Raw genomic sequence first — 54008 nt, forward strand, 5'->3', positions numbered from 1 at the left:
ACCCGACGTGCGGCGCTGATCGGCGGCGCCTGCGCCGCGATGCTGACGCTGACGTCAGTGCCCTCGCAGGCCGCGGCCAAGATCCAGCGGCTGGTGTCGCCCGGCGGCATCGAGGCGTGGTTCGTGCAGGACGCCACCGTGCCGCTGATCGCGATGGAGTATTCCTTCGGCGGCGGCGCCGGCCAGGATCCGCCCGGCAAGCCCGGCGTCGGCAATCTGGTCGCCGACCTGCTCGACGAGGGCTCCGGCGATCTCGATTCCAAGACCTATCATGAGCGGCTCGAGCGCCGCGCCATCGAGCTCAGTTTCCAGTCCAACCGCGATCAGTTCCGCGGCTCGCTGCGCATGCTCAAGGACAACAAGGACGAAGCCTACGACCTGCTGCGGATGGCGCTGACCTCGCCGCGGTTCGAGCCCAAGGACGTCGAACGCATCCGCGCCCAGGTGATCTCGAACCTGCGCCGCGAATCGACCAATCCGTCCTCGCTGTCCGGCCGCAAGTTCCTCGAGCTCGCCTTCGGCGATCACCCCTATGCCAGGGCGGCGACCGGCACGCTCGAGAGCGTGCCGACCGTCGAGATTGCCGATCTGAAGGACTATGTCCGCCGCATCATCGCCAAGGACACGCTGCGCATCGCCGTGGTCGGCGACGTCGATCCCGATACGCTCGGCAAGCTGCTGGACAAGACCTTCGGCGGCCTGCCGGCCAAGGCCGAATTGACAGCGATCCCCGACGTCGTGGCGACCAAGCCGCCGCAGCGTGCCTTCGTCCCGCTCGACGTGCCGCAGACCGTCGTCACCTTCGGCGGCCCCGGCATCAACAGGCACGACCCGGATTTCATGGCCGGCTATGTGGTGAACCACATTCTCGGCGGCGGCGGGCTGTCGTCGCGGCTCTACAAGGAAGTGCGCGAGAAGCGCGGGCTGGCCTATTCGATCTATGAGGCGCTGCTCTGGATGGACCACTCCGCGCTGTTCATCGGCAACACCGGCACCCGCGCCGACCGCGCCGGCGAGACCGTCGATGCGATCGAGGCCGAGATCCGCCGCATCGCGGAGCAAGGTCCGACGCAGCAGGAGCTCGACGAGGCGAAGTCCTATCTGAAGGGCTCGCAGATGCTGGCGCTCGACACCTCCTCCAAGCTCGCGCAGGCGATGCTGCAATACCAGCTCGACAAGCTGCCGATCGATTACATCGAGAAGCGCAGCGCCATCGTCGATGCGGTGACGCTCGACGACGTCAAGCGGGTCTCCAAGCGGCTGTGGGGCAACGGCCTGCTCACCGTGATCGTCGGCCGCGCCCCGCAAGCCGCCGCGCAGCCGGCATCGGCGCCGCCGAAGGCGAACTGACGCGGTTCGGCGCGCGTAGCTCCTTCATACACACCACCGTTGTGGCCACCCCTCTCCCCAACCCTCCCCCACAAGGGGGAGGGTTGGGGGAGAGGGGTGAGCCAGGGGCTCCGACCGCAGACGTCACAAGCGCTGCATCAACGCCGCCCAAGCACACCCACCGCAAACCCGCTATCCTGCGGCCGCCGATTCTTCCCTCCACGGTGATGTCATGCTGCGGCTGTCCCGCGACCTTACGATCGACGAGAACGACATTGAGATCGTCTTTGTCCGTGCCTCCGGTCCGGGCGGGCAGAATGTCAACAAGGTCTCGACCGCGGCCCAGCTTCGCTTCGACACGACCAAGATCGCGCTGCCGCCGGACGCGGCGCAGCGGCTGGCGCGGCTTGCCGGCAGCCGCATGACCAAGGACGGCGTGATCGTGATCCAGGCCTTCCGCTTCCGCACCCAGGAGCGCAATCGCGCCGACGCGATCGAGCGGCTGTTCGAGATGCTGAAGGAGGCGATGGTGCGGCCGACACCGCGGCGGCCGACCAGGCCGACGCTCGGCTCCAAGAAGCGCCGGCTCGAAGGCAAGAAACGCCGCAGCGACATCAAGGCCGGCCGCGGCAGTCAACGTTTCGACGACTAGAGCGTTTTCGAGCGAAGTGGATACCCGGTTCGCGTGAAGAAAACGCGTCAAAACTAGAATCTAGAGCACCGGACGCAGCGCACGCGCGGCGCTGCATCCGGGATCCGATCATCGTGGATCAGTACTTCTTGGTTGCGGGCGCCATCTCGGAACCGCCGCTCGACTTCGGTGTCGCGTGGCCGCTGCCGACCGTTCCCTTGTTGCCCGACTTGGCGCTGGTGCCGCTCTTTGGCGTCGGCGAAGTCGGCTGCGCCGCCATTTCCTCATCGCCGCTGCCGGACATGCCGCCGCCCTGCTGCACGGACCCTCGGCCCTGTGCGCCGCCGCGAAGCTGGGTATCCGGCGTAGCCGCGCCCTGCGCCAGGACGGGACCGGCGATTGCGGCCGAGATGGCAAGGGCGAGCACGCTGGTTTTTGCAAACGTCATCCATTTCTCCAGGACTTGATTGACGATGGACGGAGCGGCGCAGGTGTGCGCCGTTTGCAGCGCCGACCCTGAACCCCATCGTGCGAGATTGAATTTTCCGCAAACGGCGCACGCGCAATGCAAGCGGCGGCGTGTGGTCATCGTGCAGGGATTTCGCGGTCATTTTGCGGATTTGTCGTCCGCATATGCGGCAGCCATCGGTTCCGCGCCAGAACACCGCCCAGCTTTGTTCTGCTGTTTTGTTCTGCCGTGAAACAGCCCGCTACTACCAACGGCCGAATTCAGCCTCTTACAGTCACTGCACAGGGGCGGTGATGTATATGACAAAGCTGGGCGCGAGGTTGACGTTGGCGCTGGGATTTTGCGGCGCGATGTTTGCAGTGCAAATGACGGCTGCACAAATGCCGCTGCCTGCCGCCAAGCCGCCCGATGGGGCGACGCTGTTCAAGCAGCAATGCGCGACCTGCCATACCACCAACACCTCGGACCCGGTCCGGCAAGGGCCGTCGCTCTACAAGATCGTCGGCCGCCATGCCGGCCAGGCTGACGGCTTCAAATATTCCGGGGGCTTCGCCAAGGCGGATTTCGTCTGGGACGATGCCAGGCTCGATGCCTGGCTGACCGATCCACAACAGGTGATCCCCGGCGCCGTGATGGCCTACCGGCAGGCCAAACCGGAAACCCGCGCCATGATCATCGCCTATCTGAAGGAGCTGAACTGAATGGCGAAACCCGTGCATTCGATGATCCGCGTGTTCGACGAGGCCAAGGCGCTCGACTTCTATCACCGCGCGTTCGGGCTCGAGATCGCGGACAATCTGAGATTTGGCGATTTCGCGCTGATCTATCTGCGCCATCCCTCCTCGCCGTTCGAGGTCGAGCTCACCGTCAACTTCGACCGCAAGGAACCCTACACGCTCGGCGACGGCTACGGCCACCTCGCCGTCATCGTCGATGACGTCGATGCCGAACACGCGCGCTTCGAGAACGAGCAACTGTCGCCCGGGCCGCTGCGCGACTTCAAGCATGACGGCAAGACGCTGGCGCGCTTCTTCTTCGTCTCGGATCCCGACGGCTACAAGATCGAGGTGATCCAGCGCGGGGGGCGCTTCGGCTAATCCAATTACAAAAAATGTCCACGGAGGAAACCCATGAGAGAAATCGATCGACGCAGCAAATATGACCGGCGTGTGTTTCTCAAAGGCGCGGCCGTCACCGCGCCCGCAGTCGCGATCGCGACATCCACGGGGCTCGGCATCACCGATGCGTGGGCCGACGAGGCCGGCACGCTGACGCCGGCCACGATGAAGACGCTGCTGAAGGTGGCGCGCGACATCTATCCGCACGATTTCCTCGGCGACAGCTACTACATCACCGCAGTGAAGCCGTGGGACGACAAGGCCGCCAAGGATCCGGCGGTCAAATCGCTGATCAATGAGGGCATCGCCCGGCTCGATCAGGCGGCCAACGATCGCCACAAGATGCCTTATGTCCAGGTCGCCTGGGAGAACGATCGCGTCGCGCTGCTGCAGCAGATCGAGCAGAGCGCGTTCTTCCAGAAGATCCGCGGCGACCTCATCGTCTCGCTCTACAACAACAAGGAGGTCTGGCCGCGGTTCGGCTACGAGGGCTCCTCCGCCGAGCATGGCGGCTACATCAAGCGCGGCTTCGCCGACATCGACTGGCTGCCGAAGGCTTGAACGGACAACGTCAAGGAGGAAACAATGGCAAAATTCGATCTGAATGACAGCGGCGTTGTCGTGATCGTCGGCTCCGGTGCCGGCGGCGGAACGCTCGGCAATGAACTGGCGCAGAAGGGCGTCAAGGTCGTGATCCTGGAAGCCGGACCGCGCATCGAGAACCAGGACTTCATCAACGATGAATGGGACAGCTTCACGCAGCTGGCCTGGTCCGACGCGCGCTCGACGTCGGGCAGTTGGCGCGTCCACCAGGATTTTCCGGGCCTGCCGGCCTGGATCGTGAAGGCGGTCGGCGGCTCGACCACGCATTGGGCCGGCGCCTCGCTGCGTTTCGACGAGCATGAGTTCAAGGTCAAGTCGGCCTATGGCGGCATCCCCGGCGCCAACCTGCTGGACTGGCCGATCACGCTCGCCGAGATGGAGCCGTGGTACGCCAAGGCCGAGGACAAGATGGGCGTCACCCGTACCAACGGCATTCCCGGGCTTCCCGGCAACAACAACTTCAAGGTGATGGAGGCCGGCGCAAAGAAGCTCGGCTACAAGGAGGTGCACACCGGGCGGATGGCGATCAACAGCGAGCCGCGCGACGGCCGCGGCTCCTGCCAGCAGATCGGCTTCTGTTTCCAGGGCTGCAAGTCGGGCGCCAAATGGTCGACGCTCTACACCGAGATCCCCAAGGGCGAAGCCACCGGCAATCTCGAAGTGCGTCCCGGCAGCATGGTGATCAAGATCGAGCACGACCCGTCCGGCAAGGTGACCGGCGTGGTCTATGCCGATGCGACCGGCGCGATGCAGCGTCAGAAGGCCCGCGTGGTTGCGGTCGCCGGCAACTCGATCGAGAGCCCGCGGCTACTGCTCAACAGTGCCTCCAGCATGTTCCCGGACGGGCTCGCCAATTCATCGGGCCAGGTCGGCCGCAACTACATGCGGCACATGACCGGCAGCGTGTATGCGAGCTTCGAGAAATCCGTGCACATGTATCGCGGCACCACGATGGCCGGCATCATCCGCGACGAGGCCAAGAACAATCCGAACCGTGGCTTCGTCGGCGGCTACGAGATGGAGACGCTGTCGCTCGGCCTGCCCTTCATGGCGGCGTTCCTCAATCCCGGCGCCTGGGGCCGCAGCTTCACCAGCGCGATCGAGGGCTATCCGCGGATGGCCGGCATGTGGCTGGTCGGCGAGGACATGCCGCAGGAGACCAACCGCATCACGCTGGATCCGAAGATCAAGGACAAGTTCGGCATGGCGGTCGCGAGCGTGCATTTCGACGATCATCCGAACGACGTCGCGATGCGCGATCACGCCTACAAGCAGGGCTCCGCGGTCTATGAGGCGGTCGGCGCCACCGTGACCTATCCGACGCCGCCCTATCCCTCGACCCACAATATGGGCACCAACCGGATGAGCGAGAAGCCGCGCGACGGCGTGGTCAACAAGTTCGGCCAGAGCCACGACATCAAGAACCTGTTCGTCTCCGACGGCAGCCAGTTCACATCAGGCGCGGCGTGCAATCCGACGCTGACGATCGTATCGCTGGCGATCCGGCAGGCCGACCACATCGCCGGCGCGATGCAGCGCAAGGAGATCTAGAGCGTTTTCGAGCGAAGTGGGCACCGGTTCGCGTGAAGAAAACGCGTCGAAGCAAGAAGCTGGAGCTTCGGTTCTGATTCAACAGAACCGAAGCTCTAGCAAGAAAATCCAATTCCCCTCTCACTGAAGCGGCCTTGCCCAACTGGACAAGGCCGCTTTTCTTCCTGTGTGATGGGTTGGCGCGACGCTATTCCGCGGCGTCCATGATCGCCGCCGTCTCGCGATAATCCGAAACGACCGCCGGCGCATTCGCCCTGGCGCGGTAGATCAGGCAAGAGCAGCGCAGCAGCGACGCGAAATTGTTCACCTCGCCATGATGGTCGAGCACTTCGTTATGCAAGGTGGTGAGGAACTTGGCCAGGCTCATGCCTTCCTTGGCCGCGATCTCCTCCAGCGTATCCCAGAACGACATTTCCAGCCGAATCGAGGTGCAATGGCCGTCGATCCGCAGCGATCGGGTCTGCGATTCATAGTCACGCTGCGGCTGGTGCGCGAAAAGATGGCACATGGCGTTCCTCCGGCGAGAACTTATAATTTTTCTAAACGATATACCTGTGCGTGCGGCCCCACAATCGCGACGTAGGGCGTAACGGGCCGGGCGCCGAAGACGAGCGTCTTCAAGGCGATAGGCCGGAATCATCCCCAACGCGCAGCCGATGGCCGCAGCGCTCCCATGCATTTACCGGGGCGGTGACTTATAGTAACGGCAAGCCTCGAATCGCTTTTTCCAACGTTCAATCCATGCCCGTCCGCCAGCTTCCCGAACAGCTCGTCAACCGCATCGCCGCCGGCGAAGTGGTCGAACGTCCTGCGAGCGTGGTCAAGGAACTGGTCGAGAACGCGATCGACGCCGGCGCGAGCCGGATCGATGTTTTCACCGATGGCGGCGGGCGGCGCCGGATCGGCATCACCGACGACGGCGGCGGCATGACGCGCACCGATCTCGCGCTCGCGGTCGACCGCCACGCCACCTCCAAGCTCGACGACGAAGACCTCTTGCGCATCCGCACGCTCGGGTTCCGCGGCGAGGCGCTGCCGTCGATCGGTGCCGTTGCAAAGCTCGGCATCACCACGCGTCATGCCAGCGAGCCGCATGCCTGGTCGCTGTCGGTCGAAGGCGGCGAGAAGTCGGAGGTCATGCCGGCCGCGCTCGGCCAGGGTACCCGTGTCGAGGTCAACGAACTGTTCTACGCAACGCCGGCACGGCTGAAATTCCTCAAGACCGATCGCACCGAGGCGGAGGCGATCCGCGAGGTGGTGCGGCGCCTCGGTATGGCGCGGCCCGACATCGCCTTCACCTTGGCCGGCGAAGAGCGCGCGCCGGTGACCTGGGCTGCTGCGCTGCCCGGCGCGGCCGGCCGGCTGACGCGGCTCGGCGATATCCTGGGCGCGGACTTTCGTAGCTCGGCGATCGAGGTGCGGGCCGAACGCGAGGGCGTCGTGGTCGAGGGCTTTGCCGCCGCCCCCTCGCTGACCCGCGCCAATGCGCTCGGGCAGTACCTGTTCGTCAACGGCCGCCCGGTGCGCGACAAGCTGATCCTCGGCGCCGTGCGCGCGGCCTATTCCGACTATCTGCCGCGCGACCGCCATCCCGTCGTGGCGCTGTTCGTGACCTGCGACCCGCAAGAGGTCGACGCCAATGTGCATCCGGCCAAGACCGAGGTGCGCTTCCGCAACGCCGGTCTGGTGCGCGCGCTGATCGTGCACGCGCTGAAGGAGGGCCTCGCGCGCGAGGGCAGACGCACCGCGGCCAACACCGCCGACGGCGCGACGCTCTCCGCGTTCCGCCCCGCCTTCACGTCACCACGCCCGGGCAATTGGGACTGGCGCAGCTCGCCGTCCTATCCGGCTGGTCCAATGCGCGCTTTCGACGGCGCGGCGGCGCCCGCTTTCGCCGAGCCCGGACAGGCCGCCTTCGACGTCGGCGCGCCGACCGCCGATGTCCGCTTCGAGGCTGCGCCCGCGCCCGACATGCTCGACCGGCCGCTCGGCGCCGCGCGCACCCAGATCCACGAGACCTACATCGTCTCGCAGACCCGCGATGGCCTGATCGTGGTGGACCAGCACGCCGCGCATGAGCGGATTGTCTACGAGAGGCTGAAGGCCTCGCTGGCGAAGAACGGCGTGCAGCGGCAGATCCTCTTGATCCCGGAAATCGTCGAGCTCGATGAGGCGACCGTCGAAAAACTGCTCGATCGCGCCGAGGAGCTGGCGTCGTTCGGGCTCGCGATCGAGTCCTTCGGTCCCGGCGCGGTCGCTGTGCGCGAGACGCCCTCGCTGCTCGGCAAGGCCAATGCCGCCGGGCTGCTGCGCGACCTCGCCGAGCACATGGCCGAGTGGGACGAAGCGCTGCCGCTGGAGCGCCGGCTGATGCACGTCGCCGCCACCATGGCCTGCCACGGCTCGGTCCGCGCCGGGAGACGCCTCAAGCCGGAAGAGATGAACGCGCTGCTGCGCGAGATGGAAGACACGCCGAACTCCGGACAGTGCAACCACGGCCGGCCGACCTATGTCGAGTTGAAGCTGAGCGATATCGAGAAGCTGTTCGGGCGGCGGTGAGGCAACTGTCATCGCCCGGCTTGACCGGGCGATCTAGTACGCCGCGGCTGTTGTGATCGAACGAGAGGCCTCAGCGTACTGGATCACCCGCATGCGCGGGTGATGACAGCAGAACAAGTGGCAATGTCACGCATCGCGATGGAACACGAACTCGGTGTCGCCATAGCCGCAGGATGGGTTTCGCTTCGCTCTACCCATCCTACGAATTCATGCGGGCGAACACGTCCCGCGCGGTACGAAGCTGCGCGATCCATTCGTCACCGTCCTTGAAGCCGTCCGCCGCGATCCGCGTACAGACCTGATCGAGATCATCGCCTTCGGCAGCGCGCTTGCCGACCTGCCGCACGATCGCGGCATAGCCATCCACCAGCAGCACGAGACCGGGCGCGTTCGCCGCGCCATACCGTCCGCGCGCATCACCAAACAGCCGGGACGCGTCGTCGTACCGACCAAGCGCCAGGTCAAAGGCCCCGACCAGCCAGACGCCCGTTGCCACGCGCAGTGGCCCTAGCTCGAGCCTCTCGACAAGGCGCAGCGAGCGCTCTGCAAGCTCGCGCGCGGCCAGCAGATTGTCCTGATTGATCGGCTTGTCGGAAACACTCCAGCCCGGCCAGCAATCGGCCGCCGCGTTGAACGTCCACCGCTGAACCATCATGAGCGCTTCACGCGCGTCACCATCCTGCGCGCCGCGACCGCGCTCGATCTGGTCGGCGGCATCGCGCGCGGCCGCAAGCAGCGCCGCGTCATCACCCCCGCCGCGCAACGCCTTGACGCGGGTCTCAAGCTGGCCGGCCAGCCCGGCAAGAGTGTCGGCCATGGTTCGCGCTCCGCAAGCGATGTTGAATCAGTGTTGGAGTAAAGAAGGCGCAACCAGCATAAAGTCAGCGGATGACGCTGACACCAACGCGCCCTACACTTTTTCGCGAAGGAACACGAACTCCGTGTCGTCATAGGCGCGCCGCTCGAGCTCCTCGAACCCCGCGGGCGCCGCGAACGCCGCGGCCTTCGCCTCCTCCACCACGAGCAGCGCGCCCGGCGTCAGCCAGCCGCCGTCGCGCAGCGAGGCGAGTGCCTGGTCGGCGAGACCCTTGCCATAGGGCGGATCGAGAAACACCAGCGAGAACGGTTCGACCGGATGCGCCGGTCCGAGATCGGTGGCATCGCGGCGATAGACCTTGGTGGTCCCGCCAAGGCCGAGCGCCTCGACATTGGCGCGCAGCAGCGCCCGCGCCTCGGCGCCATTGTCGACGAACAGCGTGAACTTGGCGCCGCGCGAGGACGCCTCGATGCCGAGCGCGCCGGTGCCGGCAAACAGGTCGAGCACGCGCGCATCCTCGATCGGATTGTCGTAGGCGTGGATCAGGATGTTGAACACGGACTCGCGCAGGCGGTCCGCAGTCGGACGGATCTCGCGGCCCGACGGCGACGCGAGATTGCGGCCCTTCAGCCTGCCCCCGACGACGCGCATTACAGAGCTCGGACGTTTGCCGCACGCGCGGTGCGTTCCCTCCCCCCTTGTGGGGGAGGGTTAGGGAGGGGGGTGCCACACGGGAGGTCTGAGCAAGCGGTACCCCCTTCCCCAACCCTTCCCCACAAGGGGGAAGGGAGCAGAGCGTGCCGTTCAGCAACCATCGCGGCAAAAAACGCGCGGCCCATTCCGTTCCTCTACTCGTCCTTCGGCGTGAGATCGCGCTTGCCGTGATAGCCGCGCTTGGGACGGCGCGGCGGGCCGTAGCCGTTGGCCTCGTCCTCGTTGCGGGCGCGCGCCTCCTCGCTGCCGGTGCGCTGCACCAGCACGCGGCGGCCCTTGCGGTCATTGATCGTCTCGCGCTTGCTGGGCTTCGGCTTCCTGGCGGGCGCATCGTCGCCGCCGTCAACTTCGCGCTGCTCCGGCCGCGCGAAGTCCGCGCCGGCGACCTTGGCGATCTTCTCGCCGAGCTGCTCGCGCAGCACCCGCGTCTTGACCTCCTCGACCTTGCCCTCCTCGAGCTCGCCGAGCTGGAACGGGCCGTAGGAGATCCGGATCAGCCGGTTCACCTCGAGCCCGAGATGCGCCATCACGTTGCGCACCTCGCGGTTCTTGCCCTCGCGGATCGCGAACACCACCCAGACGTTGGCGCTCTGGTCGCGCTCCAGCGTCGCATCGATCGGCCCGTACTTGACGCCGTCGACCTCGACGCCGTCCTTGAGCTGGTCGAGCTGGCCCTGCGTCACCTCGCCATGCGCGCGCACGCGGTAGCGCCGCAGCCATCCGGTGTCGGGATGCTCCAGCGTCCGCGCCAGCCCGCCGTCATTGGTGAGCAGCAAAAGGCCCTCGGTGTTGAAATCGAGCCGGCCGATCGAGATCAGCCGCGGCAGGCCCTCGGGCAGATTGTCGAACACGGTCGGCCGTCCCTCGGGGTCGGCATGCGTCGTCATCAGCCCGCGCGGCTTGTGATACATGAACAGCCGGGTTCGCTCGCGCGGCGGCAACGGCTTGCCGTCGACCGCCACGACATCGTTCTCGGTGATATCGAGCGCCGGCGAATTGATCACGCGTCCGTTGACCGTGACGCGGCCCTGGGTGACGATCTCCTCGGCATCGCGGCGCGAGGCGAGACCGGCGCGCGCCAGCACCTTGGCAATGCGTTCGCCCGCCTTCTTCGGCTTCGGCTCGGGACGCTCGCGGCGGTCATCAAAGGCACGTTCGCGATAGGCACCGCGGCCGCCGAAGGCCGGGCGCTTCGCAAAGACCTTGCTGTCGTCTTCATTCTCGCGGCGCGGCCGATCGCCGAAACGGCCCTCGCTGCGCGGATGCTCCTGCCAGTCGGTGCGGCCTTCGGGGCGCTCGCGCCGGCGATTGTCGCCACCAGCCTCGTCTCTTTCCCAACGCGGCCGGCTGAACTTCGGCCGCTCCGAACGATCGCCCTGCTCGCGATCGTCGCGGGAGCGCGAGAACCGCGGCCGCTCGCCGCCGCCGCGATCGTCGCGCGGCCTGTCGTAACGCGGCTTGTCGAAATTGCGCGGGCCGTCGCGGAACGGACGCGAACCGCGCTCCGGACGATCGGAACCGCCTTCGCGCTTCTGCCACGGCTTGGATTCGCCGCGCGGCGGCCGGTCGCCAAAATCCTTGCGCGGGCCGCGATCGCCGCCGCGATCCGACGCACCGCGCTTGAACTTGCTGTCGCCGCCGAATTTCCGCGCCGGCCGGTCGCCATCGCGCGACGGACGATCGCCGAACGATCGCTCGCCACGCGGCGTATAGGGCCGCTTCTCGCCGTCGCGTTCGCGCGGCGTGTAAGGCTTCCGGTCGCCGAACTTCCGATCAGAAGACCGCCCCGCCGGGCGGGCATCATCGCGATCGCGCCGCGGCGGGCGGTCGTCGCGATTGAAGTTCGGACGGTCGCCGCGGGGCGTGTACGGCCGCTTTTCGCCGCCACGATCTTCGCGCGGCTTGAACGAACGCTTTTCGCCATCGCCGCCGCGATCAAATCTCGGCCGGTCTTCGCGCGGCTTGAAGGTGCGCTTCTCGCCATCGCCGTCACGCGCTGGCCGATCGCGGAACGGCCGGTCGCCACGGGGGCGATCGTTGCGGTTGAACCTCGGCTTGTCGCCGAACTCGCGGCGCGGCGGACGGTCCTCGCGATCGCCGCGGTAGGGCCGCTTCTCGCCATCGCCCTTGCCGGCAAACTTCTTGTCGCCGAAGCCGCGCTTGGCAAATTTCTTGTCCGGTCCACGGGCGGCGCCGGAGCGGCCCTTGCCGCCGCCGGAACGGCCTTGGCCGCCGCCGGGCCGATCACGCCGGCCGCGGGAATCGTTGTTTTTGTCGCTGTCGCGGGGCATGAATAATCTCGCTGGACGCTCAATTGGGATGCAAGGGCAGCCGGGCGTACGCGCCCTGTTGGCAGCGCATTTGACGCAAAACCGGCATCCACTTTTGCTGAAGGCGAAGCTACTAGCAGGTTTCTTCCGATGATACGAGGCATGTCAGCCCCTTCTTTCATGGATTTGGCGCTGAAAACGGCCGAAAACGCCGGAAAAGCCGGCGAAGTTCCGATCGGATGCGTGATTGTCCGGGGTTACGAGATCATCGCCACCGCCAGCAATCGCACCCTCACCGACCGCGATCCGACCGCCCACGCGGAAGTTTTGGCGATCCGGCAGGCCGCCGAGGCCATCGGCACCGAGCGGCTGGTCGACTGCGACCTCTACGTGACGCTGGAGCCCTGCACCATGTGCGCCGGCGCGATCTCCTTCGCCCGCATCCGCCGGCTGTACTACGGCGCCGCCGACCCCAAGGGCGGCGCGGTCGAGTCAGGCGTGCGATTCTTCGCGCAGCCGACCTGCCACCACGTCCCGGAAGTCTACGGCGCCGTCGGCGAGACCGAGTCCGCGACGCTGCTGAAGGATTTTTTCAAGGCGCGGCGGTAGGGCCTACGCACCTCTCGACATGCAGCAAGTCAACCCCGTCATCCTGAGGAGGCCACGGAGCGGCCGTCTCGAAGGATGTACGGCCACCAGCCGGGCCGTGCATCCTTCGAGACGCGCTACGCGCTCCTCAGCGACTGTGTTCTTCGTCAAGCGGGTTGCCATGGTTTTTGGTCCCTGAGCATGGCGTTGAGGGTGGTGAGAACTTTGCGCGCGACGGCGATGAGGGCGACCATCTTGGGCTTTCCAGCGGTCACCAGGCGCCGATAGAAGACCTTGAGCTGCGGATGGTATCGGCTGGCCGACAGAGCGGCCATGTAGAGCCCGGCGCGCAGCTTGGCTCTTCCGCCGCCGATCATGCTCTTGCCCTTCCAGCGGCCCGACTGGCGGGTGAACGGGGCAAGACCGGCGAGGCTCGCGATCTGGCGCCGATTGAGTGCGCCGAGCTCCGGCACCTCGGCAAGGAAGGTCCGCGCGAGGGTGTTGCTCACGCCAGGAAAGCTGACCAGCAGTTCCTCCTTAGCGCGCCAGACTGGCGAGCCGCGCACCAGCGTGTCGATGTCGTTGTCGATCTCCGGCAGCTCCTTCTCGAGGACCTTGATATGGCGGGCAAGGCTCTTGCGGACGCGGACATTCTCGGCCCGCTTCTCGCGCTGACGCTCGGCAACGATCATCTCGATGATCTGCCGTCGGCGACTGACCAGTTCAGCCAGCAGCCGGGCTTCCTGATCCGGCATGGCACGTGGCTCCGGCTTTACGGCCTCGACAAACCGCGCGATCACTGCCGCATCGATCGGGTCCGTCTTGGCACGCTGACCAACCGCCTGCGCGAAGTGCCGGATCTGGGCCGGATTGACCACCACCAGCGGCAGCTGAGCGCCGGCCAGCGCAGCAGCGACGATGGTCTCGAAGCCGCCGGTTGCCTCCACCGCAATCAGCGCCGGCGAGATCACCTGCAAGCGCGCAACGAGCTCTTCCAAGCCTTTGCCGTCACGCGCCACGGCAAAGGCTTCCCCGCTCGGACGCACATGTACGTCCAGCCGGTCCTTCGACACATCAATGCCAACGTAGATCGCGTCCATCTGCACCCCTCCTTGCGCAACCGGGCTCGCCAGGCGGCCCTCGCGACTGTTCGGGTTCAATGGAACAACGGACGGGGCGCCGCGCTGAGGCACGGGCTTCAAAGCCCTGGGATGAAGCGGTCTCCCGTCCGCTACCGCACCGGGCACTCTATCCGATCCGGCGATTCGAGACTTACAAGGATGACGGTGGCCATGCGGAGTCATCCCTCCAGGAAAAACTCCCGCAGCAGTTTCGCCGTCGCGTCGGGGGCCTCCTCGGGCAGGAAATGCCCCGACGGCACCGGCGCGCCGCTGACATTGGTCGCCCAGTTCTTCCAGACGTCGAGCGGCGTCGTTGCGGCGCTGGCAACCCCGGCATCGCCCCACAACGCCAGCATCGGGATCGTGATCTTCTTGCCGGCGTCGACGTCGGCCTTGTCGATCTCAAAGTCGGCATAGGCGCCGGCGCGGTAGTCCTCGCACATCGCGTGGATGCGGGCGGGATCGCGGAATGGTGCAAGGTAATGCGCGAGCGCGCGCGGATCGATCGCCTCCAGTGTCTTGGTTCTGGTCTGGCTCGCCATCTTCTCCTTGAGGAAGAATTCGCCATTGTTGGAGATCAGCGTCTCCGGCAGCGGATAGGGCTGCGCCAGGAACGCCCAGTGGTAGATCTTCAGCGCCGAGAGGCGGTTGAGCTTCTGCCAGTAATCATAGGTTGGCGCGATATCGAGCACCGCAAGCTTCGACAGCCGGCCGGGATGATCGAGCGCGAGCCGGTACGAGACGCGGCCGCCGCGGTCGTGACCGGCGAGTGCGAAATGCACATGGCCGAGCTGCTCCATCGCCTCGACCATGGTCTTGGCCCAGACCCGCTTGGTGTAGGGCGTATGATCCTTGTCGCTGTCGGGCATGTCGGACCAGCCGTAGCCCGGCAGGTCGGCGATGATCAGCGTGAATGTGTCGTCAAGCTTCGGCGCGACCGTGTGCCACATCACGTGGGTCGAGGAGAAGCCGTGCAGCAACAGCAATGGCGGGCCCTTGCCGCCGACGCGGGCGAAGATGCGGCCCTGCGAGGTGTTGATCCATTTGGATTCATAGCCGGGAAAAAGATCAGCGAGATCAGGCATCGGTAGCTCCCCGGTCGCGTGCGCCGTGCTTCAAACTTTGTTCGGCGTTGCCGCTGGTCCAAGTGAGGTTTATGCCATTCTCAAGCCCAAGCAACAACAACACCAAACGAGGAAGTGCCATGTCGATCGATTTCGAGATTCCGGCTGAAGCCAAGGCGATCCGCGAGAAGGTCCGCAAATTCGTGCACGACGAGTGCATTCCGGCGGAAAAGGAACTCGACACCAAGCCGCTCGCCGAGGTGCTAGCGCCGCTGCGCAAGAAGGCCCGCGCGCAGGGCCTGTGGTGCCCCTTCGTGCCGAAGGAGTATGGCGGTATGGGCCTCGGCCCGCTGGCGAACGCGCTGGTGCAGATGGAGCTCGGCGAGAGCATGCTCGGCGCGCTCTCGATGAACACGCAGGGGCCGGACGACGCCTCGATGATGACGATCCTGGCGCACGGCACCGAGTACCAGAAGGAGAAATTCCTCAAGCCTCTGCTGAACGGCGAGAAGCGGATCTGCTTCTCGATGACCGAGAAGGCCGCCGGTGCCGACGCGACCGGCATGCAGACCACGGCGGTGAAGGACGGCAACGAGAACTACATCCTCAACGGCGAGAAGTGGTTCTCGTCGTCGGCGAGCGTCGCCGACATGGCGCTTGTGATGGCGAAGACCGATCCGAACGCGCCACGCCACAAGCAGTATTCGACCTTCATCGTCGAGCTGCCCAACCCCGGCTACCGCATCAAGCGCAACGTCGCCAACATGGCGATCGAGGGCCCGCACGATGACGTGATCCATGGCGGTCACTCCGAGATCGAGATCAAGGATCTCAAGGTGCCCGCCGACAACCTGCTCGGCGGCGAAGGCAATGGCTTCAACATGGGCCAGCACCGCCTCGCCTACGGCCGGCTGCGCCACGGCATGCACAACGTCGCCAAGGCGCAGCGCGCGCTCGACATGGCGGCAGCGCACGTCACCAAGCGCTCGACCTTCGGCCAGCTGCTGGCCGACCGCCAGGCGGTGCAGTTCATGCTCGCCGATTGCGCGAGCGAGCTCTATATCGGCCGGCTGATGCTGCTGCACATCGCCTACAAGGCGGAGAAGGGCCTCGACATCCGCCAGGAGAACTCGATCGCCAAGATCTTCCACGCCCACATGGTGCACAAGGTGATCGACACCGCGATCCAGCTCCACGGCGCGCTCGGCTTCAGCCAGGATACGCCGCTGGCGAAATGGTACACCCAGGTGCGCTCGCAGCGGCTGGTCGACGGCCCGGACGAGGTGCACAAGTGGAAGATCGGCAAGAACGTCATCAAGGCGTTCCGCGAGCACGGCACCACCGCAAGCGCGGCGGGCGGGGATTTGCTCTGATCCGCTTCGTCATTCCGGGGCGGCGCAAGGCGCCGAACCCGGAATCTCGAGGTAATGTGAGAAGCACCTACAACATCGAGATTCCGGATCGACGCGCGATGCGCGTCGTCCGGAATGACAACTAGGTCCGCTCCGCCTCCACCGCTTGCCAGGCGATGTCGCGGCGGCAGAATCCCTCCGGCCAGTTGATGCGATCGACGGCCTGATAGGCGCGATCGCGTGCCTCGGTGACCGTCCTGCCCATCGCGCAGACGTTCAGCACCCGGCCTCCGTTGGCGAGAACAGCACCATCCTTGGCCACCGTGCCAGCGTGGAAGATCTCGACGCCGTCGACCTTGGCGGCGTCATCGAGGCCGTCGATCCGCGCGCCCTTGATGTAGTCGCCGGGATAGCCCTTGGCCGCCATCACCACCGTCAGCGCCGGGTCCGGATACCAGCGCAGGTCGAAGTTCTTCAACTGCCCGTCGATCGAGGCGAGAAACGCCGGCACGATGTCCGACATCATCCGCAGCATCAGCACCTGGCACTCGGGATCGCCGAACCGCACGTTGTATTCGAACAGCTTTGGGCCCTGCGCGGTCAGCATCACGCCGGCATAGAGCACGCCCTTGAACGGCGTGCCGCGGCTCTTCATCCCGGCCACCGTCGGCAGGATGATCCGCGCCATGATCTGGTCGTGGATCTCAGGCGTCACGAACGGCGTCGGCGAATAGGCGCCCATGCCGCCGGTGTTCGGCCCCTTGTCGTGATCGAACACCCGCTTGTGGTCCTGCGCGGTCGCGAGCGAAATCGCGGTCTCGCCGTCGCACAGCGCAAAGAAGCTGATCTCGCGGCCCGACAAAAATTCCTCGATCACGACCTCGGCGCCGGCCGAGCCGAACGCGCCCTCGAACATCATCGCAATGGCGGCTTCCGCTTCAGACAGCGTCTGCGCCACCACAACGCCCTTGCCTGCGGCGAGCCCGTCGGCCTTGACCACGATCGGCGCGCCCTGGGCGCGGACATAAGCCACAGCGTCCTTTGCATTGTCGAAGCGGCGATAGGCGCCGGTCGGAATGTCGAACTCGCTGCAGAGGTCTTTCGTGAAGCCCTTGGAGCCCTCGAGCTGCGCGGCCTGCTTGCTCGGCCCGAACGCCTTGATGCCTTCAGCGGCGAGGTCATCGACGATGCCGGCGGCGAGCGGCGTCTCCGGCCCGACCACCACCAGATCGACCGCATTGCGCCGGCAGAATTCGATCACCGCGGCATGGTCGGCGACATCGAGCGCGATGCATTCGGCCTCGCGCGCGATCCCGGCATTGCCCGGCGCGCACCAGAGTTTCGTCACCAGCGGAGATGCCGCGATCTTCCACGCCAGCGCATGTTCGCGGCCGCCGGAACCGAGCAGGAGGATGTTCATCGGACACAGGCTCAAAAAGGGTGCAAGAGCTGTGTCGGTCGCACGAATCCCCGCCGGCCTGCAAGGGGCGACGGGGCCGATTCCCCCGTCATTCCGGCTCACGGCTGCTTGCCGGCGATGATCTCCTGCAAGGTCGCGACATGGCGGGCGAACGCGCCACGGCCGGCCGCGGTGGCGGTCACGGTGGTCTGCGGCTTCTTGCCGACAAAGGCCTTGTCGACCGCGACATAGCCGGCCCGCGCCAGCGTCTCGATATGGGCGCCGAGATTGCCGTCGGTGGCGCCCGTCAGCTTCTTCAGCCGGGCGAATTCGAGCCCGCTTGAGACCGGCAGCGCATTGAGCGCCGCCATGATCCGCAGCCGCAGCGGCTGGTGAATGATCTCGTCGAGTTCCGCCATCGATCAGATCCGGCGCATCCAGAGGCCGCCGAGCACCAGCGCACCGCCATGCACCACCGCCATCCACAGCAGCAGCGCCGGACCGGCGTAGAAGTAGGCGGTCACGATCAAGGCGCTGCTGCCGAGCGCGATCACGATGAAGGCGTAGCCGAACCACAGGCCGGCGAGCGCATAGAACAGCATCGTGAACAGCGGCCAGAACACCAGCATCTGGCGCGGCCCGAAATGGCCGAGCACCGCCGAACAGAAAATGCCGAATGCGATAAACAGCAGGAACGCCACCAGCAGCCGGAGCGCGAAGGCGCCCGCCCCCGGACCGATGCCGCTGAACGCTGCAATTGCGATCGAGCCTGCGATTCCGATGAGATCGACAACGGCCCAGATCGTATAGCCCTGCGGCGGCCATGTGAAATTGGCGAGGTAGCCCACGAACACCAATACGCCCCACATGACGATGATGAGACTGGCGTTCTGATAGATTCGCGATTGGCGGACGCGCTGCACGACGTCGTTGATGTCGTTCAGCGCCGCGCTGGCCTGCTGGCTGTCGATCATGACGGCACCCCACTTTGCTCGGCGAGCTTGGCGGAAAGCGCAGGTGTATCGGCTGCCGGACGATATTTGCCGATCAGGACATAGGCGATCGTCATGGTGACGATCGACAGCACCAATGCCAGCAGCCCAACTTGTCCGCGCGTCGTCAGCGGCAACAGGCGCACCATGATTTCCGTTGCCGCCGCCGACATCAGCGACACGTAGGACCACGAGATGAAATAGTAGTGCTTCAGCCGCCAGTTCGCCGGGCGCGGGCTGCGCAGCAGCGGAACAATCGCCGCCACGATGCAGGCGAAGTTCACGATCGCGCCGACATGGAACAGGTTGAGAGCGCCGGTGAACCGGTAGACCAGCATCGCGGTCCCGTCGGCGACCACCATGGCATAGACGAAGAAATAGCCGCGCGCCCGGTGGCCCGCGCCGCGTTTGGGACACAGGAATTGGATCAGCCCGACACCGATGCACAGGACAGCCACGACGGCATGGACCGCGCCTGCCGCTGAATGGACGAAACTTGCCAACGTCAACTGCGGGACCATCGGTCAGCCCTCCAGCCAGGTCGCCATCACCCTCAATACAGAGAACTCTGTACCACAGAGTATATGGACAAACAAGCCCGCGCATTGGCGATGGCGGACAAAAGTCCCTACGTTGCGCTGAAGCTCACAAACAGCCGAATCACCTGCAAATGACTGCTGCCGCGCCAAATCTCGTCAACGCGCCCGAGTTCACCGTCTCGGAACTCTCCTCCGCCCTGAAGCGGACGGTGGAGGACCGCTTCGGCCATGTCCGCGTCCGCGGCGAGATCTCCGGCTTTCGCGGCCCGCACTCGTCCGGCCACTGCTATTTCGCCCTGAAGGACGAGAGCGCCAAGATCGAGGCGGTGATCTGGAAGTTTGCCCACGCCCGGATGCGCTTCAAGCCGCAGGAGGGCCTCGAGGTCATCGCGACCGGCAAGCTGACCACCTATCCGAACTCCTCGAAGTACCAGATCGTCATCGACTCGCTGGAGCCCGCCGGCGTCGGCGCGCTGATGGCGCTGATGGAGGAGCGCAAGAAGAAGCTGGCGGCCGAGGGCCTGTTCGACGAGGCCCGCAAGCAGCTGTTGCCCTGGTTGCCCGAGGTGATCGGCGTCGTCACCTCGCCGACCGGCGCGGTGATCCGCGACATCCTGCATCGCCTGGAGGACCGCTTCCCTCGCCGCGTGCTGGTCTGGCCTGTCAAGGTGCAGGGCGACGGCTCGGCCGAGCAGGTCGCGGCGGCGATCCGCGGCTTCAATGCGCTGCCGGAGGGCGGCAGGATCCCACGGCCCGACCTGTTAATCGTTGCGCGCGGCGGCGGCTCACTGGAGGATTTGTGGTCGTTCAACGAGGAGATCGTGGTCCGCGCCGCGGCGGAGAGCAACATCCCGCTGATCTCGGCGGTGGGCCACGAGACCGACATCACGCTGATCGACTTCGTCGCCGACAAGCGCGCGCCGACGCCGACCGCCGCCGCCGAGATGGCGGTGCCGGTGCGCAGCGAGCTGTTCGTCGAGGTTCAGGGACTCGCCCGCCGCACCATGGTGTGCTGGCAGCGCAGCCAGGAGGCCCGCCGCAACGAGCTGCGTGCCGCGGCGCGTGCGCTGCCGGCGGCGAACGAACTGCTGGCGATCCCGCGGCAGCGGCTCGATCATCTTGCTGCCGGGCTGCCGCGCGGGCTGAAGGCAAATACGCACGCGCATTTCCGCCGCTTTGCCGCGTCGAGCTCACGCCTCACCATCGGCGTGCTGCGCGGCCAGGTCGCGCATGCAAGGCAGCGGCTGACCGTCTCGGGCGAACGCATCGCGCTGTCGGCACGTGCGCTGCTGCATCGCAGGCGCGAGCGCTTCAGCGGGCTTGAGATCCGGCTCAAGGCCTCGAAGCTCGCCAACGCCAAGGCCCAGCGCAACGCGATCGCACGCGATCTCGAGCGCACCCACCGCCTCGCCGAACGCGCCCGCCGCGCGCTGCTGACGACGATGCAGCGGCTCGAGGCGCGGGTCGCCCATCGCAGCCAGCTGCTGTCGGCGCTGTCCTATCGCGGCGTGCTAGCGCGCGGCTTCGCGCTGGTGCGCGATGCGCAGGGACACGCACTGCATTCAGCGGCGGCGGTCGGCCCGAACGCCAATTTGTCGATCGAGTTCGCCGACGGCCGCGTCGCAGCCACCACGAATGCCGATCAGCCCGCGGCGACGGTGACGCACGAGAGCCAGCCGAAGCTGCGCGAGGCGAAACCGGCGGCGCCGAAGCGCGTCACCAAGCCGATCGATCAGGGCAGTTTGTTTTAGCGCGCCAGCCACTCCGCGACTTGCTTCTGCGCGTCCTTGCGGGCGCTCGCATCGGTGCCGACGTGACCGGGCTCGATGATGTCGACATCGGACGAGGCCGCGACCGCGTGCAGCGGGAGATTGGCGCGGTCGAAATCGTGATAGGCCTCGGGATAGACCACGATCCGCGCCAGCGCGCTGCGGCCGCGCGCGCCGTCCACCATCTGGTGGCAGGCCGACGACGACGTCACGTCGTCGCGCGCGCCGATCAGGACCAGCGTCGGCACCCGCGCGCTCCAGCCGAGGCCGGACGAGGTGCGGCAATCCGGATAGAACGCGACCGCCGAGCGGAAGTCCGGCTCGACATTGCGCGACCACATCTGCGGCCGCACCGCCCACAGCAACGCGGCCGCGCCGTTACCCCAGCCGATCAGGCTGATGCGGCTCTTCGCCACCCATTTCTGCTGCACCAGCCATTGCCGCGCGGCGTTGATATCGGCAACCCGCGCACGGCGGGTCTGGACCTGATGCTCCCTAATGCGGCACTGTGGCCCGAGCTCGCGCGAGCCGTAGCTGTCCGGCAGCAGCACCGCATGGCCTGATGTGAGTAGTTGCTCGGCCCAGTCGCGATAGCGCGGCAGCACCGCCTCGGAACGGCCAGCAAGACCGCCGCAGCCGTGCAGCGCGATGACCGTCGGGAACGGGCCATCGCCGTCGGGCCGGTAGAGCTGCGCGTGCAGCGTGATATTGCCTTCGGGAATCTCGACCTGATGCGGAGCCGGAAGCGGCGCCGCCGCGGCCGGCGCGGCAAGCATGGCAAGGCACATGAAAACTGACTTGAGGCGCATCCGATCCGGCCGGCTCGTTATGGCGCTGTAAACACAGCGGACCACGCCTGCAACGCTACCATGCACGTCTGCCGCCAAATCATCACAAGTCGGTGGTTTAACGGGCGGACATGCCCCCCTATCTGTGATAGACGGCTTGATGAACATTTAAGGGCCTCATCGGGGGCAACGCGGAGAGCTCAAACGTGCTGAACAAGTTCGGTCCCTCGGGCCATGGCGAAGCGCAGGTGCAATATCTCGACGGCGATTTCCGCGTGATCTCGCCCGGCACCTTTGTGCGTTGTGCCATCACCGACGTCCGGATCCCGCTCGACGAGCTGAAATACTGGAGCGTCGACCTGCAGGAGGCCTACGCCACCCCGACCGCCGTGCTGCAGCGCCACCATCCCGGCATGGTCAAGTCGCAGGCCTAGGCTCACGCCCTAGCCTCCCCTGCCTTGCCCTGAATAGCTGATCGCTCACGAAGCGCCGCAGCGCGTCGCGATCATCGAATTGCAGCGTCACCGCAAACGGCACGATCGCCTGTGCCCAGGCCGGCCTCCCAGCCGGACCACGCAACCGCGCCAGATCCTTTTCCGTCGTCACCAGCGTCAAGGCGTCGCTTCGCGCGTCGGCGACGAGCTGTTCGATCTCATCCTTGGTGAAGGTGTGATGATCGGGGAAAGCCGTGTTGCGCACGACGTCGACGCCGCTTGCGCGCAGCGTGTTGAAGAAGCGCGCGGGATCGCCGATGCCGGCGAAGGCGAGTACACGCTGATCGCGCAACGCACTCAATGAGGCCTCATCTGGCCTCAGATGCGCCAACAATATCGGCTTGCCACGGGCCGCGAGATCGGCCGCGATCTTCTTCGCGCCGCTTCCCTCGCCGACCACGATCAGCGCGTCGGTGCGTTCCAGCTGCGGCGACAGTGGGGCGCGCAACGGTCCTGCCGGAATGACGCGGCCATTGCCGACGCCACGCGTACCGTCGATCACGATCAGGCAGGTGTCCTTGAGTACGGATGGATTCTGGAAGCCGTCATCCATCAGGATCACGCTTGCGTTCTGTGCGCGCGCCAGCGCCAGGCCGGCGGCACGGTCGCGCGACACCACGACCGGCAAGGTCGCCGTCATCATCAGCGGCTCGTCGCCGATATCGACTGCCGTATGACTGTCACGATCGACCTTGATCGGCCCGGCAAGCCTGCCGCCATAGCCGCGGCTGAGCACCACCGGCCGTTCGTCGAGCTCGCGCAGCAGACTTGCCAGCGCCAGCACCGTCGGCGTCTTGCCGGCGCCGCCGACATGGTAGTTGCCGACGCAGATCACGGGAATGCCGGCATCGGTGCCGGGTTGCCGCATCCGCCGCGCGGCCACCGCGCCATAGAGCGCGGCAAGGGGTCTCAACAATTGCGATGTCCAAGACGATGGCCGGTGCCAGAAGGCCGGCTCACGCATTGGCGGCTCCCATCTCGAGCTGCAGCTGCAACAGATAGGGCTCGAGAGCGATCACCGTGCGCTCCAGCGCACCACCGAGCTGTTCGACGACGCGCTCGGAGGCCGCAAGCGACGTATCGCGCGCTGCGGGATCGGCGAGGAACTGGCCGAGCTGCTTGACCAGCGCCTCCAGATCGTCGGTGCGACGCGCGCCGCCGGCACGATCGAGCGTGTCATAGACTTCGGTGAAATTGAAGACGTGCGGGCCGTGCACGATCGCAGCGCCAAGCTTGATCGCCTCGATCGGGTTCTGGCCGCCATGCGCGACCAGCGAGCCGCCCATGAACACGATCGGCGCCAACCGATAGAACAAGCCGAGTTCGCCCATCGTGTCGGCGACGTAGATATCTGTTGTCGCGACCGGCAGATCCTCGTGCGAGCGCAAGCCGGGGCGCAGGCCCGCCTCAGTCACGAGCCGCGCCACCGCCTCGCCGCGCGCGGCATGCCGCGGCACGATCACCGTGAGCAGCCCGGGGAAGAATCCGGCGAGCGATTTATGCGCCTCGATCAGGAGCTCTTCCTCGCCGGGATGGGTGGACGCGGCCACCACGATGGCGCGGCCGCGCGTCACCGACATCAGCCGCTCCAGCTTCGCGGGATCGGCCGGCGGCGCCGCGACGTCGAGCTTGAGGTTGCCGGTGACCATGACATTGGGGCTGCCGAGCGCGGCAAAACGTTCGGCATCGGTCTTCGATTGCGCGAGGCAGATGTCGAACCGTCCGAGCAACGCCCCGATGGTGTTGGAGACCCGGCGCCAGCGCGGGAACGAGCGCTGCGACATCCGCCCGTTGATCAAGACCATCGGCAGCCGCCGCGCGGCGCTCGACAGGATCAGGTTCGGCCACAGGTCGGACTCGATGAACAGCGCCAGCGACGGACGCCAGTGATCGAGGAAGCGCGCGACATAGCGCGGCGAGTCATACGGGACGTATTGATGGATCACATCGGGCGGAAAACGCTTGGCGACAATCGCGGCCGACGTCACCGTCCCTGACGTGAGCAGGATGCGCAGATTGAGCGCGCGCAGCCGCTCGATCAGCCCGACCGCCGCCAGCACCTCGCCGACGCTCGCGCCGTGGATCCACACCAGCGGTCCCTGCGGCCTGGTATCGGCGCTCATGCCGCGCCGCTCGCCGACGCGTTCGGGATCTTCCTTGCCGAGCTTGAGCCGCCGCTTGATCAGCGCAGGCGCGAGCGGCACCATCGCGGACGACAGCTTGCGGTAGACACGCAACGTCATCGGTAGCGAGCTAGCCAAGCGTGGCCTCCGGCCGCCCGACGGCTGCATAGGCGCGCCGGGTCGCTTCGTTGAGCAGATTCTCCACGTGCTGCCGAAGCTTTTCCATCGTCGCGGCATCGGCATCGGGCGGCACATAGACCGGCTCAATACCTACCACTGCGCCGCGCCCGAATGGCAAATTGATGGTCGTGGAATCCCAGTTTTTCAACCGAATGAATCGGCTGGTGACCATCGCAAAGGGGATGATCGGCCGGCCGGTTTCCCGCGCCAGCATGATGGCCCCGAGGCCCGCCACCCGCGCCCGCTTCGGCACGTCGGCCGTGGTCGCCATGTTGCAGCCGTCTTCCAGCGTCCGGACCATCTCCAGGAAGGCGCCGACGCCGCCCTTGCGATGGAACGCGCCGGAATGATCGCCGGAACCCCTGATCGTGCCGATGCCGAGCCGCTCGACCGCCAGGGCGTTGAACTCACCGTCGCGGTGGCGCGAGATCAGGACCTTGGCGCGGTAGCTGTCCTTGGTCTTGATGAACGGCGTCATGAAGTGCTGGCCGTGCCAGAACACGAAGATCGCCGGCATCAAGGGCTCGACGATCCCGTAGACGTCATGCGGCTGATAGATGAAGCGGTTGGTGTACCACACCAGCCGCAGATATTCGGCCGCAAGCACACCCAGCGCGCGCTGCACGAAGCCGCTGCGCGGCAGATCGCGAAATAGTCGTTTCAATGGGAGTGCTTTGTGTCCTGCTCGGGATCGAGCAACCGGTGGAGGTGAACAACGAAATAGCGCATCTGGGCGTTGTCCACGGTCGCCTGCGCCTTCGCCTTCCAGGCCGCATAGGCGGTCGCATAGTTCGGGTAGACGCCGACGATCTCGACTTCGTCCAGATTCTTGAAGGTGTTGTGCTCGAGATCGGTCAACTCGCCGCCGATCACGAGGTGAAGCAGCTGTGGCTGGGCATTGTCTGACATGATGGTTTTCCTAACGAGATGCCCGGCAAGCAAATGAAGTCGTGGTCGTCACAGGTCTGTCGTAACAAGTCTGGTCGTCACAATCGGAAACGCGGAGCGGATCGGCGGGGCCTCACGGCAAAGGACGGTTGCGAAAATGCTCGACAATGCGTGCATGACGTTCGCGTCCTGCTGCCACCAGCACCCCATGCGTCACCTCCCGGCGATTGTACTCAATCGCTTCCCCCGAGAGCGCGGTCATCTTACCACCCGCTTCCTGCACGATCAAATTCGCGGCGGCAAGATCCCAGTCGCGGCTTTGCCCGCCGGCAAAGGCGGCGTCAAGTCGACCTTGTGCTACGCGGCACAACCGCAGGGCCAGCGATCCGATCCGAGGAAACAGCGTGATCTCGTCCGATGTCGGGCTGAGCCGCTGCACCAGCGGCTTCGGTCCGGCCATGCGGGGAAAATCGAACTCCGTGCCCGCGGTTGCATGCACGCCGCTGTCGTTCAGGGTGGCGCCCTGGCCGCGGGCGGCGAAGAAGAATTCCTCGGTCACCGGCGCATACACCGCCGCGAGCACCGGCGATGCATTTTCAACCAGCGCCACACTGACGCACCAGTCCTCGCGGCCGGCGAGATAGGCACGGGTGCCGTCGATCGGATCGACGATCCAGGTGAAGCGTCGGTCGAGCCGGGTCGCGTTGTCGGCGCTCTCTTCCGACAGCCAGCCGTAACCCGGCGTCGCCGAGCGCAGCTGCTGCTCCAGCAAGTCGTTGACGGCGATGTCGGCCTCTGAGACCGGCGAGGACGCGCCCTTGATCCAGTTCTTCAATTCGGTGCGGAACAGCGACAATGCGAGCCGGCCCGCCTCCTGCACCGATCTGGTCAGCAAGGCGGCGTCGCGCGCCTTGGTCCAGTCGTCCGTATCAGCGTCCGCCAAGCGTCAGGCCCTCGATGCGCAGCGTCGGCGAATTGACGCCGTAGCGGAATTCCAGATCGTTGGCGGCAACCAGCGACTTGAACATCGGCAGCAGGTGTCCGGCGATGGTCACCTCGCTGACCGGGTAGGTGATCTCGCCATTCTCGATCCAGAAGCCGGAGGCGCCGCGGCTGTAATCGCCGGTCACGCCGTTGACGCCGGAGCCGATCAGGTCGGTGACATAGAAGCCCTGCTTGATGTCGGAGATCAGCTCCTTCGGCGTCACCGCACCCGGCTCGAGATGCAGATTGTATGTTCCGGGCGACGGCGAGGACGACACGCCGCGATGCGCATGCCCAGTCGTGACCAGGCCGAGCTCGCGCGCGGTCGCGGAGTCCAGCACCCAGGTGGTCAGCACGCCTTCGTCGATCAGCGCGATCTTCTTCACCTTGACGCCCTCGGCGTCGAAGGTCTGCGAGCGCAGGCCGCGCACGCGCAAGGGATCGTCGATGATGCGGATATCCCTGGAGAACAGCTGCTCGCCGAGCTTGTCCTTCAGGAAGCTGGTCTTGCGCGCGATCGAGGCGCCGTTGATCGCGCCGACGAGATGGCCGACGATCGAGCCCGCAACCCGCGGATCAAATACCACAGGCACCTTGCAGGTCTCGACCTTGCGCGGATTTCCCCGCGCCACCGCGCGCTCGCCGGCCTTGCGGCCAACGGCCGTGGGCGACTCGAGATCGGACGCATGCGGCGCGCTGGTGAAATCATAGTCGCGCTCCATGCCGGTGCCTTCACCGGAAATCGCCGTCGTCGAGATGCCGTGGCTGGAGCGCAGATAAGAGCCATGGAAGCCGGTCGACGTCACCAGCACCATGCCGCCGATCCCGGTCGAGGCCGACGCACCGCCGGACTTCGAGACACCCTTGACCGCGAGCGCTGCAGCCTCCGCTTCGATGGCGCGCTGCTCGAGTTCGGCCGTCGTCGGGACGGTGCGGTCGAGCAGATCGAGATCGGGGAAGTCATGCGCATGGAGCGCGGGATCGGCCAGACCGACATATTTGTCGTCGGGCGCGACGCGCGCCATCGCGACCGCGCGCTCGGCGAGCTTTGCAATCCCGTCACCGCTGACGTCATTGGTCGAGACCACCGCCTGGCGCTGGCCGACGAACACCCGAAGGCCGACATCATCGCCTTCGGAGCGTTCGGTTTCCTCGACGCGGCCGTCGCGGACTTCGACGCCTTGCGAGACGCCGCGCACCGCGATGGCATCGGCCGCATCGGCGCCGGCGCGCTTTGCGGCCTCGACCAGACGCTGCGCAAGGTCGCTCAGGCCGGACTGATCGAACAGATCGGAGGTATCGCCGTGTCGCGATGCAGATGGTGAAGAGTTCACGAACGAATTCCTGCGGATTGAGGGGGGCCCGGAATGGCGTCGACAGACCTAACCAGATGTGCCGGTTTCACAGGGAATTCAAGCACTTTGCACCGGCGGGCAACAAAGATTTGAGTGATCGGCGCAAGGCTTCGTCAATCATGCGGGCCAACCTCTTGTCAATCATGGCGCCAGGTGAGGAGCGGTTAACCAGGCTTTTTAAGCCGAAACGGCCATCGCTCGGCTAGGCTCTCACACATCGACCGGGAACATAATCCCGGCGGGGAGACTAAGGCTTTGAGGCGTCAAACACCAACAAGCGGAATCAATTCCGCCGGGTCGAGCCGCGCACTACGGCTCGACCCACTTTCCCTTCCGCTCAGCTTCCACGCGCAGGATGCGCGCGCGGATGGCGGCATGCGGCAGGTCGAGCTTCATCGCGAACATGTCGTGCTCCGCCGTGCCGTTCTCGGCATGCGGATGGCGGTCAATGTTCGCGTCAGCGATTTTCTCGGCGTCGCGCTGCGCGGCATCGACGATGCGCAGATGCTGATGCTGGTTCATCGCGATCCTGCGCTCAGCATTCCGCTCGGCACCAGTTCGGATGCCGAAGAAATCACCTCCGCCTGGCAGATGTGGAGCGACATCTTCCGTCTCCCGCAACTGACCGAGCCGGCGCCGCGGACGCCTGCCCCGCGCCGCCGCCGCCGCAACGCGATCCGCGCCCGCCGCCCGAAATTCCTGGTCCGCCGCCGCGCCGGCGTCAGCCTCAACGGCACCAGCGTGCATCGCGACGAGCGCGAGATCATCGCACGGGATTGAGTTCGTTTCGGCGCCTCAGCGCGACGGCAACGGAACTGCGTGCACGGCTCTCACCTCTTGGTCGTCCTGGCGAAAGCCAGGACCCATTACCACCGCATTCGGTGATGAACGGGATCGCGGCCACGGCGACGCGCAACGATTGAGATTCGGGGTAATGGGTCCTGGCTTTCGCCAGGACGACGATGAGGATGGTTCTCGATTCGAGCCGGGCGATGACAGCCGAGAATGAGGACGCAGCTTCGCAGTCTCGCGACCTAAGCCGCGCGCAGCACCGCGTCGACGACCAGGCTTGCGAACAGGATGAAGCCGGCGTCGCGGTTGGATTTGAAGATGCGGAGACAGAGCGCGGGGTCGCTGGTGTCGAGCCGGCGGACCTGCCAGGCGAGATGCAGCGCGAACGCCGCTAGCCCGATCCACGCCGGCCAGCGCGCGCCCGCGAGCGTGAAGGCCACGCCGATCAAGAGCACGGCGAGACCATAAAAGATCATCAGCGCGCGATGGGTGCGTGCGCCGAACAGGCGCGCGGTGGATTTGACGCCGATCAGCGCATCATCCCCGGCGTCCTGATGGGCGTAGATGGTGTCGTAAGCGATCACCCAGGCGATCGATCCGGCGTAGAGCGCGATCGCAGCCGCATCGATGCGCTCGAGTGTCACCGCGAAGCCCATCAGCGCGCCGTAGGAGAAGGCAAGGCCGAGCACGACCTGCGGCCACCAGGTGATCCGCTTCATGAACGGATAGATCGCAACGATCACCAGCGAGGCGATGCCGGTCATCACCGCAAAACGGTTGAACTGCAGCAGGACCGCGAGCCCGATCAGCGCCTGCAGGACCATGAAGACCACCGCCTGCGTCACCGTGACCTGCCCGGCCGGGATCGGCCGCGACCGGGTGCGCTCGACCTTGGCATCGAGATCGCGATCGGTGATGTCGTTCCAGGTGCAGCCTGCGCCGCGCATCACGAAGGCGCCGATGAAGAACAACAGGACGACGAGCGGGAGGGAGCGAACATCGTGTGCGACGCCGGCGGCGAGCGCCGCCGACCACCAGCACGGCATCAGCAACAGCCAGGAGCCGATCGGCCGGTCGTAGCGTGCAAGCCGCAGATAGGGTCGCGACCAGACCGGCGCATGGGTATCCACCCAGTTGCCTGTGGAATCGGCAACGCGGGCGGAGACATCGCTCATGAATGCGTGATCATTGGCTGATCAATCATCGGGCGCTCGATCATCGGGTCAGAACGTTACCGTTCAGCGTGTCGAAGGTGCTGCCGCCCTTCTTGGTCGGCGTCGCTTCCGGCAGCGAGGCGGACGAGCCGAGCACGTCGCTCAGCGACGGTCCGGCGGGCCCGCGCGGCTGCGCCGCCGCCTGCTCCGCGACGTTGCAGACCTTCTTCAGCAACGCTTCGGTATTCTTGTGACCGTCCTTAAGCTGATTGGAGATCTGCGGCGGGATTCCGCACTTCGCCGCGTTGGTGTCGACGTATTTGATCATCCTGACTTCGGCCTGGCTGTAATTGCCGATCAGCTTGCAGGCCTCCTGGGGGCTGGCGTGCCGGTCGCTCGCCGCCTTGATCGCCTTGCCGCGCTTCTCGGTCTCCTCGCGCAGCGGAACGAAATCCTTCATGCAGGCATCACCGCCGGCGCCACCACCGGCACCGGGCGGGGGCGGCGGAGACGACAGACCGCCGCCGGCGATGGGAGCCGCACCACTGCTCGGAAACGGCGATGGCGCGCCGCCGACCCTGGCCGCAGGCGCGCCGTTGACCGGCGGAAACGCAGGATCCGGAGCGGTGCTCGCCCGGCTTGGACGTGCGCCGTTCACCGGCGGGAACGCGGGATCCGACGCGGTGCCCGCCTGGCCCTGATTGGGCAGCGGCGCCGGAAAGGCGCTCTGGGCAGCTGCGTGCCCCGCTGACAGGGCGGTCGCAGCAACGGTCAGCATGATCAGTCGGCGGATCATCGAGGGTGTTTCTCCGGCAAAAGGTCCAGGCAACCCCAGCGCAACAAAACGAAGCAACGAAATTTGGGGGCGTTTTACGATTCCTGTGAGCCCTTAACAACCCGTGGATTTGGGCGACAGCGCGGCGTAGGGCCACACCGGCCGCATTAAATTGTTCCCCGATTTGAAGCCTTTAGGCCGCGAGCGGCGGTAAAACCGGGGCATCAAATGTGCCTGAACGGGATTTTCGGTCATGCCTCAGCTCGAATTCGCCGGCCCACACCGACCGAAACGCAAAAGGGGCCGCGTGCAAGCGACCCCTCGGACTCCAAAAATGACTTGGTGACAGAAGCAATATATATCGACACCCCTGTAGTAGTTGGCCGCAGCGGCCCTGACGAGTCCGCGGGACTACGGTGTCGCCCGGCTTGGTTAACTTGGCCCGCCGCATGGAAGCGGCCTTGGCGCCGGCGCCCGACGCCAATTGCGGAATCTGCCGATCCTCTCCGATCGCAATCAACAGCAGCGGGCAATACTTGGCAGCACCTTTGGGCTAGAACGCGGCTCAGGAACCTAGGACATGCCTGAACTCGATTTTCGCAGCCCCCGCCTGTTTGTCGATGCCCCGCTCGGCACCGGCGCGACCGTTTCGCTCGAACGCGATCAGAGCAACTATCTCGGCAACGTGCTGCGGCTTGCCGCCGGCGACACCGTGCTGGTGTTCAACGGCCGCGACGGCGAATGGCGCGCCGAGATTTCCGGCCGCAAGCGGGCCGACACGCTGACGATCGCAGCGCAGACCCGCCCGCAGGACCGCCTGCCCGACGTGACCTATGTGTTCGCGCCGGTGAAACATGCCCGGCTCGACTACATGGTGCAGAAAGCGGTCGAGATGGGCGCGGCACGGCTCGTGCCGGTGCTGACACGCTTCACCCAGGTGTCGCGGGTCAATGGCGAGCGGATGCGCGCCAATGTGATCGAGGCTGCCGAGCAATGCGGCATCATCTCGCTTGCCGAGGTCGCCGATCCCATCCCGCTCGAGCGCTTCCTGGCGGGGCGCGATCCGGCGCGGCTCCTGGTGTTCTGCGACGAGGCGGCCGAAGTGGCCGACCCGGTGCAGGCGCTGCAGGCAACGACTGCCGCAAGCGGCGGGATCGACGTGCTGATCGGCCCCGAGGGTGGCTTTGCCGAGGAGGAACGCGCGCTGCTGCTGCGCCAGCCCAACATCCTCCGCCTCGCACTCGGACCGCGCATCCTGCGCGCCGACACCGCCGCCGTCGCGGCGCTGGCGCTGGTCCAGGCGGCGCTGGGAGATTGGGGAGGAAATGGACCATGCACTCCATCCCCGTCATCCTGAGGTGCGAGCCTCTTCGGCGAGCCTCGAAGGATGCACGGCGGCCCGGCCGGTGGCCGCCGATCCTTCGAGGCTCGCTGCGCTCGCACCTCAGGATGACGGGCCGGTGAGCGCGTATCCCGGATGTGGGAAACATCTTTCCCTAGCCAAGCGGTCGCAAAATCGTTAACGAACCCAATCATTAAGCCACTTGGCTGATCCCTGTCGAAACCCTGATACGGCCATGCTAAGGGCTCCGCCAACACCACTCATGGAACGCGCTCTGAAACGCGATTTCGGAGCGAATTGGACGTCGAGATGAGCGAAGCTGCCGCACCACGACCCGCCGCCGGATCCGCCTTATGGGCGGATGCGCTGCTGGCCTCGTTCGCGCAGGCCGGTTATCTCAGGTCCGAACCCGCGATCCTGCAGCCGGCCGAGCCGTTCCTCGACCTGTCCGGCGAGGACATCCGCAAAAGCCTGTATCTGACGACCGACCCGAGCGGCGAGGAGCTCTGCCTGCGCCCGGATCTCACGATCCCGGTGGCGCGCGACTACCTCGCCTCGCCCCGCGCCGGCCAGCCGGCCGGCTTCAGCTACCTCGGCCCGGTGTTCCGCTATCGCGACGGCCAGCCGAGCCAGTTCCTGCAGGCCGGCATCGAATCCTTCGGGCGGCAGGACCGCGCCGCGGCCGACGCCGAGATGCTGGCGCTGGCGCTGGAGGCGACCACGGCGTTCGGGCTGAAGGATGTCGAGATCCGCACCGGCGACGTCGCGCTGTTCAACGCGCTGATCGATGCGCTCGAGCTCTATCCGGTGTGGCGGCGCCGGCTGATCAAGGATTTCAACCGCAAGGTTTCGCTGACCGACGACATCGAGCAGCTGACCCTGGCGACCGCGCCGGGCCGCAACGAATATGAGGGCGTGCTCGCTGCGCTGGCCGGCTCCGACCGCAAGGCGGCGCTGGCGCTGGTCACCGATCTGATGTCGATCGCCGGCACCACCAATGTCGGCGGACGCACGGTCGCCGAGATCGCCGATCGTTTCCTCGAGCAATCGACGCTGAAGGGCGGCGCGCTGCCGCGCGATGCGCTCGCCACCATCAAGCACTTCCTCGCCATATCGGGCGACCCCGACGACGCAATCGCGCAGCTGCGCGCGCTCGCAGCCGACGCCAAGCTCAACCTTGCCGCGGCGATCGACCAGTTCGAGAGCCGGGTCGGCTTCATGGCCGCGCGCGGCATCGACATCAGGAAGACGCGGTTCGCAACCGCGTTCGGCCGCGGCCTCGACTATTACACCGGCTTCGAGTTCGAGCTGCACGCCAAGGGTAATGGCAGCGAGCCGCTGGTCGCGGGCGGCCGCTATGACGGGCTGATGTCGCAGCTCGGCTCGGCCAACCCGATCCCCGCGGTCGGCTTCTCGGTCTGGATCGAGGCGATGACCCGGCATGGCAAGGCCGGCGCCGCCGGAGGCGCCCAATGAGCACGCCGTTCGTCGTCGCCGTTCCCTCCAAGGGACGCTTGCAGGAAAACGCGGAAAGCTTCTTCGCCCGCGCCGGGCTGACCTTGTCGAAAGCCGGCGGCGCACGCGACTATCGCGGCACCATCGCCGGCGTCGACAATGTCGAGATCACCTATCTGTCGGCGAGCGAGATCGCGGCCAATCTGGCGCGCGGTTCGGTGCATCTCGGCGTCACCGGCGAGGATCTGGTGCGCGAGAGCATTCCCGATGCCGACAAGCGCGTGCTGATGATCGAAGGCCTCGGCTTCGGCTATGCCAATGTCGTGGTCGCGGTGCCGCAGGCCTGGATCGACGTCCGCACCATGGCCGACCTCGACGACGTCGCATCGGGCTTCCGCGAGCAGCACAACCACCGCATGCGGGTTGCGACCAAATACATCAACCTGACGCGCAGCTTCTTTGCCAAGCACGGCGTCGGCGACTACCGCATCGTCGAGAGCGCCGGCGCCACCGAAGGCGCGCCCGCGGCCGGCACTGCGGAACTGATCGTCGACATCACGACCACAGGCGCAACGCTCGCCGCCAACGGGCTCAAGGTGCTCGACGACGGCGTGATGCTGCGCAGCCAGGCCAACCTCGTCGCCTCCCGCGATGCCGACTGGTCGACCGGCGCCCGCGAGACCGCGCGCGTGATCCTCGACCACATCGCCGCGCGCGCCCGCGCCAGCAAGTACCGCGAGGTCCGCACCCGCTTCGCTGGCTGCAATGACGCGCTGCTGTCCGAGGCGCATACCCGTTTCGGCGTGGTCGCCCCGTTCGGCGGCCCGACCTCGTCGGGCATGCTTACGCTGCACTGCCCACCGGGCAAGCTCTACGCGCTCGGCAGCTTCCTGCGCGAGCACGGCGCCGAAACGGTGTCGGTGGTGTCGCTGGACTATGTGTTCGACCGCGAGAACCCGCTGTTCGCCAAGCTCGAGGCGTTCCTGCGACAATGAGTCGGTGTCGCCGTTCATGTTGGCGACAGCCGGCCGTCGGTACCATATTGTGTTCATGATCTCTCGTCGTGACGCGTTTTCCTCACGCGAAGGCGAACCCGATTTCGCTGGAAAACGCTCTAGTTCTGGAACCTGACCGATGATGCTGGGCTCTGACGTTTCCAGCCTGACCACAACCGCCAAGACCGCTGCCGCGCAGGGTCTGTCGATCGTCGTGCCCGTCTACAACGAGGCCGCCGGGCTTGTGGCGCTGCACCAACGGCTGATCGACCTCGCCGGCTCATTGCGCGCCCGTTACGGGCTCCATTGCGAAGTGGTCTATGTCGACGACGGCAGCGCGGACAACACGCTTGCGATCGCGCGCGGCCTGCCCGCCGACGGGCTCGACCTCCAGGTGGTGTCGCTGTCGCGCAACTTCGGCAAGGAGGCGGCGCTGATGGCCGGCCTCGACCATGCCCGCCGCGGCGCGGTGCTGTTCATGGATGGCGACGGCCAGCATCCGCCGACGCTGGTCGAGCAACTTGTCGCGCACTGGATCGATGACGGCTACGACGTGGTCTACACGGCGAAGGCACATCGCGACAATGAATCGGCGTTGCGGCGGCTTTCCGTGCGCAGCTTCTACGCGCTGATCAACTGGGGCGCGCGGCAGAAGATCCCCGAGGATGCCGGCGACTTCCGCCTGCTGTCGCCGCGCGCGGCGCTGGCGCTGCGGCAATTGCCGGAACGCAACCGCTTCTTCAAGGGCCTCGCGAGCTGGATCGGCTTCAGGCAGATCCGCGTCGACTACGAGCCGGCGCCGCGCGCGCATGGCGTCACCACCTTCAATGCCGGCCGGCTGATCGGCCTGTCGATCGAGGGCCTGACCTCGTTCTCGGTGGCGCCGTTGCGCTTCGCCAGCCTGCTCGGCGCGCTGCTCGCGGGCGCGGCCTTCCTGTTCGGCCTCTCGATCCTGTGGGAAGTCTTGACCACCGGCAAGCAGGTGCCCGGCTATCCGTCGCTGATGATCGGCGTGATGACGATCGGCGGCGTGCAGCTGATCATGATCGGCATCGTCGGCGAATATATCGGCAAGATCCTCTCCGAATTGAAGGCACGGCCGATCTACTTCGTTGCCGAGCATACCGAGAAGCACGCCGACGGCGGCACGGTGCAGAGCGCCACCGAGCGGACCGCCGCCGAATGAGCGAAGTTTCGCCGCGCCGGATCTGGCTGTGTGCTGACGATTATGGCTTGAGCTGCGGCGTCAACCGCGCGATCCGCGACCTGATCGAACGCGGCCGCCTCAATGCGACGTCGGTGATGATGGTGACGCCGGCGATCGGCCGCGAGGCGGCGGCTGCGCTCACGGTCTCGGTGGCGAAAAGCCCGCGCTGTGCGATCGGGCTGCATGTGACGCTGACCGCGCCGTTCCGGCCGCTGACGATGCATTTCCGTCCGCTCGACGGCGACATGTTCCTGCCGTTCCCAAAACTGTTGCGCGCCGGGCTGATGCATCGGCTCGATGCCGATCTGGTCCATGCCGAAGTGCTGGCGCAGCTCGACGCCTTCCGCGATCTGTTCGGCCGCGCGCCCGATTTCGTCGACGGCCATCAGCACGCGCAGCTGTTTCCGCAGGTCCGCGACGGCTTTCTGCGCGCCGTGAAGGAGCGCGCACCCGACGCCTGGGTGCGGCAGTGCGGACGCGAAGGTCCGCTGGCGCGCCAGCTGACGGCGCCGAAGGCGCTGGTGCTGAACGTGCTCAGCACCCAATTCCGGATCAAGGCCCAGCGATCCGGCCTGCGCTTCAATCCGGCCTTCGCCGGCGCCTATGATTTTACGCGCGGCAGCGAATTCGGAGCGCTCATGCAGGGCTTCCTCGACGGCCTGCCCGAGGATGGGCTCGTGATGTGCCATCCCGGCTTCGTCGATGAAACCCTGAAGAATCTCGACCCGCTGACGACGCAGCGGGAGACCGAGCATGCCTACCTCGCAGGCGACGATTTCCCCGGGCTGCTGGCCCTGAATAAAGTTACACTGGCCTGAAAAGGTTCACGAAAAACCGCCGGTCGGATTGTCGCATACATAAATTTAATTCGGGCCCCCACTCCTTGCGCCACAAAGCCCGTCCTACATCAGCCGCGCGCCGATTCGATCGACGCGATGGAGAACGCCATGACACCGCAAGAACGCCAACTGATTGACGATCTCTTCGACCGGCTCGCCAAGCTGGAGAATGCCCCGCGCGACGGCGAGGCCATGTCCGCGATCATGCAGGGCCTGCGCAGCGCGCCGAATGCGGTTTACGCGCTGGTGCAGACCGCGCTGGTGCAGGACGAGGCGCTGAAGCGCGCCCATGACCGCATCCAGGAGCTCGAGGCCGCGGTCGGCCAGCAGCAGGGAGCACAGCAGCAGGGCGGCGGCTTCCTCGATTCGATGCGCGATGCGATCTTCGGACAGGGCCAGCAGCAGCCGCACGGCTCGGTGCCTCCGGTGCGCCCGCCGGATGTCGGCGGCAGCCGCCCGGTCTGGAACTCGGGCCAGGCGATGCAGCAGGCGGGCGGCTACGGCCAGCCGCCGCAGCAATACGGCCAGCCCTACGGCGGCCAGCAGCCTCCGCCCTTCGGCGGCGGCGCGCCCGGCGGCGGTGGCGGCTCGTTCCTCGGCACCGCGGCTGCGGCCGCGGCAGGCGTGGTCGGCGGCGGACTGCTGCTCTCCAGCATTCGCGGCATGATGGGTGGCGGCAGCCATCAATCGCTGGCCGACGCCGGCGGCCTCGGCGGTGGTTCGCGTCCCTGGGGTGGCGACCAGTCGTCAAGCAACCTTGCCCGTGACGCCGGGATCAACGACGTCAGTTCGTCCGGTCGCGACAGCGATTCCGGCTCGCGCGCCGGCGCGTTCGACCAGGCGCAGGCCGACCAGGACAGTGACGATGATCAAGACGCCGACGATTTCGACGACAACGGCGGCGACGACGACAGCGATTACGCGTAAACGCGATCGCTGAAACGACAACGGCCGCTCCAATCGAGCGGCCGTTTTGATTCCGTCGTCCCGACGAAAGCCGGGACTGCTTCAAAACCACGCTTACATCACGACAACCTTGGCGCCGACATTGACGCGGCCATAGAGGTCGATGACGTCCTCGTTGCGCATCCTGATGCAGCCGGACGAGACGTTGGTGCCGATCGTCCAGGGCTCGTTGGAGCCATGGATACGATAGAGCGAGGAGCCGAGATACATTGCGCGGGCGCCGAGCGGATTCTCCGGGCCGCCTTCCATGTGCCGCGGCAGGTCGGGACGGCGCGCCAGCATTTCGGGCGGCGGCGTCCAGGCCGGCCATTCCTTCTTCGCCGAGATCGTCTTGACGCCGGCCCAGGTGAAGCCGGGCCGTCCGACGCCGATGCCGTAGCGCAGCGCGCGGCCGTCGCCCTGCACCAGATAGAGGAACTTGTTCGGCGTATCGACGACGATGGTGCCGATGCCTTCCTTGCCGCTGTAATCGACCAGCTGCTTTTCATATCGGTGATCGAATGGACGCTGCGTCGGATCGCCCGCCGCCTCTTCCTGCTGGCGGATCATCTGCTGCTGCGGATCCATCGGCGGCAGCCCCTGACGGTTGCCGTAATAGCCAGGCTGCTGCTGATACATCGGCTGCGGCGAATACCCCTGTGACGACGGCGCATCGCCGAACAGGAATTCGATGAAGCCGCCGCCCATGTTGGAGCGTTGCGGCTGCACATAGGCGGTGCGCATCGGCGGCTGCGGTGCGCCCTGGTTGGCGTAGATCACGGTGGGCTCGGGCTGAGCCGACGCGTCGATCGCCATCGCGTGATGGGGAACGGCAATAAGCGAAGAGGCGCCGGCGAGCAGCGCAAGCGTGGTTTTCCTGAACATCGACGTACTCTGTACTGGTTTCGTCGTGACGTGTGACGTGGACGGAGCGCACAAGCCCCGTTGCACGTGGTCAATAAGCAATGAAAACCGCATCGGTTTGGTAAACGGAATCGCGGTTTGGATTCACCATCTCGACAATGCAGCGCGGTTTTGCCTGACAGCGTTTATTTTGCGTGAACGCCGCAGCGACATGGTTAATCGCCGGTATCGCGGCGATTGCGCGCCATTGGCGCAAACTGTTCCCGCGTGAACCTGACGTTAAATCACCTCTCGCTAGAACGGACTGCAGTGAAGGGGCGGGAATGAAATCATGTCAGTGAAGCGGAAGCGTTTTCGTGTCGAGCAGGCCATGGGTGAAGTCGTGATGCCGGAGCCGGAAGTTGCCGGCGGCGGCGAGCTCGGTCCAATGCATCGGGAAATCATGGCTGAGCTTCGCTCGATCCGCGCCCAGATGGCCGCGGCACCGGCGCAGCGCACCGGCGACAGCGTCGATGCCGCCGTCGCCCGCGAAGTCGCCGAGACGCAAGCGCTGCTCGAGACCTACCGCGCGCAGGTCGAACAGTGCGAGAAGCTCAAGGTCGAGCTCGACCTGATCCACGACGCGATCAGCCGCACCAAGCGCGAGATCGCCGTGCTGCACGGCAAGAGCTTCAACGGCGAGGAGATGGCCAAGGTCAATGGCGAGCTCGGCGCCGTGGTCGGCGGCACCGAACAGGCCACCCAGCAGATCCTCGAGGCGGTGGAAGCGATCGACCAGGCCGCGACCGCGCTCGCGAACAACGTGACGCCCGACCAGCAGAAACGGCTCAGCGAAGATATTCAGGAGCGCGTGGTCTCGATCTTCGAGGCCTGCAACTTCCAGGACCTCACCGGCCAGCGCATCAGCAAGGTGATGCAGACGATGAAGTTCATCGAACAGCACATCAACGAGATGATGAACATCTGGGGCGGCGTCGACGCCATCAAGACCCACGTCCCGCCGATCGTCGACACCCGCGAGGGCGACGCCCGCCTGCTCAACGGCCCGAAGCTCGACGGCGACGCCGGCCACGCCTCGCAGGACGACATCGACGCGATGTTCAACTGACGCGATGTTCAACTGAGATTTGTCGGATCAAAACGAGAAGCGCCGGCCTCAAGGGCCGGCGTTTTTGTTTGAGCGGTGGTCGAGCCCGAGAGGGATCACCAGACAAAGTTGCCAGATCATCGCGTCGCCGCGTTGCAAGGAGTGAGTAATTCTGTGCGCAGCTTTCCTTGCATGCACGTCAGGTGACACATCGGTCAGAACCTCTGTCTCGACCGCATGCAGTTTGTGCCAATTGTGACACCTGCAAATTTACTGGCAGGTCTGCTGTCGCAGGCGCATACTGCGTGTGAGGAAATTGTCATGCGTGTGCCGGGAACCAACATTGGGTGCCGGTTGCATCGGACTTCCGGAGTGAATCCGGTCGCCCCGAGCGGGGCTTCGCACTTTCACACAACACACAGTACAGCTTTGCGGGCCGCTCGTTGCGCGCATCCGAGGACGAACAGGCTTCGCCTCGGCGCGGCCGTCATTGAAACCGTGACGATGCACGGCGGGTTTCCTGGGCGCTGATACCTGCGGCTTGTTGAGGAATCACCTGATTGGGGGGAGCCACTGGACTACTCAACACTGGAGATCGAACATGACGCGAAGAATTGTCAGAAATACTGCAATTGTGCTCTCGACTTTCGCTTGTGCGACACTGTTCTCCATCACCTGGTCTGAGCAGGGCGGCATTTCGGCGTCAGTCGAAAGCGCCCGGGCGCGCGTGGGCCGACCGCTGACGCCCGTGAGCGTCGCGGGCGTTGCACGTCGCCACACCCGGCGCGCTGCGTACGGGTACGGAGTCGGCGCGGGGATCGCCGCCACGGCCGCGGTTGCCACGGCAGCCGCCACTGCGCCGGTCTATGCTGGCTGGGGCACAAATAACTGGACCGATGCATACGCCGCCCAGACTGATCCCCACTTTGGCCAGCCCTACTATCCAGCACGAGCCTACTATGGTGGCAGCCCGTATTACGGTTATGCCGGATGGGCAGACTACAAGGCAGCCAATGGAATCACCTGCGAACCTGGCACGATGACGAAGATGGCCGACGGCCACAGTTACATCTGTCAGTGAGATCCGCGCAACGATACACGACAAGAGGGCGGCTCAGTGAGCCGCCCTCTTTCATGTGAAGAGATCGATGCACATCGTGGCGGGCCGCGCCCAGCGTTGATCTACGTCAACATCGCCTATCCTTTGCCAGCCAAATCTTCAGCCGCGCCTGAACCGCCGCAATCATCGTCGGTTCGCTTGCGATGGAGAGGATCACCATGCATCGGACGAACTTTTTTTCGACCAGGTCGGTTACGGTTACGGGGATCGTGGCGAGCCTCCTGTTGGGGGCAGCAGGTGTCGCGCTCAATCCGGCACCGGCCAAGGCGGTCGTCTACTGCCAGTATGTCGGCTATCCGAACGGTTGCGTGGCGAGGGCAGGCGTCGTGCTAAGGCCTCGTCCGGTGGCGCGGGCTACGGTTCGTCATCACGCGGGCGGCAACCTGAATGGTGGCGTCAATCGGGTTGGGGTCCGGCGATAAAGCAGGTCTTTGCAAGTCACAACCCAGGGCGACACGGCAAGGTTCGTGCCCCCAGAGGTTCGTTCATGGACAGACGAAATCGCCGGCCCTCGGGGCCGGCGGTTTTTGTTTTGACCTACGGCGAGGCCATGACGTCGAGATTCCCCGGTGCGCAATTGCGCACCTGAGGTTCGATGCTTCGCATCGACCCCGAATGACGTGCCAGCCGCGTCACGCCCTCGGGGCGCAGCGGACGTAGACCATGTTGCCGTAGCGGACGGCGGCGTCCTTGTCGACGAAGCGGGTGATCAAGACCCGGCCGTCGAACGAGATGATCTCGCGGTCCTGCTCGCCGGGCACAGGTCCGGGTGGGCCGATATAGTTCTTGCCGCTCGGGGAACCCTTCAGCCGCAGTTCCTGCGGGGTGGCCTGGTCGGCCAGATGCATGATGACGCCGCCGCTCTGGCCGGCGCCGATCACATAAGGCTGCTTGCACTGGCCGCGTGCGGCGGCCTCGGTGCGGGCGCGGTCGGCTGGATTCTGGAACGAGGCGAGGCCCCAGCGGCCGACGATCTCGTCGGGGCGGATCGACGCCGGCATCTCCGGAGCCACGCCCGGTTCGACAGGCCCCGGCTCGGGGTTCGACGACAGCGACGGCAGGCTCATGCTGCCGCACGCCCCCAAAAGCGTCGTCAGCGCCGAGACAGCCACGAACCGTGCGACCAATCGCGCGTTGAGTGACCTGATCATATGCATCCCCCGAACTATCTCCCGGCCGCACCCGTCATGCAGCCAAGCGTAAAACTTAAGGCGGAGCAATGACGTCTGACAAAATTACGTCATCGCTACGATTTGGTTTCCGGTCCACCATCCTATATTGGCCTCACCAAGGCCTTAACCCGATTGCTTGACAGAAACTGCGCCAAGCCATATTTCCCGGCGCACAATTAGCACTCTCGCACAACGATTGCTAAATCCGCCGGGCGTCCTGCCTGGCGCCGACCGGGCCGGCATTCAACGCCGGTCTCGATGAACCGGACCTGAAACCGAGCCTCCAAGAGGGAACGTCATGGCTAAATCCACCTTCCGCCCACTGCATGACCGCGTCGTGGTCAAGCGTATCGATGCCGAGGAGAAGTCCAAGGGCGGCATCATCATTCCGGACTCGGCCAAGGAGAAGCCGTCCCAGGGCGAGATCGTCGCCGTCGGCCCGGGTGGCCGCGACGAGGCCGGCAAGCTGATCCCGATCGACCTCAAGGTCGGCGACCGCGTGCTGTTCGGCAAGTGGTCGGGCACCGAGGTCAAGCTCGACAACCAGGAGCTCCTGATCATGAAGGAGTCCGACATCATGGGCGTGCTGGCGTAAGCGCCACGACCAATTCGAGAGCGCCCAGTCTCTCCGCTGTCATGCCCGGGCTCGACCCGGGCATCCATCGCTCTTCGAAAGATGGATCGCCGGGTCAAGCCCGGCGATGACGGGCGCGGAAGCGGCAAGCAATTCACAGACATTCCAGGAGTTCAAATCAATGGCTGCCAAGGACGTAAAATTCGCCGGAGACGCCCGCGACCGCATGCTGCGCGGTGTCGACGTGCTCGCCAATGCCGTGAAGGTGACGCTCGGCCCGAAGGGCCGCAACGTCGTCATCGAGAAGAGCTTCGGCGCTCCCCGCATCACCAAGGACGGCGTCACCGTCGCCAAGGAGATCGAGCTCGACGACAAGTTCGAGAACATGGGCGCGCAGATGCTCCGCGAGGTCGCTTCCAAGACCAACGACACCGCCGGTGACGGCACCACCACCGCGACCGTGCTGGCGCAGGCCATCGTCCGCGAGGGCGCCAAGTCGGTCGCCGCCGGCATGAACCCGATGGACCTCAAGCGCGGCATCGACACCGCGGTCGCCGCCGTGATCAAGGACATCGAGAAGCGCGCCAAGCCGGTCGCCTCCTCCGCCGAAGTCGCCCAGGTCGGCACCATCTCGGCCAATGGCGATGCCGCGATCGGCAAGATGATCGCGCAGGCGATGCAGAAGGTCGGCAACGAGGGCGTCATCACCGTCGAGGAGAACAAGTCGCTCGAGACCGAGGTCGACATCGTCGAGGGCATGAAGTTCGACCGCGGCTATCTCAGCCCCTACTTCATCACCAACGCCGAGAAGATGACCGCCGAGCTCGAGGATGCCTACATCCTGCTGCACGAGAAGAAGCTGACCGGCCTGCAGTCCATGCTGCCGGTGCTGGAAGCCGTGGTGCAGTCGGGCCGTCCGCTCCTGATCCTCGCCGAGGACGTCGAGGGCGAGGCGCTGGCAACGCTGGTGGTCAACCGCCTGCGCGGCGGACTGAAGGTCGCCGCCGTCAAGGCGCCGGGCTTCGGCGATCGCCGCAAGGCGATGCTGGAGGACATCGCGATCCTGACCGGCGGTCAGCTGATCTCCGACGACCTCGGCATGAAGCTCGAGAACGTCACGGTGAACATGCTCGGCCGCGCCGGCAAGATCGTGATCGACAAGGAGAACACCACGATCGTCAAGGGCGCCGGCAAGAAGAAGGACATCGACGCCCGCGTTGGCCAGATCAAGGCGCAGATCGAGGAGACCACCTCGGACTACGACCGTGAGAAGCTGCAGGAGCGCCTTGCCAAGCTTGCCGGCGGCGTTGCCGTCATCAAGGTCGGCGGTGCGACCGAGGTCGAAGTCAAGGAGAAGAAGGACCGTGTCGAGGACGCGCTTAACGCGACCCGCGCCGCGGTGCAGGAAGGCATCGTGCCGGGCGGCGGCGTCGCGCTGCTGCGCGCCAAGAAGGCGGTCGGCCGTCTCACCAACCCCAATGCCGACGTCCAGGCCGGCATCAACATCGTGCTCAAGGCGCTCGAAGCTCCGGTTCGCCAGATCTCGGAGAACGCCGGTGTCGAGGGCTCGATCGTGGTCGGCAAGATCCTCGAGAACAAGTCGGAGACCTTCGGCTTCGACGCCCAGACCGAGGAGTATGTCGACATGGTCGACAAGGGCATCATCGATCCCGCCAAGGTGGTGCGCACTGCGCTGCAGGACGCCTCCTCGGTGGCCGGCCTGCTGGTGACCACCGAAGCCATGGTCGCCGAACTGCCCAAGGACGCAGCGCCGGCAATGCCGGGCGGCGGCGGCATGGGTGGAATGGGCGGCATGGGCGGCTTCTGAGCCTCCATCCCATTCGCATCGAGATCGAAGGCCGCCTCCGGGCGGCCTTCTTTTTTGCGATTTGATGACGATGGAACTGTAAGGATCATCGCATGTCCCGCGACGCGAAATCCCTGACGTCAACACTCGTGCTGTTCTACGCGATCGGCGCGGTGCTCGCGCTGGGCGCCTATGCCCTGGACAACATCGATGATCTTGCGGTCGTCCTGACGTTCTGGTTCAAGCAGACGTTGACGTTTGTCGTGCTCGGCGCGGGCTATGGCCTCTATTACGTGATTTCCGGTTCGACCGGCCCTCGTCCAAAAGCGCCGCTGCGATTTCTGGACATTTCGTTTCTGGCTGCTACCGCCACGCTCGGTGTCGGCATGCTGGTGCACAGTTGAGTGATCTTTGAAGCGGCGTCCAATGTTCGCTTTCGCCCGCGACGGGGGCCGTGACGCTTGGCACCACCGTCATTGCGAGGAGCGATAGCGACGAAGCAATCCACTTCTCCGCTTGCGGAACCATGGATTGCTTCGCTTCGCTCGCAATGACGTGGATAGAGCTGTGCACGGTGCCTATCGCGCTTCAAGCGACGCAGATGTCAGCCACCGCCACCTTCTGGAACAGATGCGGCGACGCCACCGCCGAGGTCGGATAGGCCGCGAGCTTGGCCCTGAACTCGGGGTTCGCAAAAGCGGCCCGGAAGGCCGCGGTCGACTCCCACACCGCGTAGTTCAGATAGGCCGGGCTGTCGCCGAGCGCGCGGTGCAGCTGGGTCGAGATGAAGCCGGGCTGCCGCTTCATGATGGCGGCGTCGGCCTGCCAGGCTTTCAGAAAGGTGTCCTCGTCGGCCGCATCGAGCGTGAAGATGTTGACGAGCACGATGTTGGTAGCCTCGACCGCGAGCTGGCGGTCGATCGGGAATGCGGGGTCGAGGGGACGCATCTGCGGCATGGCTGGCTCCGTTGATATGTTGCTATGATGTCATTTCGATCAGATGGATACATATGATCTATGACATCATAATGTCAATATCAACATATGGTGACAAATGCCGCAGACCAAGCGAACGCCGGCTGGCGAAGCCCTGAGCGACCTGATTCTCGACCTGTTCAGGCTCAACAGCCTGCTGTTCACCGCCGGCGACCGGATGGTGGCCGGACTTGGCCTGACCAGCGCGCGCTGGCAGATCCTCGGCGCCATCGTCACCACTGAGCGCCCGCAACCGGTCGCGTGGCTGGCGCGCGACCTCGGCGCTGCCAGACAGAATGTGCAGCGGATCGTCAACGACCTGCAAAGGGACGGGCTCGTCACCTTCAAGACCAATCCGCATCATCGCCGCGCCCAGCTCGTCGTGCTGACCGAGAAGGGGCAGCAAAGCTTCGACGCGGCGATGCGCCTGCAGCTGCCTTGGGTGAACGGCCTTTCCGACGGGCTGTCGATGAAGGACCTCGAAGCCACCAGCCGCGTCGTCAGCACGCTGCGCGGCAGGTTGGAGAGCGGCCAGGAACCCGACGACCGCGCATGAGGGCGATTCTGGAAGCGCCGCCGTTAGGCGGCCTTCTTTTTTGGCCAATGACACGGAGGTTTGCTAGTTACGACGGACCCGATTCTGCCCTTCGAGGACTTATCGTATGCGCGCGCTCCCGCTCCTGCTGCTCGGTCTTGCCGTCGCCTCGGCGCCTGCCCTCGCCCAGATGAAGCTGCAAACCAAGCCGGCACCGTCGAATGGCCCCGAGACGCGCTATTTCACGTCGATCGACGGCCTGATGGACGGCAATGCCGACGTGGTGCTGAAGGAAACCCGCCAGGGCAAGACCGTGACCGCGGCCGTGCTCGACGTCTGCTATCCCGCCGACAAGAACTCGGACCGCAAGGACCGCTTCGTCGCCAGCCTCACCGTCAACGGCCAGACGCTCTCCGGCACTACCCAGAGCGTCGCCGACAAGCAACCGATCACGGTCAAGCTGAACCGCAAGCAGTCCGGCGACAGCTTTGAGTTCCGCGGCCAGATCACGATCGGCCAGACCGTCACCGAGGTCGCCTCGACGGACAATTCCGATCTCAGCGAGAAGGAATTCCAGGACAACCAGGCCACCGAGGACGGCATCACGCCGCAGCCGAAGGATTTCACCGACGTCTCGCCGGAATCGATCGCGGTGCGGGTGAAGCTCGATGCGGCGGCCGATTTTCTCAAGAGCCTGAAGGGCGAGGCCGCCGAGATCGGCACTTCCAGCCTCGCAGTGACCTGCGATGCGATGCGCTCCGGCGAGCAGACCCTCAACCTCACCGTCGATCCCGAGCACGCCGGCGCGCTGCTCGCCAAGGTGAAATCGACGCCCGGCGTCACGGCAGCCGGCTGGACCAGCGGTGTGGTCGAGATGGACCGCACCATCCGCTTCGCCGCCGCGGACTGGCGCGATGGCGACAAGATCAACAAGGACAAGCTCGCAACCGCGATCGCGGGCGTGCTGGCGAAGACGCTTTCGGCAAAGCCCGCCTCGGCGACCTGGAACGCGAATACGGGCAAGCTCAAGCTGGTGCTGAAGCGGCCGAGCGCGATCTACCCTGCACTCGGCCTCACCCAGAATTACGAGGTCACCGCCCTCGTCTCACCCGACAAGCCCGGCAGCTCCGACAAACTGATGCTGTGGGTCTCGAGCCCCACCGTTTCGACGTCGGACGACAGCGCCGGCGCCAAGCTCAATCTGTCCGACGATTCCAGCAGCGACGAGGAAGGCACCGAGGCCAAGGACGACAACGGCGCGATCGACGCGCTGCTCAAAGAGTTCAAAGGCCAGCGCTGGGACGCCGACAAGTCGGTGTGGCGCTGAGGTCGGCGCGCCGCTGATTCAGGCTGCCCTCGTCTTCAGCGTCACCACGTTGTTGCGCGCCATCTCGGGAGCTGCGTCCGGGCCGGACTGAAGCATCCCGTCGCTTCTGACGAACAATTCGGAACGAAGATCGATCGCGGTGCGATCGAGCAGCGCCCGCAGCTCGGGACGAAGTCCGTCGCCGCGCAGCGCGGCGATCGCATCGAAGTTGCGCATGATGTTCTCCTGTGTGATCGCGAAGAGGTTTCGCGTTCGTGTTGCGCGCGCCACCCGCTTCCCGATTGCGCGGCGACATCCGAGAAGCGGCGCTAAGCGCCATATCGACCAAGCGGAATCTCGTCTGAACGCCGACGCCACGCCCGATCTGGAATCGGGTGGCACGACACCCGTCTCAAGATGCCTAATGCGTTCATCGACACAGCGCCGGTCGCGATACCGGCAACACGCAAATGGAGACGATCCGATGTCAGATGAAAACAAGAGCATCGTAGGCCGGTGGTTCGAGGGCTTTTGGGGAAACCCATGGAATCCGCGCATCATCGATGAGCTCGCGACACCCGACATTGTCGTGCACTACCCGATGCACGAACCGAAGAAGGGCCGCGCTGCGGTCACGCAATTCATCACCGAGTTTCGTGAAGCGTTTCCGGATCTCAATTTCTGGGGCGTCGGCGATCTCGTCGCGGAAGGCGATCTCGTCGTCGGCCGCTGGGAAGGTGGCGGTACGCACACCGGGCCTGCCTTCAGCGACTTCCGCCTCGGCTCGCTGCCCGCGGCCTCCGGCCGCAAGATGACGTTCGCCGGCACGACCGTGCTGCGCGTGCGGGACGGACGGATCGCCGAGGAGCTCGGACAGGAAGATGCGCTGACCGCCATGCTGCAGCTCGGCCTCATCCGCTTGCCTGAACAGAGTGGCTACGCCGGGTGAACCGGCGCTTCATCGACGATCGCATCATCACTACCCGAACGCGCTTACTGCGCGTTCGGGTAACGCAATTGACTGGCGCGGTGAACTTGAAGGTCTCTAAGCCGTAGGCTTGCTGGAGGCATTCCAATGTTGCTGCGCCGGCTTGGCATCTCCCGATGCGGCGCCGGCGCAACCTCTCCGCAACAATTGTGCATCAAGCCGGAAAGATCAGGCACGTCGTCGTGCCATGCGCGAGCAATCGCCCCTTCTCGTCGGTCACCCTGCCCTCCGCGGTGCCGACGCGGCGACCGCAATTGAGCACATGGCCCTCGGCCCGGATGAGCCCGGTGTCCGGCGTGATCGGCCGCACCAGCGAGATCTTGAATTCGAGCGTGGTCTGGCTCGTTCCGGCATCGAGCGTCGACTGCACCGCAAGCCCCATGCAGCTGTCGAGCAGCGTCGCGGTGAGCCCGCCATGCACGGTGCCGGCCGGATTGAGATGCGCATCCGTCGGCAGCAGCGTGACGACGACGCGGCCGTGCTCGGCCTCGGTGACGTCATAGCCGAGCGTCCGCGCGATGGTGTTGAGCGGCAACGCGCCAGAGGCGAGCCCCTGCACGAATTCGAGGCCGGTCATCGCAAGTTTCTGTTCGGCACTGACGGTGCCGTAGCTCTTGGCCATTGTTGATCTCCTTCAGGCTCATTGCATCGTGATTTTTTGCCGCCGCTTCCGTCGCAGCGACGCGGGCGAGCGGCCGTAGAGTTTTGCGAATGCGGCGTTCATGCGCCGTGCGCTGGTGAAGCCGGCGCGGTGCGCCACCAGGGAGAGCGGGAGATCGCTGCCGTCGATCAGGCGCTTGGCGCGCTGCACGCGCAGCGAGAGTGCGACCTGGAGCGGCGAGGCTTCGAGATGCTCGGCGAACAGCCGCGACAGATGCCGCGCGCCGATACCGAGCCGATCGGCCAGCGCTTCGACATTGCCGCGATCGAGTGCGCCCGCTTCGATCAGCGCCAGCGCGCGCTCGACCGTCGTCCTGGTGCCCTTCCATGCCGGGCAGAACGGCGCCGCCTCGGGACGGCAGCGCAGGCAGGGCCGGAAGCCGGCGCGTTCGGCCGACGCGGCGCTGCCATAGAACCGCACGTTGCGGGCGAGCGGCGTGCGCGCCCGGCAGACCGGGCGGCAATACACGCCGGTTGTCCGGACCGCGACGAACACGACGCCGTCCCAGGCCGGATCGCGGCGCTGAAAGGCTGCATACTGTGCGGCGAAATCGAGCATGCAACCGCTATAACGACGCCGTCGCGCCGCGACGACCCGCTTTGCGGAGACGGCGTCCGGAATCGACCGCTTGGGGCTAGAGACGCTTGGTCATGAACAGGCTGAGCGGATCCGGCGTGTACTCCCCGAACGGCGCACACTCCCGGTAGCCGGCGGCGCGATAGAGCCCGATCGCCTCCGGCTGCCGAATTCCGGTCTCCAGGGCGCGATCTTCCGGTCGCGCGCGGCGTCTTCCAGCGTGTCGAGCAGGCGGCGGCCGAGCCCGAGTCCCCACGCGTCGGCACGCACGAACATCCGCTTCATCTCGGCGTGCTCTGGCGCGATGCGGCGGAAGGCGATCGACCCGAGCACCTCCCCATCGCGCCGCGCGACGAGGAAGACGGTGTCCCGGGGCGGCCCGCGTCTCGACGGCGGCGAGGTGATTGCTGTCAGGCGGGTACAGCACCTGCATGTGGGCGTCCGACAAATCGATCAGCTGCCGCACATCGGGCTGCCGCGGGTCTTCGGCGGCGATGCTGATGTCAGGCTTGCGCATCTCTAGGCCCAATGCAGGGTCGACCTCGCGATTGTCGGCCGCCCTCACCGTCCCGTCAAACTACGGGGACTGCGACCAAAAGACTTCGTGCTGCCGCAGTTCGGTCACCGAATATTAAGGCTCGATTTAGTTTCGGGGATCATCCTTTGCGTCACCGAACACGGGTCACGCCATGCAAGACCGCGAGCCGATCAGTCCTGGGAGCATCTGGCCAACGGATGTGACGGAGGGTCATTCGCCGGCGCAGACGGCGGACCTCTGGGACGTCTCAGGCGAAAATCACGACGCCACCCTGCTGCTGCGGGAGCCGTTTGCCGACCGGATTGGCACCGCGCTGCTGGCAGCCACGGCATTGGCCGCAAGCTTCGTGCTGGGATGGACCGGCGGCGCCAACTGGCATGACTTTGCAGCTCCCGCCCCCGTCCCGGTGGCCCAGAAGGAAGCGCCTGTTCCGCACGTTGCGGAGGCGCCACCGAGCCGAAAGAGCGAGAGCCCGCGCCGGACCGCCTCCAACGCCGAGCCCGCCGTCACCGGCAGCATTCCCAAATCGGTAGCCAATCCACGCCCGCAGGTGGTCGGCGCCGCGCCGACGACGCTGAACGCGCAAGCCATGGCGCTAGGGCCGAAGCAGCCCGCGGCGACGCCCCCCGAGACCCGGCCGAGCACCATCCCCGGCTGGTCGGTGGTCGAAGTCCGCGACGGCACCGCCGTGCTCGAGGGGCCGGAAGGCGTCAAGATGGCCGCACGCGGCGACGTCGTCCCGGGCCTCGGCCGCGTCGATTCCATCGTGCGCTGGGGCAATCGCTGGATCGTCGCCACCGCAAGCGGATTGGTCGCGACGCCCTGAGCGGCGACGCGATGTGCGTTAGTTGCTGTTGATCACGAAACGCAGCGACTTGCTGCCGATGAACGTGACCTGATCACCTTGCCGTCGCCAACTCGTCGTGTGGCCGAGGGCTGCCAGCAGATCCTTGTCGGCCTGCGCCCGGTCCGGCGTGCAGCTGCGGTTCTCCATCCCGCCGGGAACGAACACGATGGTGTTGCCGGCAACCGAGAACTGGCCCTTGCCGCCGTCGCACCACAGCTCGAGAATTACCTCGCCATTGTCGCCGACCTCGATCGAGGGAATCCGCTTGGAGCCCGGCATGCGCGCGGCATCGAGCGTCATCACGAAACCGAAAGGGAATTCTTCCTGGGCCTGCACCGGCCTCGCACCAAGAGCCGCTGCAGTCAGCGCCAATGCGGCCATGCCGCCGTTCAGAATCCGCTTCATCGAGATCATGCCATTCCCAGGGTCGCTTTTGAGCATGATCTATTCGGAAAACCGGCTTCCACTTTTCCGGATCATGCTTTGACGCCGCCCTTGTATGGGACGAGGCCGCGATTGGCCAGAATGGCGGCGGGAGAAAAAGCGCTTGAAAAAGCAAAATCCCCGCGGGCTCGCACCCGCGGGGATCTCCGTTTGGGCGACGCCTCGCCTCGTTATTTCAGAACCATCGCTGTGAACGGGTAGACATAGGCCTGCAGGGTCACGAACAGACCGACCAGACACGCCAGCACGATCGAGTGCAGGAACACGTAGCGCAGGATCGAACCCTCGTGGCCGTACCAGTTGGTCGCGGTGGAGGCGACCACGATCGATTGCGCGTCGATCATCTTGCCCATCACGCCGCCCGAGGAGTTCGCCGCCGCCATCAGGATCGGCGGCAGGCCGAGCTGCTCGGAAGTGATCTTCTGCAGATTGCCGAACAGGATGTTGGACGAGGTGTCCGATCCGGTCAGCGCCACGCCGAGCCAGCCAAGCAGGGTGCCGAAGAACGGGTAGAGCACGCCGGTCGCGGCGAAGGCGAGGCCGAGCGTGGCGTCGACGCCGGAGAGCCGGGTCAGCGTACCGATCGCCAGCATCGCCGAGATCGTGATCAGCGAGATCGCGCAGAGGCGGATGGTGCGGCCATATTCGGCGATCAGCTTGAGCGGCGAGAAGCCCATCAGGAGACCCGAGATGATCGCGGCGATCAGCAATCCGGTGCCGGTGAACGACAAATAGGTGAAGCCGAACACCGCACCTTCCGGCGTCGGCTTGGCCACCACCGGCGGCACCTTGAAGATCAGCTTGTCGAGGTCGGGAACCGGATAGTTCCAGACGAAGTTGGCATTCGCCCAGGCCTTGAAGGCGCCGTTGCCCCAGATCAGCATCAGGATGCAGACGATGATCCACGGCAGCAGCGCGCTCCACAATTCGCCCTGGGTCAGCGGCGTCTTGTCGAGCGGCTTGGCGGCCGCCATCGTCGCCGCCGATTCATCGCGGCCGCGCAGCGCGGGCGACAGCCAGAGCTGACGCGGCTGCCAGACCTTGAGGAACAGAATCAGCGCGCCCATCGAGATCAGCGAGGCGCCGATATCGACGATCCAGGGATTGATGTAGTTCGAGATCACGAATTGCGGGACCGCGAACGACACGCCGGTGACCAGGATCGCCGGCCACACTTCCTTCATGCCGCGCCAGCCCGCGAACGCCCACACCACCCAGAACGGCACGATCAGCGAGAACAGCGGCAACTGCCGGCCGACCATGGCGCCGAGGAGGTAGGGATCGAGTCCGGTGACCGAGGCAAGGCCCTGAATTGGCGTGCCGAGCGCTCCGAAGGCGACCGGGGCGGTGTTGGCGATCAGCGATAGGCCGGAGGCTGCGAGCGGCGAGAAGCCGAGCCCGATCAGCACCGCGCCGGTGATCGCGACCGGCGTGCCGAAGCCCGAGGCGCCCTCGAAGAAGGCGCCGAACGAGAACGCGATCAGGAGCAACTGCAGGCGGCGATCCTCGGTGACGCCGCCGACCGCGCGCTTCAGCAGCTCGAACTTCCCGCACCTCACCGTGACCTGGTAGAGGAAGATGACGTTGAGCACGATCCAGCCGATCGGGAAGAACCCGGTGACGATGCCGAGGATCGAGGCGCGGATCGACATCCCGGCCGGCATCGTGAACACGAAGATCGTGATCAGGTTGGTCACGATCACGGCGATGATGGCCGCGATATGCGCCTTCACCTTGCCGCTGGCGATCAAGACCAGCAGCGTGACCACGGGAATGGCGGCGGCTAGCGTCGACAGCCCTGCATTGCCCAGCGGATTGTAGATTTGATTCCAGGTGCTCATCTCGGGATCCTTCCCACATTCTTATGCAGCGCCCCGGCCTTGCGCGCAGGCAGGCGCGCTGGTGCGATTGCGGGAGTCCGTCGGAAAGATTGCAGCCCCGGCTCGCGAATGAACGATCGGTAAGGATCGCTCACATCCTCGCGAAATTCGAAGGTCCCCCGCCCCTCGCCGTTGTCGTCATGCTAGGGTTGACTCGCTTGCCGGGACAAGCCAACGCTTGCATGCCAGGCCTACGACTTTAGTCGAGGTGCACTGCGATTGTCCCGATTCTTCAGGCCGTTGCGGCCGCTTCCCCGGAGACGATAATCTGTGAACAACATTCGCTCGACGCTCGCAACGGTGTGGCGCATCGCCTCGCCCTATTTCAACTCCGACGACAAATGGGCAGGCCGCGGGCTGTTGGCCGCGGTGGTGATCCTCGAGCTCGCCGCCGTCTTTCTGACCGTGCTGTTCAACCGCTGGAACAATGTTTTCTACAACGCGCTGCAGGAGCGTGATCAGGCGGTCTTCACCTATCAGATCGGCTATTTCTGCGTGCTCGCAACGTTCTGGATCGGCCTGAAGGTCTACCAGCTCTATCTCAATCAATGGCTGCAGATCCGCTGGCGTCGCTGGATGACCACGCGTTATCTCGGCGGCTGGCTGCACGATTAATGCCAACCACTACCGCATGCAGTTGCTCGGCGACGCGGCCGACAACCCGGACCAGCGTATCGCCGACGACACCCAGCGCTTCGTCGAACAGACCCTGACGCTCGGGATCGGATTGCTGAGTGCCGTGGTGACGCTCGCCTCCTTCGTGTTCATCCTGTGGGGCCTGTCCAATCAGGCGCCACTGCATTTGTTCGGCAAGGACCTCGCGATTCCGGGCTACCTGGTGCTGGGCGCGCTGGTCTACGCGATCCTCGGAACGGTCCTGACCCATTTGATCGGCAGGCCGCTGGTCGACCTCAACTTCCGGCAGCAACGGTTCGAAGCCGATTTCCGCTTCAACCTGGTGCGGACCCGCGAGAACGCCGAGCAGATCGCACTGCTGCACGGTGAGCCGGCCGAGCGCACGCGATTGCTCGATCGCTTCGGTTTCGTGGTCGGAAACTGGCTCGACATCATGCAACGAACCAAGAAGCTGACCGCGTTCACCTCGGCCTATTCGCAAGCCGCCGTGATCTTCCCCTACGTGCTGATCGCACCGGCCTATTTCGCCAACAAGATTCAGCTCGGCGGCATGATGCAGACCGCGTCCGCCTTCAGCAGCGTGCAGGATTCACTGTCCTTCTTCATCTCGGCCTATCGGACGCTGGCCGAATGGCAATCGGTGGTCGCGCGTCTTGACGGCTTCGAGAAATCGATCCGCGGCGGCGATGCGCTCGCGCAGCGGCAGGACATCATCCACGTCAAGCCCACAGCCGGCGACACGATCGATCTCGACGATCTCCTGGTCACGCTCCCGGACGGCAAGCCGCTGCTCGCGG

Annotated in this window: 55 protein-coding genes and 3 pseudogenes (1 of these 58 running past the window's edge); 29 read left to right on the forward strand and 29 right to left on the reverse strand. The window is 65.5% G+C overall.

Annotated elements, in window-relative coordinates; translation table 11 throughout:
• Positions 1 to 39 precede the first annotated feature (39 nt).
• Positions 40 to 1350 carry a M16 family metallopeptidase gene (locus ACVIGA_RS13535; protein WP_456670803.1) on the forward strand — a complete coding sequence of 437 codons (1311 nt, stop codon included), beginning with the start codon at positions 40 to 42 and terminating at the stop codon, positions 1348 to 1350.
• Between the two features lie 211 nt (positions 1351 to 1561).
• Entirely contained in the window at positions 1562 to 1981 is a 420-nt protein-coding gene (arfB, locus tag ACVIGA_RS13540) for an alternative ribosome rescue aminoacyl-tRNA hydrolase ArfB (protein WP_375776922.1), read from the forward strand.
• 118 nt (positions 1982 to 2099) lie between these two features.
• On the opposite strand, the gene ACVIGA_RS13545 is transcribed toward arfB, so the two are convergent.
• Positions 2100 to 2408, reverse strand: coding sequence for a hypothetical protein (locus ACVIGA_RS13545; protein WP_223967169.1), 309 nt, complete (start codon positions 2406 to 2408; stop codon positions 2100 to 2102).
• A gap of 401 nt (positions 2409 to 2809) precedes the next feature.
• Here ACVIGA_RS13545 and ACVIGA_RS13550 point away from each other — a divergent pair, with 401 nt between their 5' ends.
• From ACVIGA_RS13550 to ACVIGA_RS13565, 4 genes are read left to right on the forward strand one after another with little or no spacing between them, the layout of a single operon-like run.
• Positions 2810 to 3130: a c-type cytochrome gene (locus ACVIGA_RS13550; RefSeq protein ID WP_456670804.1), complete on the forward strand. Its 321-nt coding sequence runs from the start codon at positions 2810 to 2812 to the stop codon at positions 3128 to 3130.
• Entirely contained in the window at positions 3131 to 3526 is a 396-nt protein-coding gene (locus ACVIGA_RS13555; protein WP_456666770.1) for a VOC family protein, read from the forward strand.
• Between the two features lie 33 nt (positions 3527 to 3559).
• A complete protein-coding gene (locus ACVIGA_RS13560; RefSeq protein ID WP_173638546.1) occupies positions 3560 to 4108 on the forward strand; it encodes a gluconate 2-dehydrogenase subunit 3 family protein in 549 nt (182 codons plus the stop codon).
• Between the two features lie 24 nt (positions 4109 to 4132).
• Entirely contained in the window at positions 4133 to 5701 is a 1569-nt protein-coding gene (locus ACVIGA_RS13565) for a GMC family oxidoreductase (RefSeq protein ID WP_456666771.1), read from the forward strand.
• A gap of 187 nt (positions 5702 to 5888) precedes the next feature.
• On the opposite strand, the gene ACVIGA_RS13570 is transcribed toward ACVIGA_RS13565, so the two are convergent.
• Entirely contained in the window at positions 5889 to 6209 is a 321-nt protein-coding gene (locus ACVIGA_RS13570) for a ribbon-helix-helix domain-containing protein (protein ID WP_342709403.1), read from the reverse strand.
• Positions 6210 to 6442: 233 nt separating this feature from the next.
• Between ACVIGA_RS13570 and mutL the strand changes: the two genes are divergently transcribed.
• Positions 6443 to 8260, forward strand: coding sequence for a DNA mismatch repair endonuclease MutL (gene mutL, locus ACVIGA_RS13575; RefSeq protein WP_456666772.1), 1818 nt, complete (start codon positions 6443 to 6445; stop codon positions 8258 to 8260).
• Positions 8261 to 8459: 199 nt separating this feature from the next.
• On the opposite strand, the gene ACVIGA_RS13580 is transcribed toward mutL, so the two are convergent.
• From ACVIGA_RS13580 to ACVIGA_RS13590, 3 genes and pseudogenes are all read right to left on the reverse strand, one after another.
• Positions 8460 to 9077, reverse strand: a complete 618-nt coding sequence (locus ACVIGA_RS13580; RefSeq protein ID WP_456666773.1) for a hypothetical protein — start codon at positions 9075 to 9077, stop codon at positions 8460 to 8462.
• 93 nt (positions 9078 to 9170) lie between these two features.
• Positions 9171 to 9731: pseudogene (gene rsmD, locus ACVIGA_RS13585) on the reverse strand (16S rRNA (guanine(966)-N(2))-methyltransferase RsmD); the annotation flags it as partial.
• A 194-nt stretch (positions 9732 to 9925) separates the two neighbouring features.
• Positions 9926 to 12082, reverse strand: a complete 2157-nt coding sequence (locus tag ACVIGA_RS13590) for a pseudouridine synthase (protein ID WP_456666774.1) — start codon at positions 12080 to 12082, stop codon at positions 9926 to 9928.
• A gap of 129 nt (positions 12083 to 12211) precedes the next feature.
• On the opposite strand from ACVIGA_RS13590, the gene ACVIGA_RS13595 reads away from it, so the two are divergent.
• The gene (locus ACVIGA_RS13595) at positions 12212 to 12670 is read left to right on the forward strand and encodes a nucleoside deaminase (protein ID WP_223967159.1); all 459 of its coding nucleotides are present in this window, start codon (positions 12212 to 12214) and stop codon (positions 12668 to 12670) included.
• A gap of 146 nt (positions 12671 to 12816) precedes the next feature.
• Here the strand turns inward: ACVIGA_RS13595 and ACVIGA_RS13600 are convergent, their stop codons facing one another.
• Together ACVIGA_RS13600 and ACVIGA_RS13605 are read right to left on the reverse strand one after the other, a co-directional pair.
• Complete coding sequence (locus ACVIGA_RS13600; RefSeq protein ID WP_375777642.1) at positions 12817 to 13749, reverse strand: IS110 family RNA-guided transposase; 933 nt, start codon at positions 13747 to 13749, stop codon at positions 12817 to 12819.
• A 200-nt stretch (positions 13750 to 13949) separates the two neighbouring features.
• A complete protein-coding gene (locus ACVIGA_RS13605; protein ID WP_456666775.1) occupies positions 13950 to 14855 on the reverse strand; it encodes an alpha/beta fold hydrolase in 906 nt (301 codons plus the stop codon).
• 119 nt (positions 14856 to 14974) lie between these two features.
• Here ACVIGA_RS13605 and ACVIGA_RS13610 point away from each other — a divergent pair, with 119 nt between their 5' ends.
• Positions 14975 to 16207 (forward strand): acyl-CoA dehydrogenase family protein, encoded by a 1233-nt coding sequence (locus ACVIGA_RS13610; RefSeq protein ID WP_097671618.1) that lies wholly within the window; start codon positions 14975 to 14977, stop codon positions 16205 to 16207.
• Between the two features lie 121 nt (positions 16208 to 16328).
• Here ACVIGA_RS13610 and purD read toward each other — a convergent pair whose 3' ends face one another.
• The 4 genes from purD to ACVIGA_RS13630 all read right to left on the reverse strand — a co-directional run bounded on the left by purD (position 16329) and on the right by ACVIGA_RS13630 (position 19098).
• Positions 16329 to 17606, reverse strand: coding sequence for a phosphoribosylamine--glycine ligase (gene purD / locus ACVIGA_RS13615; RefSeq protein ID WP_456666776.1), 1278 nt, complete (start codon positions 17604 to 17606; stop codon positions 16329 to 16331).
• Between the two features lie 98 nt (positions 17607 to 17704).
• A complete protein-coding gene (locus tag ACVIGA_RS13620; RefSeq protein WP_375776932.1) occupies positions 17705 to 18004 on the reverse strand; it encodes a winged helix-turn-helix domain-containing protein in 300 nt (99 codons plus the stop codon).
• 3 nt (positions 18005 to 18007) lie between these two features.
• Complete coding sequence (locus ACVIGA_RS13625; protein WP_456666777.1) at positions 18008 to 18559, reverse strand: hypothetical protein; 552 nt, start codon at positions 18557 to 18559, stop codon at positions 18008 to 18010.
• Complete coding sequence (locus tag ACVIGA_RS13630) at positions 18556 to 19098, reverse strand: DUF2306 domain-containing protein (protein ID WP_456666778.1); 543 nt, start codon at positions 19096 to 19098, stop codon at positions 18556 to 18558. The genes ACVIGA_RS13625 and ACVIGA_RS13630 overlap by 4 nt, the downstream gene beginning before the upstream one ends.
• Positions 19099 to 19247: 149 nt before the next feature.
• Between ACVIGA_RS13630 and xseA the strand changes: the two genes are divergently transcribed.
• A complete protein-coding gene (gene xseA / locus ACVIGA_RS13635) occupies positions 19248 to 20867 on the forward strand; it encodes an exodeoxyribonuclease VII large subunit (RefSeq protein WP_456666779.1) in 1620 nt (539 codons plus the stop codon).
• Here xseA and ACVIGA_RS13640 read toward each other — a convergent pair.
• A complete protein-coding gene (locus ACVIGA_RS13640; RefSeq protein ID WP_456666780.1) occupies positions 20864 to 21694 on the reverse strand; it encodes a dienelactone hydrolase family protein in 831 nt (276 codons plus the stop codon). The genes xseA and ACVIGA_RS13640 overlap by 4 nt on opposite strands.
• Positions 21695 to 21879: 185 nt before the next feature.
• Here ACVIGA_RS13640 and ACVIGA_RS13645 point away from each other — a divergent pair, with 185 nt between their 5' ends.
• The gene (locus tag ACVIGA_RS13645; protein ID WP_244069360.1) at positions 21880 to 22107 is read left to right on the forward strand and encodes a DUF2093 domain-containing protein; all 228 of its coding nucleotides are present in this window, start codon (positions 21880 to 21882) and stop codon (positions 22105 to 22107) included.
• Here ACVIGA_RS13645 and lpxK read toward each other — a convergent pair.
• The 6 genes from lpxK to ACVIGA_RS13675 all read right to left on the reverse strand — a co-directional run bounded on the left by lpxK (position 22091) and on the right by ACVIGA_RS13675 (position 27676).
• Complete coding sequence (gene lpxK, locus ACVIGA_RS13650) at positions 22091 to 23131, reverse strand: tetraacyldisaccharide 4'-kinase (protein WP_456666781.1); 1041 nt, start codon at positions 23129 to 23131, stop codon at positions 22091 to 22093. The genes ACVIGA_RS13645 and lpxK overlap by 17 nt on opposite strands.
• The gene (locus tag ACVIGA_RS13655; protein WP_456666782.1) at positions 23124 to 24458 is read right to left on the reverse strand and encodes a 3-deoxy-D-manno-octulosonic acid transferase; all 1335 of its coding nucleotides are present in this window, start codon (positions 24456 to 24458) and stop codon (positions 23124 to 23126) included. The genes lpxK and ACVIGA_RS13655 overlap by 8 nt, the downstream gene beginning before the upstream one ends.
• Positions 24421 to 25134, reverse strand: coding sequence for a lysophospholipid acyltransferase family protein (locus ACVIGA_RS13660; RefSeq protein ID WP_456666783.1), 714 nt, complete (start codon positions 25132 to 25134; stop codon positions 24421 to 24423). The genes ACVIGA_RS13655 and ACVIGA_RS13660 overlap by 38 nt, the downstream gene beginning before the upstream one ends.
• A complete protein-coding gene (locus ACVIGA_RS13665; RefSeq protein ID WP_050628541.1) occupies positions 25131 to 25379 on the reverse strand; it encodes a DUF4170 domain-containing protein in 249 nt (82 codons plus the stop codon). The genes ACVIGA_RS13660 and ACVIGA_RS13665 overlap by 4 nt, the downstream gene beginning before the upstream one ends.
• A gap of 112 nt (positions 25380 to 25491) precedes the next feature.
• Positions 25492 to 26301, reverse strand: coding sequence for a 3'(2'),5'-bisphosphate nucleotidase CysQ (locus ACVIGA_RS13670; RefSeq protein ID WP_223967149.1), 810 nt, complete (start codon positions 26299 to 26301; stop codon positions 25492 to 25494).
• Positions 26288 to 27676 carry a TldD/PmbA family protein gene (locus ACVIGA_RS13675; protein WP_456666784.1) on the reverse strand — a complete coding sequence of 463 codons (1389 nt, stop codon included), beginning with the start codon at positions 27674 to 27676 and terminating at the stop codon, positions 26288 to 26290. Before ACVIGA_RS13675 ends, ACVIGA_RS13670 begins: the two co-directional genes overlap by 14 nt.
• 276 nt (positions 27677 to 27952) lie before the next feature.
• On the opposite strand from ACVIGA_RS13675, the gene ACVIGA_RS13680 reads away from it, so the two are divergent.
• A complete protein-coding gene (locus ACVIGA_RS13680) occupies positions 27953 to 28477 on the forward strand; it encodes a DUF6101 family protein (protein WP_456666785.1) in 525 nt (174 codons plus the stop codon).
• Between the two features lie 254 nt (positions 28478 to 28731).
• Here ACVIGA_RS13680 and ubiA read toward each other — a convergent pair whose 3' ends face one another.
• Together ubiA and ACVIGA_RS13690 are read right to left on the reverse strand one after the other, a co-directional pair.
• Positions 28732 to 29664, reverse strand: coding sequence for a 4-hydroxybenzoate octaprenyltransferase (gene ubiA, locus ACVIGA_RS13685; RefSeq protein WP_456666786.1), 933 nt, complete (start codon positions 29662 to 29664; stop codon positions 28732 to 28734).
• 40 nt (positions 29665 to 29704) lie between these two features.
• Positions 29705 to 30439, reverse strand: a complete 735-nt coding sequence (locus ACVIGA_RS13690) for a hypothetical protein (RefSeq protein WP_456666787.1) — start codon at positions 30437 to 30439, stop codon at positions 29705 to 29707.
• A gap of 559 nt (positions 30440 to 30998) precedes the next feature.
• Here ACVIGA_RS13690 and ACVIGA_RS13695 point away from each other — a divergent pair.
• The 6 genes from ACVIGA_RS13695 (at position 30999) to ACVIGA_RS13720 (ending at position 37183) form a co-directional block, all read left to right on the forward strand.
• Positions 30999 to 31775, forward strand: coding sequence for a 16S rRNA (uracil(1498)-N(3))-methyltransferase (locus tag ACVIGA_RS13695; RefSeq protein WP_456666788.1), 777 nt, complete (start codon positions 30999 to 31001; stop codon positions 31773 to 31775).
• A 294-nt stretch (positions 31776 to 32069) separates the two neighbouring features.
• Positions 32070 to 33236, forward strand: coding sequence for an ATP phosphoribosyltransferase regulatory subunit (locus ACVIGA_RS13700; RefSeq protein ID WP_456666789.1), 1167 nt, complete (start codon positions 32070 to 32072; stop codon positions 33234 to 33236).
• Positions 33233 to 34210 (forward strand): ATP phosphoribosyltransferase, encoded by a 978-nt coding sequence (hisG, locus tag ACVIGA_RS13705; RefSeq protein WP_456666790.1) that lies wholly within the window; start codon positions 33233 to 33235, stop codon positions 34208 to 34210. Before ACVIGA_RS13700 ends, hisG begins: the two co-directional genes overlap by 4 nt.
• Positions 34211 to 34349: 139 nt before the next feature.
• On the forward strand, positions 34350 to 35396 hold the full coding sequence (locus tag ACVIGA_RS13710) for a glycosyltransferase family 2 protein (protein WP_456666791.1): 1047 nt from the start codon (positions 34350 to 34352) through the stop codon (positions 35394 to 35396).
• On the forward strand, positions 35393 to 36235 hold the full coding sequence (locus ACVIGA_RS13715; RefSeq protein WP_456666792.1) for a ChbG/HpnK family deacetylase: 843 nt from the start codon (positions 35393 to 35395) through the stop codon (positions 36233 to 36235). Before ACVIGA_RS13710 ends, ACVIGA_RS13715 begins: the two co-directional genes overlap by 4 nt.
• 129 nt (positions 36236 to 36364) lie before the next feature.
• On the forward strand, positions 36365 to 37183 hold the full coding sequence (locus ACVIGA_RS13720; RefSeq protein WP_456666793.1) for a DUF2076 domain-containing protein: 819 nt from the start codon (positions 36365 to 36367) through the stop codon (positions 37181 to 37183).
• Between the two features lie 93 nt (positions 37184 to 37276).
• On the opposite strand, the gene ACVIGA_RS13725 is transcribed toward ACVIGA_RS13720, so the two are convergent.
• A complete protein-coding gene (locus tag ACVIGA_RS13725; protein ID WP_456666794.1) occupies positions 37277 to 38086 on the reverse strand; it encodes a L,D-transpeptidase family protein in 810 nt (269 codons plus the stop codon).
• 310 nt (positions 38087 to 38396) lie between these two features.
• Here ACVIGA_RS13725 and ACVIGA_RS13730 point away from each other — a divergent pair, with 310 nt between their 5' ends.
• The 3 genes from ACVIGA_RS13730 to ACVIGA_RS13740 all read left to right on the forward strand — a co-directional run bounded on the left by ACVIGA_RS13730 (position 38397) and on the right by ACVIGA_RS13740 (position 40694).
• Positions 38397 to 39173, forward strand: coding sequence for a protein phosphatase CheZ (locus tag ACVIGA_RS13730; protein ID WP_456666795.1), 777 nt, complete (start codon positions 38397 to 38399; stop codon positions 39171 to 39173).
• 580 nt (positions 39174 to 39753) lie between these two features.
• Positions 39754 to 40233 (forward strand): hypothetical protein, encoded by a 480-nt coding sequence (locus ACVIGA_RS13735; RefSeq protein ID WP_456666796.1) that lies wholly within the window; start codon positions 39754 to 39756, stop codon positions 40231 to 40233.
• A gap of 182 nt (positions 40234 to 40415) precedes the next feature.
• Positions 40416 to 40694, forward strand: coding sequence for a hypothetical protein (locus ACVIGA_RS13740; protein ID WP_249131895.1), 279 nt, complete (start codon positions 40416 to 40418; stop codon positions 40692 to 40694).
• A 210-nt stretch (positions 40695 to 40904) separates the two neighbouring features.
• On the opposite strand, the gene ACVIGA_RS13745 is transcribed toward ACVIGA_RS13740, so the two are convergent.
• Positions 40905 to 41423, reverse strand: coding sequence for a hypothetical protein (locus tag ACVIGA_RS13745; RefSeq protein ID WP_223967134.1), 519 nt, complete (start codon positions 41421 to 41423; stop codon positions 40905 to 40907).
• A 319-nt stretch (positions 41424 to 41742) separates the two neighbouring features.
• Between ACVIGA_RS13745 and ACVIGA_RS13750 the strand changes: the two genes are divergently transcribed.
• The 3 genes from ACVIGA_RS13750 (at position 41743) to ACVIGA_RS13760 (ending at position 44229) form a co-directional block, all read left to right on the forward strand.
• A complete protein-coding gene (locus tag ACVIGA_RS13750) occupies positions 41743 to 42039 on the forward strand; it encodes a co-chaperone GroES (protein ID WP_018269780.1) in 297 nt (98 codons plus the stop codon).
• Positions 42040 to 42199: 160 nt separating this feature from the next.
• Positions 42200 to 43846: a chaperonin GroEL gene (groL, locus tag ACVIGA_RS13755; RefSeq protein WP_456666797.1), complete on the forward strand. Its 1647-nt coding sequence runs from the start codon at positions 42200 to 42202 to the stop codon at positions 43844 to 43846.
• A gap of 92 nt (positions 43847 to 43938) precedes the next feature.
• Positions 43939 to 44229, forward strand: a complete 291-nt coding sequence (locus ACVIGA_RS13760; protein ID WP_456666798.1) for a hypothetical protein — start codon at positions 43939 to 43941, stop codon at positions 44227 to 44229.
• 184 nt (positions 44230 to 44413) lie between these two features.
• On the opposite strand, the gene ACVIGA_RS13765 is transcribed toward ACVIGA_RS13760, so the two are convergent.
• A complete protein-coding gene (locus ACVIGA_RS13765; protein ID WP_456666799.1) occupies positions 44414 to 44782 on the reverse strand; it encodes an antibiotic biosynthesis monooxygenase family protein in 369 nt (122 codons plus the stop codon).
• A gap of 97 nt (positions 44783 to 44879) precedes the next feature.
• On the opposite strand from ACVIGA_RS13765, the gene ACVIGA_RS13770 reads away from it, so the two are divergent.
• Both ACVIGA_RS13770 and ACVIGA_RS13775 read left to right on the forward strand, forming a co-directional pair.
• A complete protein-coding gene (locus ACVIGA_RS13770) occupies positions 44880 to 45356 on the forward strand; it encodes a MarR family winged helix-turn-helix transcriptional regulator (protein WP_456666800.1) in 477 nt (158 codons plus the stop codon).
• A gap of 106 nt (positions 45357 to 45462) precedes the next feature.
• Positions 45463 to 46662, forward strand: a complete 1200-nt coding sequence (locus tag ACVIGA_RS13775; RefSeq protein ID WP_456666801.1) for a hypothetical protein — start codon at positions 45463 to 45465, stop codon at positions 46660 to 46662.
• A gap of 18 nt (positions 46663 to 46680) precedes the next feature.
• Here ACVIGA_RS13775 and ACVIGA_RS13780 read toward each other — a convergent pair whose 3' ends face one another.
• The gene (locus tag ACVIGA_RS13780) at positions 46681 to 46878 is read right to left on the reverse strand and encodes a hypothetical protein (protein ID WP_456666802.1); all 198 of its coding nucleotides are present in this window, start codon (positions 46876 to 46878) and stop codon (positions 46681 to 46683) included.
• Here ACVIGA_RS13780 and ACVIGA_RS13785 point away from each other — a divergent pair.
• Complete coding sequence (locus ACVIGA_RS13785) at positions 46877 to 47590, forward strand: ester cyclase (protein WP_375776956.1); 714 nt, start codon at positions 46877 to 46879, stop codon at positions 47588 to 47590. The genes ACVIGA_RS13780 and ACVIGA_RS13785 overlap by 2 nt on opposite strands.
• A gap of 193 nt (positions 47591 to 47783) precedes the next feature.
• Here the strand turns inward: ACVIGA_RS13785 and ACVIGA_RS13790 are convergent, their stop codons facing one another.
• From ACVIGA_RS13790 to ACVIGA_RS13800, 3 genes and pseudogenes are all read right to left on the reverse strand, one after another.
• The gene (locus ACVIGA_RS13790) at positions 47784 to 48251 is read right to left on the reverse strand and encodes a PaaI family thioesterase (RefSeq protein ID WP_456666803.1); all 468 of its coding nucleotides are present in this window, start codon (positions 48249 to 48251) and stop codon (positions 47784 to 47786) included.
• An 18-nt stretch (positions 48252 to 48269) separates the two neighbouring features.
• A complete protein-coding gene (locus ACVIGA_RS13795) occupies positions 48270 to 48848 on the reverse strand; it encodes a bifunctional transcriptional activator/DNA repair enzyme AdaA (protein ID WP_456666804.1) in 579 nt (192 codons plus the stop codon).
• Positions 48849 to 48924: 76 nt separating this feature from the next.
• Positions 48925 to 49383: pseudogene (locus ACVIGA_RS13800) on the reverse strand (GNAT family N-acetyltransferase).
• A gap of 220 nt (positions 49384 to 49603) precedes the next feature.
• Here ACVIGA_RS13800 and ACVIGA_RS13805 point away from each other — a divergent pair.
• The gene (locus ACVIGA_RS13805) at positions 49604 to 50230 is read left to right on the forward strand and encodes a hypothetical protein (protein WP_456666805.1); all 627 of its coding nucleotides are present in this window, start codon (positions 49604 to 49606) and stop codon (positions 50228 to 50230) included.
• A gap of 18 nt (positions 50231 to 50248) precedes the next feature.
• On the opposite strand, the gene ACVIGA_RS13810 is transcribed toward ACVIGA_RS13805, so the two are convergent.
• Together ACVIGA_RS13810 and ACVIGA_RS13815 are read right to left on the reverse strand one after the other, a co-directional pair.
• Positions 50249 to 50632, reverse strand: a complete 384-nt coding sequence (locus ACVIGA_RS13810; protein WP_456670805.1) for an META domain-containing protein — start codon at positions 50630 to 50632, stop codon at positions 50249 to 50251.
• Positions 50633 to 50865: 233 nt separating this feature from the next.
• A complete protein-coding gene (locus tag ACVIGA_RS13815) occupies positions 50866 to 52536 on the reverse strand; it encodes an L-lactate permease (protein WP_456666806.1) in 1671 nt (556 codons plus the stop codon).
• A 309-nt stretch (positions 52537 to 52845) separates the two neighbouring features.
• Between ACVIGA_RS13815 and ACVIGA_RS13820 the strand changes: the two are divergent.
• Positions 52846 to 54008, forward strand: a pseudogene (locus ACVIGA_RS13820) (ABC transporter ATP-binding protein/permease) (it continues 584 nt past the right edge of the window).

This window comes from Bradyrhizobium sp. USDA 3240, from assembly GCF_054063295.1.

What these genes read in the sequence shown, in the direction of transcription:
- ACVIGA_RS13745 (WP_223967134.1), bottom strand. Translation starts at nt 41,423, where the DNA reads ATGATCAGGTCACTCAACGCGCGATTGGTCGCACGGTTCGTGGCTGTC.
- groL (WP_456666797.1), top strand. Translation starts at nt 42,200, where the DNA reads ATGGCTGCCAAGGACGTAAAATTCGCCGGAGACGCCCGCGACCGCATG.
- ACVIGA_RS13625 (WP_456666777.1), bottom strand. Translation starts at nt 18,559, where the DNA reads ATGATCGACAGCCAGCAGGCCAGCGCGGCGCTGAACGACATCAACGAC.
- ACVIGA_RS13545 (WP_223967169.1), bottom strand. Translation starts at nt 2,408, where the DNA reads ATGACGTTTGCAAAAACCAGCGTGCTCGCCCTTGCCATCTCGGCCGCA.
- ACVIGA_RS13690 (WP_456666787.1), bottom strand. Translation starts at nt 30,439, where the DNA reads ATGATCCGCCGACTGATCATGCTGACCGTTGCTGCGACCGCCCTGTCA.
- ACVIGA_RS13770 (WP_456666800.1), top strand. Translation starts at nt 44,880, where the DNA reads ATGCCGCAGACCAAGCGAACGCCGGCTGGCGAAGCCCTGAGCGACCTG.
- ACVIGA_RS13605 (WP_456666775.1), bottom strand. Translation starts at nt 14,855, where the DNA reads ATGCCTGATCTCGCTGATCTTTTTCCCGGCTATGAATCCAAATGGATC.
- ACVIGA_RS13620 (WP_375776932.1), bottom strand. Translation starts at nt 18,004, where the DNA reads ATGGCGGAACTCGACGAGATCATTCACCAGCCGCTGCGGCTGCGGATC.
- ACVIGA_RS13580 (WP_456666773.1), bottom strand. Translation starts at nt 9,077, where the DNA reads ATGGCCGACACTCTTGCCGGGCTGGCCGGCCAGCTTGAGACCCGCGTC.
- ACVIGA_RS13640 (WP_456666780.1), bottom strand. Translation starts at nt 21,694, where the DNA reads ATGCGCCTCAAGTCAGTTTTCATGTGCCTTGCCATGCTTGCCGCGCCG.
- ACVIGA_RS13720 (WP_456666793.1), top strand. Translation starts at nt 36,365, where the DNA reads ATGACACCGCAAGAACGCCAACTGATTGACGATCTCTTCGACCGGCTC.
- ACVIGA_RS13765 (WP_456666799.1), bottom strand. Translation starts at nt 44,782, where the DNA reads ATGCCGCAGATGCGTCCCCTCGACCCCGCATTCCCGATCGACCGCCAG.
- ACVIGA_RS13700 (WP_456666789.1), top strand. Translation starts at nt 32,070, where the DNA reads ATGAGCGAAGCTGCCGCACCACGACCCGCCGCCGGATCCGCCTTATGG.
- lpxK (WP_456666781.1), bottom strand. Translation starts at nt 23,131, where the DNA reads ATGCGTGAGCCGGCCTTCTGGCACCGGCCATCGTCTTGGACATCGCAA.
- ACVIGA_RS13695 (WP_456666788.1), top strand. Translation starts at nt 30,999, where the DNA reads ATGCCTGAACTCGATTTTCGCAGCCCCCGCCTGTTTGTCGATGCCCCG.
- ACVIGA_RS13725 (WP_456666794.1), bottom strand. Translation starts at nt 38,086, where the DNA reads ATGTTCAGGAAAACCACGCTTGCGCTGCTCGCCGGCGCCTCTTCGCTT.
- ACVIGA_RS13555 (WP_456666770.1), top strand. Translation starts at nt 3,131, where the DNA reads ATGGCGAAACCCGTGCATTCGATGATCCGCGTGTTCGACGAGGCCAAG.
- ACVIGA_RS13665 (WP_050628541.1), bottom strand. Translation starts at nt 25,379, where the DNA reads ATGTCAGACAATGCCCAGCCACAGCTGCTTCACCTCGTGATCGGCGGC.
- ACVIGA_RS13710 (WP_456666791.1), top strand. Translation starts at nt 34,350, where the DNA reads ATGATGCTGGGCTCTGACGTTTCCAGCCTGACCACAACCGCCAAGACC.
- ACVIGA_RS13560 (WP_173638546.1), top strand. Translation starts at nt 3,560, where the DNA reads ATGAGAGAAATCGATCGACGCAGCAAATATGACCGGCGTGTGTTTCTC.
- ACVIGA_RS13655 (WP_456666782.1), bottom strand. Translation starts at nt 24,458, where the DNA reads ATGCAGCCGTCGGGCGGCCGGAGGCCACGCTTGGCTAGCTCGCTACCG.
- ACVIGA_RS13775 (WP_456666801.1), top strand. Translation starts at nt 45,463, where the DNA reads ATGCGCGCGCTCCCGCTCCTGCTGCTCGGTCTTGCCGTCGCCTCGGCG.
- ACVIGA_RS13750 (WP_018269780.1), top strand. Translation starts at nt 41,743, where the DNA reads ATGGCTAAATCCACCTTCCGCCCACTGCATGACCGCGTCGTGGTCAAG.
- hisG (WP_456666790.1), top strand. Translation starts at nt 33,233, where the DNA reads ATGAGCACGCCGTTCGTCGTCGCCGTTCCCTCCAAGGGACGCTTGCAG.
- ACVIGA_RS13810 (WP_456670805.1), bottom strand. Translation starts at nt 50,632, where the DNA reads ATGGCCGCATTGGCGCTGACTGCAGCGGCTCTTGGTGCGAGGCCGGTG.
- ACVIGA_RS13595 (WP_223967159.1), top strand. Translation starts at nt 12,212, where the DNA reads ATGATACGAGGCATGTCAGCCCCTTCTTTCATGGATTTGGCGCTGAAA.
- ACVIGA_RS13815 (WP_456666806.1), bottom strand. Translation starts at nt 52,536, where the DNA reads ATGAGCACCTGGAATCAAATCTACAATCCGCTGGGCAATGCAGGGCTG.
- ACVIGA_RS13610 (WP_097671618.1), top strand. Translation starts at nt 14,975, where the DNA reads ATGTCGATCGATTTCGAGATTCCGGCTGAAGCCAAGGCGATCCGCGAG.
- ACVIGA_RS13590 (WP_456666774.1), bottom strand. Translation starts at nt 12,082, where the DNA reads ATGCCCCGCGACAGCGACAAAAACAACGATTCCCGCGGCCGGCGTGAT.
- ACVIGA_RS13735 (WP_456666796.1), top strand. Translation starts at nt 39,754, where the DNA reads ATGACGCGAAGAATTGTCAGAAATACTGCAATTGTGCTCTCGACTTTC.
- ACVIGA_RS13570 (WP_342709403.1), bottom strand. Translation starts at nt 6,209, where the DNA reads ATGTGCCATCTTTTCGCGCACCAGCCGCAGCGTGACTATGAATCGCAG.
- ACVIGA_RS13630 (WP_456666778.1), bottom strand. Translation starts at nt 19,098, where the DNA reads ATGGTCCCGCAGTTGACGTTGGCAAGTTTCGTCCATTCAGCGGCAGGC.
- xseA (WP_456666779.1), top strand. Translation starts at nt 19,248, where the DNA reads ATGACTGCTGCCGCGCCAAATCTCGTCAACGCGCCCGAGTTCACCGTC.
- ACVIGA_RS13760 (WP_456666798.1), top strand. Translation starts at nt 43,939, where the DNA reads ATGTCCCGCGACGCGAAATCCCTGACGTCAACACTCGTGCTGTTCTAC.
- ACVIGA_RS13550 (WP_456670804.1), top strand. Translation starts at nt 2,810, where the DNA reads ATGCCGCTGCCTGCCGCCAAGCCGCCCGATGGGGCGACGCTGTTCAAG.
- ACVIGA_RS13715 (WP_456666792.1), top strand. Translation starts at nt 35,393, where the DNA reads ATGAGCGAAGTTTCGCCGCGCCGGATCTGGCTGTGTGCTGACGATTAT.
- ACVIGA_RS13600 (WP_375777642.1), bottom strand. Translation starts at nt 13,749, where the DNA reads ATGGACGCGATCTACGTTGGCATTGATGTGTCGAAGGACCGGCTGGAC.
- ACVIGA_RS13795 (WP_456666804.1), bottom strand. Translation starts at nt 48,848, where the DNA reads ATGCTCGATTTCGCCGCACAGTATGCAGCCTTTCAGCGCCGCGATCCG.
- ACVIGA_RS13785 (WP_375776956.1), top strand. Translation starts at nt 46,877, where the DNA reads ATGATGTTCTCCTGTGTGATCGCGAAGAGGTTTCGCGTTCGTGTTGCG.
- ACVIGA_RS13790 (WP_456666803.1), bottom strand. Translation starts at nt 48,251, where the DNA reads ATGGCCAAGAGCTACGGCACCGTCAGTGCCGAACAGAAACTTGCGATG.
- ACVIGA_RS13535 (WP_456670803.1), top strand. Translation starts at nt 40, where the DNA reads ATGCTGACGCTGACGTCAGTGCCCTCGCAGGCCGCGGCCAAGATCCAG.
- ubiA (WP_456666786.1), bottom strand. Translation starts at nt 29,664, where the DNA reads ATGAGCGATGTCTCCGCCCGCGTTGCCGATTCCACAGGCAACTGGGTG.
- mutL (WP_456666772.1), top strand. Translation starts at nt 6,443, where the DNA reads ATGCCCGTCCGCCAGCTTCCCGAACAGCTCGTCAACCGCATCGCCGCC.
- ACVIGA_RS13565 (WP_456666771.1), top strand. Translation starts at nt 4,133, where the DNA reads ATGGCAAAATTCGATCTGAATGACAGCGGCGTTGTCGTGATCGTCGGC.
- arfB (WP_375776922.1), top strand. Translation starts at nt 1,562, where the DNA reads ATGCTGCGGCTGTCCCGCGACCTTACGATCGACGAGAACGACATTGAG.
- ACVIGA_RS13780 (WP_456666802.1), bottom strand. Translation starts at nt 46,878, where the DNA reads ATGCGCAACTTCGATGCGATCGCCGCGCTGCGCGGCGACGGACTTCGT.
- ACVIGA_RS13730 (WP_456666795.1), top strand. Translation starts at nt 38,397, where the DNA reads ATGTCAGTGAAGCGGAAGCGTTTTCGTGTCGAGCAGGCCATGGGTGAA.
- ACVIGA_RS13740 (WP_249131895.1), top strand. Translation starts at nt 40,416, where the DNA reads ATGGAGAGGATCACCATGCATCGGACGAACTTTTTTTCGACCAGGTCG.
- purD (WP_456666776.1), bottom strand. Translation starts at nt 17,606, where the DNA reads ATGAACATCCTCCTGCTCGGTTCCGGCGGCCGCGAACATGCGCTGGCG.